Raw genomic sequence first — 56,566 nt, forward strand, 5'->3', positions numbered from 1 at the left:
AACGCGGCGTCCGCATCCCCATGAACGAATCACTCTAACCACCACATCGATTGCTCCGTAACCGTCGTTTTGACCCCCCCAAAACGACACTTACGGAGCAATCGATAAGACTTAGGATCACCAATGACCACGATTACCCACGAACCGCTGACCGTCACCCTCGGCTCCAGCGGAGTCACGCCGGAGGACGTCGTCGCCGTCGCACGCCACGACGCCAAAGTGACCATCTCCCAGGAAGCCCTGGACACGGTTGCCAAGGTCCGCGCCCACATCGACGGCCTCGCGCACAGCGAAGTTCCGGCGTACGGCGTTTCCACGGGCTTCGGCGCCCTCGCCAACCGCCACATCCCCAACGAGCTCCGCACCCAGCTCCAGAAGTCGCTCATCCGCAGCCACGCCGCCGGCATGGGCCCGGCCGTGGAACGCGAAGTCATCCGCGGCATCATGTTCCTGCGCGCCAAGACCTTGGCATCCGGCCGCACGGGCGTTCGTCCCGTGGTCCTGCAGACCATGGTGGACGTGCTCAACGCAGGAATCACGCCCGTGGTCCGTGAATTCGGCTCGCTGGGCTGCTCCGGGGACCTCGCTCCGCTGTCCCACTGCGCCCTGGTCCTCATGGGCGAAGGCGAAGCTACCGGGCCCGACGGCGAGCTGTACGGCGTTCCGGGGCGTCCCGCCGTCGCGGACCTGCTTGCTGCGCACGGCATCGAGCCGGTTGTCCTCGCGGAAAAGGAAGGCCTCGCGCTCGTCAACGGCACCGAGGGCATGCTGGGCATGCTCCTTATGGCAATCGCGGACCTGCACCTCTTGCTCACGACGGCGGACATCACCGCTGCGCTCAGCGTCGAGGCACTGCTCGGCACGGACCAGGTGTTCCTGCCCGAGCTGCACGCGGCCCTGCGGCCCCACCCCGGCCAGGCCGCCAGCGCGGACAACATGCTGCGGGTGCTTTCCAACTCGCCGATCGTTGCTTCGCACCGCGAGGGCGATTCCCGTGTCCAGGACGCGTACTCGCTCCGTTGCGCACCCCAGGTGGCCGGCGCCGTGCGTGACACGCTGACCCACGCCGAACTCGTGGCCTCCCGCGAATTGGCTGCAGCAATCGACAACCCCGTGGTCCTCCCGGACGGGCGTGTTTCCTCCAACGGCAACTTCCATGGCGCCCCCGTGGCCTACGTCCTGGACTTCCTAGCGATCGCGGTGGCGGACCTTTCCTCCATCGCGGAACGCCGCACGGACCGCATGCTGGACCCGGCCCGTTCGCACGGACTCCCGGCCTTCCTTGCCGACGATCCCGGCGTGGACTCGGGCCTCATGATTGCCCAGTACACCCAGGCCGGGCTTGTCTCGGACAACAAGCGCCTGGCCGTCCCGGCGTCGGTGGACTCCATCCCAAGCTCCGCGATGCAGGAAGATCACGTCTCCATGGGGTGGCACGCTGCCCGCAAGCTCCGGAAGGCCATCGAGAACCTGCGCCGCGTCCTGGCTGTGGAACTCGTGACGAGCGCCCGCGCCCTCGACATCCGCACCCAGCTGTCCGGTGGCGAGCTCACGCCGGGTCCTGCCGGTACTGCCGTGATCGAGGCGCTGCGCGGCGTCGTCGACGGTCCCGGAACCGACCGTTTCCTCTCGCCCGAACTGGAAGCGGCGGACCGTCTTGTGGCCGCCGGCGAGGTGCGAACAGCCGCCGAATCCGCCGTCGGAATTCTCGCCTGACGCCGAACAAAATACCGTTCGAGTGAACAATAGGAAGCGCCCCGGAAATGTTTGGCAATACGCGCCCCGGGGCGCTTTCTGTGTAGTAGAACTTATGGGGTACGGCATGTCCACGCCGACGATGTCGTGGGCCTGCCGGGGCACAACTGAAGTAGCGAACATCCACAAAGGGGTAGAAGTTCAATGAAGGCACGCGGGACAGTTCTGTCCAGGCGAATCGCACAGTCCGCCGTCGTTTCCAACTGGGGAATGCTGAAGGCGGGGGAGCGGATCGAAGTCGTACGGCACGCACATGTGGTCGCGGCGGGGGAGGTGCAGGAAGTCTCGGGCAGCGGCAACGTTGTGTGGCTTGAACCTGCAGGACCCGGCGCCGATGAAGCCGCCAAGCAGCTTTTCATGAAGTCCGACGGCGTCGAGTTGCGCCGGGTGTAACCGGCAGAGTCGCCGTCCACACGAAAAAACCGGGGCTTGTTTTCAACAAGCCCCGGTTTTTTGTTGTCTGCGCCGGTTACTAGGCGGCGATGATCTCGCGGGTCTGGCCGAACGGCACGGACTCGTCCAAGGCCACGGTGTAGGTTCCGGGCTCGTGGCGGGTCACCAGGATCCCGCAGTGGCCGTTTTCGGCTGCCGCTTCGATGAGCGTGGCGACAGCGCTGTCCAGTCCGGCATGGACCTCGTCGACCGACGAAAAGGACAAACGGATTTCTTGACGTTCCATGGTGGAAGTGGTCATTGGGGGGGCCTCCTTCTGCAGGGTGTCGCGGGGGGAGCGACAGTCCTGCATCAAAAGATAGCAAAGTGTCATCGGATGTCTGTCATTCTGGGAGATGGATCACCGGCATGGCGTGGCGCTGCCGCCAGCGTCTGCCCCTTACCCCAGCAGCGTGTTCACCAAGCGCGCGGCTACCTTGGCGGTCCTCGAGTCGATGTCGAACCCGGGGTTGAGCTCGGCCACGTCCAGGTGAATAAGCTTCCCGCTCGCGGCGATCTGCCTGCACACAGCGCTGATGACGGACAGCGGAACACCATACGCGGCAGGCGCGCTCACCCCCGGAGCCACCGACGCCGGCAGCACGTCCAGATCAATCGTCAGGTAGAGCATGTCCACGCTGTCCAGGAACCGTGCCACGAAATCATGGACGGCCTCGGCGGAGCAGTCCTCGTCCAGCAGGTACTTCACGCCCAGCCGGTCCGCCGTGTCGAACAGGGTGCGCGTGTTGTTGGGTTCAGAGATTCCGACGACGGCGTAGTTCAGTTCACGGCCGGCGGCGGCCTCTGCGCGGGCCATTTGCAGGAACGGCGTGCCTGAGCTCGACACGGGCTCGTCCCGCAGATCGAAGTGCGCGTCCAGGTTCAAGACTCCAAGACGCTTGCCGCTTGCCACGGCCTCCGAGCCGGCGACGCCCAGGTAGCTGGCGAACGCGGTTTCGTGCCCGCCGCCGAGCAGCACCGTGAGATTATCGGCGTCGAGCAATTCCGAGATCACACGCCCAGCGCGCTCCTGGCCGGCCTCAAGCGAGTCGCCCTCCACAACGATGTCGCCGGCGTCGAAGACGTCCCGGTCCAGGTGGAAAGCCAGCGGGCCCAAGGCTTGGCGGATGGCCTCCGGGGCCGCCGCCGCACCAATACGGCCCTTGTTGCGTCGCACGCCTTCGTCACTGCGGAAGCCCACGACGACGGCGGGCCGGCACCCCGCTCCCGTCGCACCGGGGGCGGTCACATCGGACGTGAGGGGCGCCACGGCCTGCCACCAACGACGGTGCTCGCCGCCGTCGCCGTCGAAGCGGCCGGTCCACGGCGTCGGGCGGATATCGGCAACAGCGCGGGAAATCTCCATGATTCAAGCTCACCGCATGCCGGGAGCGAAAAACACCAGTTGCAGGCGGAGGGCGTCCGGTATTCCGGAATGGGCTACTTGACGCCCAGGATTTCCTCGACCGGGCCGATCCCGAAGAACAGCAGGAACGCTGCCGCGACGGCCCACATGAGCGGATGGACTTCGCGTGCCCGGCCCTGGAAGGTGCGGATGAGCGCGAAGGAGATGAACCCGGCTCCCAGGCCGTTGGCGATCGAGTAGGTGAACGGCATGAGGATCATGGTCAGGAACGCGGGAATGCCGACACCCCAGTCCTGCCAGTGGATCTTGCCCACCTGGGACACCATCATGAAGCCCACTACAACCAGGGCGGGTGCGACGGCCTCGAACGGGACCAGGTTGATGAGCGGGGTGAAGAACATGGCCACCAGGAACAGCAGGCCAGTCACGATCGAGGCCAAGCCGGTGCGCGCGCCTTCCCCGATGCCGGCGCCGGATTCCACGAAGATCTGGTTGGAGGACACGGACGAGCCGCCGCCGATGATCGCGCCGAGCGCATCAACCTGCAGGACGCGGTCCACGTTGGGGATGTTTCCGTGCTTGTCGATGTTTCCTGCTTCCCTGGCGAGGCCCACCATGGTGCCCATCGCGTCGAAGAAGATGCTGAGCAGGATCACAAATGCGAGCAGAGCCGCCGCGATGAAGCCGAGGTGCTGGAACGCGCCGATGGGGTTCGCCTTGCCGATGAGGGACAAGTCCGGAGCGGCCCACTCCGAGAACTTGGGCGCGACCAGGGACCAGCCGCGGGGGTTGTAGGTCTTGCCGTCGAAACTCGGGCCGATGTGCAGGGTGAATTCGAGGATGGCGGCGAGGATGGTGGAGCCGATGATGCCGATCAGGATGGCGCCGCGTACCTTGCGGACCACCAGAGCAATCGTCAGGACAAGGCCCACGACGAACACCAGGGTGGGCCAGCCAAGCAGCTTCCCGTCGACGCCCAGGCCCAGGGGGACCGTGGTGCCGGCGGCGTCCGGGATGCGGCGCACGAAGCCGGCATTGACCAGGCCGATGAGGGCGATGAAGAGGCCGATGCCCACCACGATCGCGGTCTTCAGTGCCTCGGGTACGGCTTTGAAGACCGCTGTGCGGAAGCCGGTGAGCACCAGGATCAGCATGGTGAGGCCCGAGAGCATCACCAGGCCCATCATGTCCGGCCAGGTCAGGCCGGGGTGCGAGGCAATGGTGACCGCAACGAAGGCGTTGACCCCGAGCCCGGTAGCAATGGCGAACGGGTGCTTGGCCCAGGCTCCCATCAGGATGGTCATGATGCCTGCTACGAAGGCCGTGGTGGCCGCGACGGCGGCGAAGCCCAGGGAAGCCCCACTTGAGTCCGTCCCGGAAAGGATCAAGGGGTTGAGGACCACGATGTAGCTCATGGCAAAGAACGTCGCGAAGCCGCCACGGATTTCTCGCGAATAATTGGAGCCGCGCTCCGAAATCTTGAAGTAGCGGTCGATGGCTGAGCCCTGCTTGAGCATGGAAGTCTCCGGGATCGGGAAAGTGTGCTCTCAAATCCTATGCCCACAGGTTCGGCCCTCCCGCGAATTCGCCTAATCTGTAAGGAATCCAACACAAAGGGAGTCATTCGCTCATGCGCCCCATCCGCCAGTTGCTGGCCGTCGTCGTAGCTTTCACAACGGTGCTTTTCTCCGCCGCCTTGTTCTCGGCGGCACCCGCGTTCGCGCACGACTCCGCCGAATCCACCTCACCGGCCAACGGTTCAACGGTTGCCAGCGTCCCGGACTCCGTGTCCATCACGTTCAACAACCGCCCGCTCCTGCTCGGCTCACAGATCAGGGTGAACGACGCCTCGGGCCTGAATTGGGCAGATGGTTCGGTGGAGATTGTGGACACCGTGGTGTCGCAGAAGCTGCGGCCGGGCGCGCCTGCCGGAACATTCACCGTCATCTGGCGGGTAGTCAGCTCGGATTCGCACCCCATCGAAGGCACCTTCACGTTCACCGCCAAAACCGGAAGCACGACGGCGGGCGGCGGCTCCGCGAATACCGCGCCTTCGGCGGAGGTGCCCACCGCCGGCACCGCCGCACCGGGTTCGACCGGGACGCAGGAGAAGGCGCCCGACGCCTCACAGCCGTTCCCCTGGAGCATTTTGGTCTTCGCTTTGGTGGCCGCGGGCCTGCTGGTTTTCCTAGGCGTCACCGCACGGCGCCGGCTGGCCAACGGCCAATCAGAAGAGTCTGATGATGCCGACGATGACGAGGAGATCGCGCCCGGAAACTAGGCCGGCGCGGGAATTGCCGCAAAGGTGCCGGTGAGGGCCCCGTGGACACTCTCCGGGTGGACCTTGGCGGAGATCGCTTGGCCCACCACCTTCGCTTGGCGGAGGACTTCTTTAGGGGTGGGTGTGGCGAGTTCGCCGACGCCGACCAGGTACATCCCAATCGCCCGCATGGCTGCTACGAGGTTCTGGCCGATCGCGATGCCGAGCTCGGCAAGCATCTTCCGCAACTGGCTTTGTCCACAACGGGTTAGGACGATGTGGTCGGCCAAGAGAACTCCGTTGGGGGTGTGGACGGCCCACTGGCACAAGGCCGCGCCCGGGGAATGCACCGTTCCGGAGACCACGGACCCCTCGGCGGCTTCGTCCAGGCGATCGAGGCGGACGGCCCGGGTGGTGCTCCGCACGTCGAGCCCGTGGCTGGCTGCGTAATTGCGCAGGTGCCGCAGGATTTCGCTGCGCTCTTGGAGGCACGCGGCATCCGCGGCGTCGCAGCGCTGCAGGAGGCCGGTGTTGAGGGGTTGCAAGGGGGCGGGGACGTACATTCCGTCCACCACGATTGCGTCGACGCCGTAGCGGCTCAATTCGCTGGCCACTGCCAAGCCGGGCATGCCGGCGCCGATGACCACGGCAGTGGTACGTTCCGTCCTCGCAGCAGGCATGGTTGACACAGCTTGGCTCCTCTTTGAAGGTGCGTTGCCGAGGCAACACCGGGATGGCGTCCGGGTCCCCAAACGGTCGCGAATGATGGCCGTTGATGTGTTGGAAAACACGATCCCCGGTCATCGGTGCCTCGAACATTACAGAAGAAATCGCCCGGTGGGTAGCCCCGGCACCGGCATGTCCGCCGATGGCTTTTTCGCGCCCCGACCCGGCGGATTTTCGCGTCCGCAGGACGGTTTCCACACACCCTTCTTCCCGCTTGATTCGGCCATTGCAAACGAGAATAGTGAGCATTGGAGACTGCAACTCACGGGAGTCAAGCGAGAAACACATTGTGGGTGCGGCCTCTGGCAGAATAGCCGCAACATCAGCAGCAGTGCGAGGAGGCAGGCCGCATGGACCAGCACGGCAGACACTCTCAGGGCCGTCCATCAGAGGCCGAAGGCAACACGGAGGAACCATCCATTGCCCCCGGCGGCATTGTGGTGGGCGTAGACGGCAGCGAACACGGCCAGTGCGCGCTTATTTGGGCCGCCCGCGAGGCCGAACGCCGGCAGCTGCCCTTGCACGTAGTCACGGCCTACTCGGTGCCCATCTTTGCGGCTTCCGGGCTGGACGGCGGCTATGCAACAGTCGATGACTCCGTTATCCGTGACGGCGCCGAGGCAATCGTCAAGCAGGCCCTTGAGAAGGTCTCCGGGTACGCCATCGACGTCGATGGCTCGGTGGAGAACGGAGATGCCGCCGGCGTCCTCCTGGATCTGTCCGAAACCGCCGAACTCCTGGTCTTCGGCACCCGCGGACGTGGCGGCTTCGTAGGCAGGCTCCTGGGCTCCGTGAGCAGTGCCCTCCCGGCGCACTCGAAGTGCCCCACGGTGACGGTCCCGCTTTTCTGCGCGGACCGACTGGGAGAAACCACGGAGGACAAGCACATCAAGGCCGAGCGCGCGAAGGCCGGCTTGCGCGTTGTCGAGAACGTGGTGGTGGTCGGCGTGGACGGCTCGGAACAGGCCCGGGTTGCCGTCCTGGAGGCCGCGGAGGCGGCTGAACGCATGGGCGCCAAGCTGCGCGTCATCTGCGCCGTGCCCGAGTACAGCGGCTCCTTGGCCTGGGTACCTGCTCCCTTGGACCGCGAGGCACTGTTCAAGGACATCAGGGTTCAGTTGGACGCGGGCTTGGCGTGGCTCAAGAGCCACTTCCCCAACCTTCCAGCGGAAACCCAATTGCTGGATGGTTCGCCAGTGGAAGTCCTCGTGGAAGCGAGCCGCGGCGTCGAACTCGTGGTGTTGGGCACCCGGGGACGTGGAGGCTTCGCAGGAATGCTCCTCGGATCGACCTCCGACGGAGTCTTGCACCACGCCAAAGGACCCGTACTGGTTGTTCCCGACCGCGAGGATCCCAGGCTGGCGGACCGCCCCAACTTCGGTCCCATGCTCGGCGCCGCATAGCAGGCAAGCCCACAGACCCGGGGACGCAGGCGGACGGAAATGGCGGAGCACCCACAGACCGGGGAGTCATCGCGCCTAACGGTCGGGCTGGACCGGATTCGGGCAACCATGCTTCCCGAGGTCGGTGGCAAGGCCGCCAACCTTGGCGAGTTGATCTGGGCGGGGCTCCCGGTCCCGCCCGGGTTTTGCCTGACCACCGAGGCCTACCGGCGTGCAATGCAGCCGGTCGGAGTCCCCGCGGCCTTCCCGGACATTCTCCGTGGCCTCAAGGCAGCCGATTCCGGCGACCTTGAGGCGCTCGCCTCGCTTGCGGCCCGCGCCCGGGAAGCAGTGCTCGACGCCGGTGTCCCGGCCGACGTCGAAGGCGCGGTCCGTTCGGCCTACTCCGCGCTTGGTCCGGAAGTCCCGGTGGCCGTAAGGTCCTCCGCCACGGCGGAGGACCTGCCCTTTGCGAGTTTCGCCGGACAACAGGACACCTACCTGAACGTCGTGGGAGCCGACGCCGTGTTGCAGGCCGTCCGGAAATGCTGGGCCTCCCTGTGGACGGACCGGGCTGTGAGCTACCGGTCAAGCAACGGGATCGACCATGCGGCGGTGACACTCGCCGTCGTCGTCCAACAGATGGTGGACGCCGAGGCCGCGGGAGTGTTGTTCACCGCCAATCCAGTGACCGGGCGGCGCCGCGAGGCGGTCATTGACGCCAATCCAGGGCTCGGCGAGGCAGTGGTCTCCGGCTCGGTGAATCCGGACCACTTTGTGGTGGATTCCCTGACCGGCAGGATCACGGAACGGCGCATCGGAGACCGGAAGCTGGTGATCCGCTCCACTCCCGGGGGCGGGACCGAAAGGCTCGAGTTGCCCGGGACCTCCGGCGCGGCGACGCAGAACCAAACCGCCGCGGAACCCTGCCTTGCCGACTCCCAGGTCAGGGCGCTCGCTGGCCTCGGCGAGCGTGTCGAGGAGCATTTTGGAGCACCGCAGGACATCGAATGGGTAATCGACGGCGATGGCGCAATGTGGCTCACCCAAGCGCGCCCGATCACCACGCTCTACCCGCAAATGACCCGGCACCCCGGGATCCCGGGCGCCCATGCGTACCTTTGCTTCAGCCTCGCCCAAGGCCTCACCCGCCCCCTGACTCCAATGGGCCTCGCGGGCATCAGGCTCATGGCGTCCTCGGTGGCCGGCGCGGCTGGATTGAGGGTTCCCGAGCCGCGGGACGGACCTTCGCCCTACTACGAGGCGGGGCAGCGGATCTTTTTCGACCTCACTTCGGTGCTCCGGAGCAAGGCCGGGCGGGCCATCGTGCCGAGGGTTTTCGACGTGATGGAGGCACGTTCGGCGACCATCATGCGTGCCCTTTTCGAGGATCCGCGCTTCAGCGTCACCAGCAAGACGCCGTTCAAGCTGCTCAGGCATGTTGTTCCGATCGTGTTGCGCTTCCACCTTCCGAAGGCACTGCTGCTTGCGCTCTTTCGGCCGGAGGTTGCTCTCGACAGGGTTCAACGGCTGGACGGCAAACTGGAGGCCGCACGCGAAGTCCCCGAGGATGCCACTCCCGGCGACAAGCTGGACGATGCCGAGCGGATACTGCGCTCGGAATTGTTCCCCATATTGCCCAGGATCCTGCCCCCGGTAGCGCTCGGCTTCGGAATGATCGGACTGGTCCGGAAGCTGCTTGGCGAACAAGCCTCCTGGGGTGAGCTCCAAACCATCATCCGAGGCCTTCCCAACAACGTCACCACTGAAATGGACCTCGCCCTGTGGCGGCTCTCGACCAGCATCCGCGACGATCCCGATTCCGCGGCGGCGTTTACCGGCGGCGATCCCGCTGTGCTGGCGGAGAGCTACCGCAGCGGCAACCTGCCGGTCGTCGCACAAGCGGGATTGGCCTTGTTCCTGCGCGATTACGGCCACCGGGCCGTCGCGGAAATCGACTTGGGCATGCCCCGCTGGTCCGATGATCCCACCCACATCATCGGAGTCCTGGTCAATTACCTTCGCCTCGATGATCCCCGCTTGGCGCCGGACGTACAGTTCGAAAGAGCAGCCCACGACGCCGAGGATCAGCTCGCCGTACTGGTGGCCCGTGCGAGGTCCAAGAGTCCGCTCCACGCGAGGATCGTGAAGATGGCACTTGATCGGACACGCATGTTCGCGGGACTCCGTGAGCTCCCCAAATACCACCTCGTGCGCGGCTTCGCCGCGGTCCGGGCCCGGATTTCGGATGTAGGCGAGGCCTTGGCCGCAACCGGGGTCATCGATGATGCCGGCGACGTCTTCTTCCTGGATTTCAACGCCGCCCGCCACGGCCTGGCCGGCAAGGATCTCCACGAGCTCGTGGCGGAGCGCCGCGCGGCCTACGAGCTTGAACTCAAGCGCCGACACGTGCCACGCGTGCTGCTCTCCGACGGCACCGAGCCGGAAGCCCTGCCCGCCGATTCCGCGGACAGCGGGACTGGACGCCCGCCGTCGGGCAGCGCACTGCCGGACGGCACGCTGCGGGGGACTCCGGCTTCGGCGGGAACGGTGGCGGCAGCGGCCAGGGTAATCATGGACCCGGTGGGCGCGCATCTCGAACCCGGCGAAATCCTGGTGGCACCGTCCACGGATCCCGGCTGGACACCGCTCTTCCTGACCGCCGGCGGACTCGTGATGGAGATGGGCGGACCCAATTCGCATGGCGCGGTGGTGGCCCGTGAGTACGGGATTCCCGCCGTCGTGGGCGTACCGGATGCCACCTCCCGGATCAGTACAGGACAGGCGATCACCGTGGACGGAGCCACGGGAACGGTTTCTGTCGAGCCAGGCTAGGCTCCGCCGGGCCTAGGCGTGTTGGTGGGTTTCGTGTGCCGAGTGGCCGGCCGGTTCCAGTTGGAAGGTGCAGTGTTCGGTATCGAAGTGCGAGCCGAGGCAGGAACCGAGCTGGTCCAGGAGCCGGTCCGCGCCGGTGGCGTCCAAAATCCGGTCCTCCACCACCACGTGCGCCGAGAAAACGGGAACGCCCGAGGTGATGGTCCAAATGTGGATGTCGTGGACGGCCACCACGCCCTCAACGGAAAGGATGTGCTCGCGGATCATCTGGACTTCCACACCCTTGGGCGAAGCCTCCAGCAGCACGTCCACCACGTCGCGCAGCAGGTGCCACGCCCGGGGAAGGATCATGAGCGAGATCAGGATGGAGGCGATGGGGTCGGCGGCCCGGAAATCGGTGGCCATGATGACCACCGCGGCCACGATGACGGCGAACGAACCCAAAAGATCGCCGAGCACTTCGAGGTAGGCGCCGCGAACGTTCAGGCTCTCCTTCTGCGCGCCACGGAGGATGAGCAGCGAGACGAAGTTGGCGGCGGCACCCACAAAGGCCGCGAAGAGCATGACATCGGTCCGGATCTCCGGCGTCTCACCGAAACGGCGGATCGCCTCAATGAAGATCACCACTGAGATCACGATCAAGATGAGGGCGTTGGCCAGGGCAGCAAGGACCTCGGCCCGCTGGTACCCGTAGGTGCGCTGATCACTCGCCGGCCGGGCGGCTATCCAGGCGGCCAGCAACGCGATGAAGACGCCGGCGGCATCGGAGAGCATATGGCCCGCGTCAGCCAGCAGCGCCAGCGAACCGGAGACGACGGCGCCCGCCACCTGGACGAGGACCACCCCGAGGGTGATGGCCAGGACGGCGACCAGCCGCTTCCGATGTTTGCCGGTAGCGGTGATGCCGTGCGAGTGGTGGTGATCGTGCCCCATGCCTACAAGGCTATCCCCAACCGAGTTCGTGCAATCGGTCGTCGCCGATGCCGAAGTGGTGGGCGATCTCGTGGATAACAGTGATGGCCACCTCGTCGATTACTTCCTCGCGGGATCCGCAGATATCCAGGATCGGCTGGCGGAAAATGGTGATCCGGTCAGGAAGGGAACCGGCATCCCACCACGAGTCCCGTTCCGTCAACGGCACGCCCTCGTACAGGCCAAGGAGCACGGTGTCCGGCTCGTCCCCGGGCCGCGGGATGTAGTCGTCCTCGATGAAGATGGCCACATTGTCCATGGCCTTGGCCGCTTTGTCCGGGATCAGGAGCAGGGCATCGCCGACAGCCGCCTCGAAGTCTTCCGGAGACATGTCGAACGGAACGCCAGGGAACTGCGCCCCAGCAGAACCGGAAGCAGAACCGGCGGCCGAACCAGTCTTGGAACCAGCATTTGGGAGCGGGGAGGACATGCGCTGGGCGCCTGGAGCGCCGCCGTCGGGAAGGATCGGCAAGCCGGGAGGCAAATTCACGGGCATGTTCCGACTCTAGTCCGTGGCCGGGCCGTTGACGCCGGTTGGTGTGGCAACTACAGTTTTCCGGGGTTGCTAATTCGTATAACCCAGTCCCAGGTTAAGCCCAGCCAGTCGTGCGGATCCTGTACAAAGCACCCAGACCTCCCAGCAGACAGGCCAGACCATGACCCGCCCCGGAACCCGCTCCGGCACGACGATGAACGACGTCGCTGCCGCTGCCGGTGTTTCCCAGGCCACGGTTTCCTTGGTGCTCAATGAAGCCGCGGGCACCAGGTTCTCGGAGGAAACCCGGCGCAGGGTCCATGCCGCCGCCCACGAACTGGGGTACCGGACCAACGCCCACGCCAAAGTGCTCCGCGACGGCGTGGCGGGCATGATCGGCTTCGTCGGCGATTTCGTGGCCACGGCGCCTTTCGCCGGAAAGATCATCGAAGGCGCCCAGGCAAGGGCATGGGAGGCGGGGCTACTCCTCCTGACCGTCAACACCGGCGGTGACAAGGACCTCGAAGCTGCATCATTGGAGGCCATGCTGTCCTACAAGGTGGCCGGAGTGGTTTACGCCGCGATGTACCACCGGGTCCTCGACGTGCCGGACGTCCTGGCCGAGGTGCCCGCCGTCGTGCTCAATTCACGCGACCGGTCCGGACGCTTTCCGAGCATCGCCCCGCAAGAGGAGTTGGGCGGCTACACCGCCACCAAACGCCTGCTTGACGCCGGGCACCGCCGGATCGCCATGATCAACATCGGCGCGGCGGACGCTGCGCTTCCCGCCGCCGTCGGGCGCCATGCGGGCTATCTCCGGGCACTCAGGGAGCACGGCCTCGACGCCGACCCCCGGCTCCACAAGATCGGCGACGGGAATGAGTCGGGCGGCTTCGACAACGCCGTGGCGCTCATGACCGGTCCGCAGCCGCCCACGGCTCTCTTCTGTGGCAATGACCGCACCGCCTGGGGCGCTTACCAGGCGTTGAGCCAGCTCGGGCTGTCTGTCCCGAACGACGTGTCGGTGGTGGGTTTCGACAACCAGGAAACGCTCGCTCCGCACTTGCGGCCCGGGCTGACCACGCTGGAGCTGCCCTTCCTCGAGATGGGCCGGCGTGCCATCGAACTGCTCCTGGCCGGCGCGGACCGTGACGGCAGCACCGAATACTTCGAATGTCCCCTCGTCGAACGCCACTCCGTAGCGGCGCCACCGGAAATTGCCGGCAACAAGTGAAACTCCCCAACCAAGGAACAGGAAACGCATGAACCAGTCGCACCTTGCGTCCGAGCCGCTCGACGTCGTCGTGGTGGGCGAAGCGCTCATCGACATCGTCAACTCGCCCGAAGGGCAGACCGAATACCCCGGCGGTTCGCCTGCGAACGTCGCGTATGGCCTCGGCCGGCTCGACGTGAAGGCCGGGCTGTTGACCGCCGTTGGGCGCGATTCCCGGGGCGAGGCCATTGCGGCCCACCTGGCAAGTGCCGGCGTCGTTGTCCTGCCCGGCTCGCAATCGCTCGCGAAGACCGCGACGGCGACGGCGGAAATCGCCGCGGACGGTTCGGCCGAGTACACCTTCGACATCGAGTGGAACCTGGGCCCGGCGGCACTCCCTTACGCGCCAAAGGTGCTCCACACGGGCTCAATCGCTACGTTCCTCGAGCCCGGCGCCGCCAACGTCAGGATCCTCCTGGAGCAGGCCCAGGGCGGGTGCATCGTTACTTACGATCCGAACATCCGCACCGACCTCCTGGGCAGCCACGGCGAGGCGCTCCGGATCTTTGAGGAACTCGTGCCGCTGACGAGCGTGGTGAAGCTCAGCGACGACGACGCGTTCTGGCTCTACCCCGGCAAGTCGCTGGAAGAGTCTGCCCAGCACATCCTGGGGCTCGGTGCGGGCCTGGCAGTGGTCACGCGCGGTGCCCAAGGCTCCCTGATGGCGACGCGGCACACGCAGTTGACGGTTCCGGCGGTGACCTCCGTGGTGGCGGACACCATCGGCGCCGGCGATTCATACATGTCCGCACTGATCCTCGGGCTGCTGCTGCGCGGGAGCCAGGGGCTCGCGCCCACGGTTCTTGAACGCATTGGGCAGACAGCCTCCATGGCCGCTTCAATCACCGTGGGGCGGCCGGGAGCCAACCCGCCCACGCACCGCGAGCTTCTCGCCGGGATGGCACGGTAGGGGCGGCGGTTCTGCGCGGGCGCCGGGCCGCCCGGGTGCCTGCGGGAGCCGGGCTAAGGGGACCGGCGCCGCGTCAGCCCGACGCCGACGAGGCAGATGATGCCGCCCACGAGGCCCCAGATGGTGGGGATTTCCTTGAGGACCGCCCAGGAAATCAGGATCGTGGTGCCCGGCACCAGGTACGTGGTGGCGGCAAGTTTCCCGGCCTCGATGAGGGACAACGCATAGGCCCACGTCGTGAACGCGATGGCTGTGGGAAAGACCCCGAGGTAAACCAAGCCGAGGGTGGCCGGAAGTGGTGCGGCACCCACTTCGGCCACCAGTTGACCGGCCCACGGCAGGCAGCACACTGCGCCCACCGCGATGCCGAACCAGGTGGCCTGTGCCGCCGAGAAGGTGCGCAGCACGGGCTTCTGGACAATCACGCTGACCGCGGCGAGCACGGCGGCGAGGAGGCACAGCAGCACTCCGGCGACATCCGCCGTCGAACGCTGTCCCGAACCGAGCGCGATCAGGGCAACGCCGCCGAACGCAACGAGGCTGCCGATAATCAGCCAGCGCGGAAAACCTTCTTTCAAGACGACGCCTGCGAGGACGGCGATCAGGATCGGCGAGACGTTGATGAGCATGGCGCTGGTTCCGGCGTCGAGCATGTGCTCAGCGGCGTTCAGGGCGAGGTTGTAACCTGCGAACCACATGATGCCGTAAGCCAGGATGGGCAGCCATTCGCGGCCTTTCGGCCAGCGCTTGAGCCGCGGCAGGGCGACAATACCGAGCGTGACGGCGGCAACCACCAGCCGTCCTAGGGTCAAGGAGCCCGGCGAGAAGCTGGGCCCTACGGCCCGGATGCCTACGAAGGCCGATGCCCAGAGGACGACGGTGACGATGACTGCGGCGATGCCTAGTTTGCTGATGGTCCGGGCGCTGGTGGTCGCCGGTGAGATGGGGGTGCTTGTGGCCATGATGCCAATCTAGCCGTCGATCGGCCGGACGCACTGGCGGAATTCGGACGTCTTTCAACAAGAAAGCGCCAACCTTGGCGCTGCGGTTCTGGGCGGTGGTCGAGAGCGGATCGCGCTCCGGAGTGGGCGATTTGGGAATATCCGTGACTATGCTCTAAAGTTTTAGAGTCCAGTTCGGACGAGCGACAAGCGGAAAGCTAAAACGGGGAACTGTTTTGCCTTTTGACCGTCGCAGATTCGGATTGTTCCAGGCCCCCATCGTCTAGCGGCCTAGGACACCGCCCTTTCACGGCGGCGGCACGGGTTCGAATCCCGTTGGGGGTACGCAAGGAACTGGTCAAGCCGGGCTGAAAAGTCTGGTAGGCTGGAAGCCTTGTAAAACGCGGTGGATACGCCGCAAACAAGCAAGGCCCTGTAGCGCAGTTGGTTAGCGCGCCGCCCTGTCACGGCGGAGGTCGCGGGTTCAAGTCCCGTCAGGGTCGCTCTGATTGCCGGAGGAAATTCCGGTAATCATGGTGGCATTGTGGTCACCTAAGGCTCTGTAGCTCAGTTGGTAGAGCGTTCGACTGAAAATCGAAAGGTCACCGGATCGACGCCGGTCGGAGCCACCAGCTAGAACCCCCGGTAACTCGGGGGTTCTTTCGTTTTAACACGTTCACCAGCCAAGCCCCGCACATCCAGATCATTGCCTTGAGCTGTTCCTGCACGACGGCTCCGGCTCTGGTGTCGCCCTTGAGCGCGTTCATGATTCCACACCACCACCGCGGAGTTGTATTATCTCGTCGAGCACCATAAACTTGGGAACAACATATCCCCCACGCCTCGGGCCTTCACAGGTACTGCGCAAATTGGGGGATCTTTCATTCCCCGGACATTCTTGGGGGAATCCAATGCGCTATGAAAAGCCAGCGTTAAGTCTGGTCCAGCAGCTTGAGCAACTACGATCGCGCGGCCTGCTTATACCGGATGAAAGCAAAGCCCTGCGGTACCTAGCCCGGATCGGCTACTACCGGCTGTCGCCTTACATGATTCCGCACCAGCTCCCAGGAGGAGCGCATCGCTTCCGTAGCGGCGCGGACTTTGACGGCGTTCTGCAGCTCTATATTTTCGACCGGCGACTGCGTTTGCTGATCATGGACGCGCTGGAACGCTTCGAAGTGGCCCTGCGGGCCACCCTTTCAAACCACATGTCTCTTAAGGGCGCCGGCCCCTTTTGGTATCTGGATCCTTCACACTTTCAACGCCAAGCTGATCACGACCGACTGCTGGAGGACCTCACCAAAGCCAGAGACGACGAAAAGGACCGTCTGGAACGAGATCTGCAACGCCTCCAGGAACATCCACCCAGAAACCTTCAAAGGGCAACAGAAGACGCCAAAAAGCAGTCCTTCATGCGGCACTACCTCTCGGCCTCCGACGAACCATCGTTACCGCCGTCATGGATGATGATCGAGATGTTGTCCTTCGGCGATCTCATGTACTTGTATCGGAACATCGCTGACCGCGAAGACCGGAAAGAGATCGCCCGGCAGCTCGGAATAACAGACGAGCTCCTAAGCTCATGGCTCGGCACCTTCCAATACACCCGCAATCTCTGCGCACACCACGGCCGGGTGTGGAATCGGCAGTTCGGTGTGGCTCCCAGGATCCCTCGTTCAGCAGGAGTTGCATGGCTGGCCGACACAGAAATTTTCCGAGGCAAAGGAACCTACCGCCGATCCCGCGTCTTCCCCGTGCTCGTTGCGCTTCAGACCGTTCTGGGCACCATCAGTCCGGGCTCCGGATGGGCCTCCCGATTGCGGGACCTCCTAGCCGAATTCGACTCCGTCCCGCTGAATCCCATGGGTTTCCCGCCCGACTGGCACTCAGATGAATTCTGGCAGCCTTACCTTCCGTAGGAGGCAAAACCCCGGATACGTCCATGAATCTGGTCAGGGCCTGGCGGCCAGGGCTGCGGCGAGGGCGTTCGCGGAGCTGGTGGTGCTGTTGATCCGCCAGTCCACTTCCTTGTTGTAGTGGAACCACACCAACCCCATGATGTCGGACTGGCTGGCGAGATAGGACACCAGGGCGGTGTTCCAGTCGGCCTTGGATCCTCCGGCCTCGGCGGAAGCGGTTTCGGCGATCAAGATTGGCTTGCCCGGTGCGATGCTGCGCAGCTGGCTCAGGCCGTCCCCAAAAAGTGCGGAGGGGGAGGTCCAGGAGCTCCACGACTGCGAGGTGCCCCAGTTGTAGCCGTCCAGAGCCACGATGTCCACATATCCGGCGCCGGGGTAGAGCCCGGTCAGCGGTGTGGAACCCCAGTAGGGCACGTTTGGGCTCCAGACCCACTGCACGTTGGTGGCACCGGTTGCGGCGACTAGGTCGTGGACGTGGCGCCAGGCGGCCACGTAGTCACCGGCACTGTTACCGTTCGCGGATTCGGCCCAGGGGTACCAGTTGCCGTTCATTTCGTGGGCGAACCGGAGCATGACGGGTTTGCCCCAGGCGGCCAGGGCAGTGCCCCACTGCTGGATGTAGGCGTCGTAATCTCCGGCGGTGATGCGGGCCAGGGCGTAGGCCGGTTGGTTGGCCCCGTTACCGCTCCACAGCCACGGCTCCCACGTCACCACGCTGGTCGCGCCGCGGGCATCGACGGCGTTCAGGTCCGCGATCGGAGCGGCCTGGCTGAAGTCCTTGTACGACATGACGATGGAAGGGTTCTCGTTGACCATGGCGGCGACGTCGTCAAGCTCGCTGCCGGCCTGCGGGCCACCAGGGGTCGCGACGCCGAAACGCAGCGCCTTGGAGCCTGTCACCGGGATAGGTGATACTGCTGCCGCACCTGCGGTGGTGCTGAGGCGGATGGCTGCCTGGCCGGCGGCCTCGGCCGGTACCGCGATCCCGAACAGAACGACGAGCGACAAAACAAGGCCGGACACGACCAACCCAACAACACGATGACTATGCACAACTCTCCCCAGAATCAGTGAACACCTTTCCCCGGTCCGGGGCGGAACGATCAATGGCCCAGAGCTGGACGTGTTCCAAGACCATGATGGCAAAGAACGCATCCTTCCCGGGAGAATTTGGCAAATCCTGCGCATATCCTGCGACTGAACTATGCCCACATCGGCTCGAAGGGGAGAAGGCCCGCCTTGTCAGTTGTTGACGGCGGCGTAGAGGTTCAGGCTCCCGGAGAACACGATCCAGGACAGGTAGGGCAGCATCAGCAAGCCGGCCGTCGTGCTGATCGGTCCGAAACGCACGATGGTGGTTGTCACTGCCGCTGCCAGCGCTGCGATAACGGCCAGGGCCAGCCATAGCGCTGCGACGCCCAACATCGGGTACATGCCGAAAAACGTCGGTGCCCAAGAGAGGTTAAGCAGCATCTGAACGGCATAGGCCCTCATGGCGCCGTGGATGGGGGCCGATCGCTGCCTCCACACCAACCAGGCGGCCACGGCCATCGCCGCGTACAACGCCGTCCAGATTGTCCCGAAGACCCAGCCGGGCGGTGTCCACGGCGCTTTGCTGGCCGCGGCGTACCAACCCGGGGCGTTGCTGACGATGACCAGCGAGCCCAGTGCCGAGGTGGCGAAAGACGCTCCAAGGAACCCTACGAGGGCGGCGACTTGGGTACCAATGCCCCTGTCGGCCGACAGCAGGCCTCCACGGGAGTAGGCAGATTTTGCCGGCACAGATTCACCTTGACCGATGGAAGTTCGCGGATGGCCGGACCCCGGAAATCCCGGCGTCCATGCACCAACATTACCCACCTGCACCCATGACAGGTTCAGCTAACGGGTCCCTGAACTGGGCGGACACACGCAACCTTGTCCTGTTGCTTCAGGCCGGGACGGGATATGCTCCTGAAATGGCACCGCGAAGTTTTCTTCAATGGCCGGTCGTCCGTCAATTGAGTACGGGCGATCTGTTGGGCCGTGGGCCCGCTGTTACCTCGGCCAAGACCGAAGCCATCGCCCCGCGCACGGCAACCGCCGACCGCGTTGTGCAGAGCGTGTGCCCTTACTGTGCTGTTGGTTGCGGGCAGCGCGTCTACGTCAAGGATGAAAAAGTCGTCCAAATCGAAGGCGATCCGGACTCACCTATCTCGCGCGGCCGTCTGTGCCCCAAAGGTTCTGCCAGTGAGCAGTTGGTCAATTCGCCGGGGCGGCAAACCAAGGTGCTTTACCGGGCGCCGCGGTCCACGGAGTGGGAACACCTGGACCTGGCCACGGCCGTCGAGATGGTGGCCGACCGGTTCATTGAGACACGTCGGCGGACGTGGCAGCAGGAAGACGACCAGGGCCGGCTTCTGCGCCGCACCATGGGCATCGCCTCGCTGGGCGGGGCAACTTTGGACAACGAAGAAAACTACCTGATCAAGAAGCTCTTCACGGCTGCAGGGGCGGTGCAGACCGAGAACCAGGCCCGCATATGACACTCCGCCACGGTTCCCAGTTTGGGAGCCTCGTTTGGACGCGGTGGTGCAACGCAATCACTGCAGGACATGGCCAACGCAGACTGCATCGTCATCCAAGGCTCAAACATGGCCGAGTGCCATCCCGTGGGGTTCCAGTGGGTGGCGGAGGCTAAGGCCCGCGGAGCGAAGGTCATCCACATCGATCCCCGGTTCACTCGGACGTCCGCGGTTTCGGATAAGCACATCCCTATCCGGGCCGGCTCTGACGTTGTGCTTCTGGGCGCGCTCATCAACTACGTCATCGCCAATGACTTGTGGTTCAAGGAGTACGTCACCGCTTACACCAACGCGGCCACATTGGTCCACAGCGATTACCGCGATGCCGAGGATCTGGGCGGCCTGTTCTCCGGGTTCGATCCCGAAAAGCGGGCGTACGACACCTCATCGTGGGGCTATGCGGAGGAAGGGGAGGGCCCGATTGGTTCGCCGGGCTCCGAGCACGAACATGGCGCCGACGCGTCCGCCCGCGCAGCCGCCGACACCTTCGGAAGCGGCGGCCCACCCCTGGAGCATGCCGAAGTACAGCGGGACGAAACCCTCCAGGACCCCCGGACGGTCTTCCAGATCGTCAAGCGGCACTACGCCCGTTACACCCCCGAGATGGTCCGGGACATGTGCGGAATCAAAGTCGAGGACTTCGAGTATCTTGCCCGGACCATTACGGAAAACTCGGGGCGCGACCGGACTACCTGCTTTGCCTACGCCGTGGGCTGGACGCAGCACTCCCTGGGAGCCCAGTTCATCCGGGCCGCGGCGGTCCTTCAGCTTCTGCTGGGAAACGTGGGACGCCCGGGCAGCGGAATCATGGCCCTGCGCGGCCATGCCAGTATCCAAGGCTCCACGGATATCCCCACCCTGTTCAACCTGTTGCCGGGGTACCTGCCGATGCCCAGTGCCGGCCGACACGACAGCTTTGAGAAATACATCGCAGCCATTGGGTCGAAGCAGCAAAAGGGCTTTTGGGCTGACGCCGACGCCTACACCATCAGCCTCCTGAAGGCTTGGTGGGGTGACGCTGCGAACGAGGCCAACGACTGGGCCTACGATTACCTACCGAGGCTGACGGGTGCGCACGGCACATATGAGACGGTCATGGGGATGCTCGCGGACGAAGTGGAAGGCTATTTCCTCCTCGGCCAGAATCCTGCGGTGGGTTCGGCCCACGGCAGGATGCAGCGACTGGGAATGTCCCACCTGAAGTGGCTCGTGGTGCGCGACCTGAACCTCATCGAATCCGCGACCTGGTGGAAAGACGGCCCTGAAATTGAGTCCGGTGAACTGCGCACCGAGGACATCGAAACCGAGGTGTTCTTCCTGCCGGCAGCAACCCACGTAGAGAAGGCCGGTTCGTTCACGCAGACGCAGCGGTTGCTGCAGTGGCGGCACCAGGCGGTGGCCCCACCCGGGGACTGCCAAAGTGAATTGCAGTTCTTCTTCGAGCTGGGCCAACGGATCCGGGAGAAGCTCGCCGGGTCGGAGGACGAACGTGACCGTCCGCTGCTCGACCTGACTTGGGACTACCCGACGGACGAACACGGTGACCCGGACGCCGAGGCCGTGCTTGCCGAGATCAACGGCCGCCATTTGGCCGGGCCCGACGCCGGCAAGCCACTCTCGGCGTACACCGAGCTTCGCCCCGATGGCACCACGGCAGCCGGCTGCTGGATTTACACCGGCGTGTACGCTAACGGCTTCAACCATGCCGCCAACCGAAAACCCGGTCAGGAACAGGGCCCGGCGGCCCCGGAATGGGGCTGGGCATGGCCGGCCAACCGCCGGATCCTCTACAACCGGGCATCGGCCGACCCTGCCGGCAAGCCGTGGAGCGAGCGCAAGAAGTACATCTGGTGGGACCAGGAACAGGGTAAATGGGTCGGCGACGACGTGCCCGACTTCCCCGTTGACCGGGCGCCGGGCAGCAACCCCCACCCCTCTGTGGGTGGGCCTGCCGCACTTGGCGGAGACGATCCCTTCATCATGCAGGCCGACGGCAAGGGTTGGCTGTTCGCGCCCAAGGGCCTCGTGGACGGACCCCTTCCCACGCACTACGAGGCCCAGGAATCGCCGGTCGCGAACGCGCTCTATCCGCAGCAACAAAGTCCGGCACGACTGGTTTTCCCCCGCGCGGACAACCTCAGCGCGCCGAGCGGCGGCGCCAGTGGTGCGGACATCTACCCGTACGTCTTCACCACGTACCGGCTCACCGAACACCACACAGCAGGAGGGATGAGCCGCTGGCTGCCGTACCTGTCGGAGCTGCAACCTGAGATGTTCTGCGAGGTTTCGCCCGAACTGGCCGCCGAGCGCGGCTTGGAGCCCTACGGGTGGGCAACGATCATCTCGCCCCGCTCCGCCATCGAGGCGAAGGTGCTCGTCACAGACCGCATGCGGCCCCTGGCCGTTGGCGGCCACACCGTGCACCAAATCGGATTGCCCTACCACTGGGGCGTCGGCAGCAATGCCGTCGTCAGCGGTGACGCGGCCAACGATCTGCTGGGTGTGGCCCTGGATCCCAACGTCCAGATCCAGGAGTCCAAGGTAGCTTCCTGCGATATCCGCCCGGGCCGAAGGCCACGGGGGAAGCAACTCCTTGACCTGGTTGCCGACTATCAGGCGCGGGCCGGATTAACTACGGAGACCAGTAACCAAGCGGTCACTGATCCGGCAGCGGAAGGCATCGAACCCGCATCGGGCGAGGATGGCCGGCCGGACGGCGGTACGGGCTGATGATCATCACTCGCACTGCCTTAGCCGAAACACATATCGACGCGCCCGGATTGCGACTGCCAGTCGGCTGCGCTCCGGCCGCCGACCTGACGATGGAGGATTAGATGGGCCAGCTGTCCGGACCGACTGACCCTACCGCCGATGCCCACTGGGAGCACAGCCATCCGCGCAAGGGGTTCTTCACTGACACCTCCATATGCATCGGCTGCAAAGCCTGTGAAGTGGCCTGCAAGGAGTGGAACCACAATCCGCAGGACGGAGACCTGGAGTTACTAGGTTCCTCCTACGACAACACTGGCGCGCTGGGAGCAAGCACCTGGCGCCATGTCGCCTTCATCGAACAGGGCCAGGAACGCATCATCGAGGCGCGCGAATCCGGCCGCGCCCTGGTCAACCTCGGCATGCCGCGCATCGGCCCGCCAACCTCAGAGCCTTCCCCGATGGACTTGGCGGAGGCGGATACAACGCCTCCGGACACTGCGGACTTCCGGTGGCTCATGTCGTCCGACGTCTGCAAGCACTGCACGCACGCCGGATGCCTCGACGTGTGCCCCACGGGAGCCCTTTTCCGCACCGAATTCGGCACCGTGGTGGTACAGGACGATGTTTGCAACGGCTGCGGAACATGCGTGGCCGGCTGCCCATTCGGGGTGATTGAGCGCCGCAGCAACGGCACGGTCAAGGTCGCCGCCAGCAGGGAGGAACAGCACGCCAAGCATCCCGAGGTTCCAAACGTTGGCGTCGCCCAGAAGTGCACGCTGTGTTACGACAGGCTGGTGGCGGATGAGACGCCGGCGTGCGCGAAGGCATGCCCGACGACGTCCATTAAGTTCGGCGATCACGACGACATGGTGGAGACGGCCCGGGAACGGGTAAGCGCCCTGCACGCCCAAGGCCTGACCGAGGCGAGGCTCTACGGTGCGAACGAGAACGACGGCGTCGGCGGGACCGGATCAGTCTTCCTGCTGCTTGATGAGCCCGAAGTGTACGGGCTCCCGCCGGACCCGCGCGTCCCCACGGCGGACCTGCCCCGGATGTACCGGCGCGCAGGCATGGCAGTAGCGGGCATGGCCGCAGCAGCCGCGCTGGCTTTCCTGGGAGGACGCGCGTGACCCTGTCAGAGTTCGACAGTTTCCGGCCAACGAAGCCGGGCGGCCGTCGCCGGAAAGATGGCAAAAGTGCCAGGGGCCGCCGAGGGGACTACGGCGACGGCTCCCGCGAAATGCCGATGGTGCCGGAGCCGGAATTCACCTCGTACTACGGCCGTCCCGTAGTGAAGCCGGCGCCCTGGGGCGATGACGTTGCCATCTACCTGTTCCTGGGCGGTGTTGCAGCCGGGTCGGCCCTGCTGGGCGTCGGCGGACAGCTGACCGGCCGGCCGACGCTGCGCCGGAATGCCCGGCTGGGCGCATTGGCGGCCGTCAGCGCCGGCGCAGTTGCCCTCGTGAAGGACCTGGGCCGGCCGGAGCGTTTCCTCAACATGCTGCGGACCTTCAAGGTGACATCGCCGATGAGCGTTGGCTCCTGGATTCTCAGCGCCTTCAGCGCGGGGGCGGGCGTCTCGGCCGTTGCGGAAATAGACAGGATGAGCGGACATCGGCTGCCGCTGGGTCCCCTGCGCAAGGTGCTGCAGGCTGTCGAAGGACCGGCCGGCGTCGAAGCTGCGGTATTCGCCGGACCGCTGGCCGCGTACACGGCTGTCCTGCTCGGTGACACCGCCACTCCGACGTGGAACGCTGCCCACGAGGAACTGCCCTTCGTCTTCGTAAGTTCCGCGTGCCTCGCCTCTGCCGGACTCGCCATGGTCACCACACCGGTCCGGGAGGCCGGACCTGCACGAAACCTGGCCTTGCTCGGCGTAGTCGGTGACGTGGTGGCCATGAAGGTGATGGAACACCGGATGGATCCCATTGCGGCGGAACCCCTGCGCCAAGGCAAGGCCGGCACCCTGCTGAAGTGGAGCGAGCGGCTGGCAGTGGCGGGCGGTGTGGGGACCCTCCTGGGCGGCCGCAACCGCGTGGTGGCTGCTGCTTCCGGACTGGCGCTCCTGGCCGCTTCGGCCCTGACCCGCTTCGGCGTGTTCGAGGCGGGACTCGCCTCGGCCAAGGATCCGCGGTACACCATCGAACCGCAAAAGAACCGGCTTGCGGCCCGCCGTGCAGCCGGCGTGACCGGGGACGCGATCACCACCGGCGGCTGAGCGAACAGCCAGGCCTCAACGGATCTCGATGCCCCGGCCCGCGGTGGTGTGGCCAATAACGGGGTACCCGGGCAGCTCGCCGACCACCAGCAGCCCCCCGGAGGTCTGGGCATCGGCCAGAAGCAGCAGGTCGTCTTCGCTGACACCGGGGCCGCTGTTTACCTGCGGCCGGACCCAATCGAGGTTGCGCCGGGTCCCGCCCGATACGAAGCCATCGCGAAGCGCCTCCCGCGCACCCTCGACCAGCGGTACGGCATTCAAATCGATGACCGCGCCCACTTCCGAGGCGCGGACCATCTTGTAAAGGTGTCCGAGCAGGCCAAAGCCCGTCACGTCCGTCGCTGCCCGCACGCCGGCAGCCACCGCGGCATCGGACGCATCCCGGTTCAGGCCAGCCATGGTCTCCACAGCTTCAGCGAACACCTCGCCGGTCTGCTTGTGCCGGTTGTTGAGAAGTCCGACGCCGATGGGCTTGGTGAGCGTGATGGGCAACCCTGGCTGGGCGGCGTCGTTGCGGAGCAACCGGTCCGGGTGGGCAACGCCAGTGACGGCCATGCCGTATTTCGGCTCCGGATCGTCAATGGAGTGCCCGCCGAGCACGGGGCACGCAGCCTCCGAAGCGACACTCAACCCGCCGCGAAGGACCTCAGTCATCAACTCCAGCGGCAGGACGCCCCGCGGCCAGCCGACGAGGTTGATCGCCGTCACCGGACGCCCGCCCATCGCGTAGATGTCAGAGAGGGCGTTGGCAGCGGCGATACGCCCCCAGTCAAAGGCGTTGTCGACGACGGGAGTGAAGAAGTCCGCGGTGGTCAAGACGGCCAGGTCGTCGCGCACAAGGACCGCCGCTGCATCGTCGCCGCTCTCAAGGCCGACCAGTACCTCCGCACCGGGCCGGCCGATGAGGCCGCGGACAGCGTCTTCGAGCTCGCCAGGCGGGATTTTGCACGCACACCCGCCGCCGTGGGCATAGCCGGTGAGCCGGCGCGTGCCAGGGGCACCATCATTGAGTTGCTGGACAGACGTCTGAGCCTTCACCAGCCCAGCGTACCCCCGCAGGCCAACCTGCTATATTGAGGCGCGGTGGCGTCCGGGTCCTGGTGGGCCCCCCGGTCTTCAAAACCGGTGAGGCTGAGCATCTCGGCCTGGCGGGTTCGATTCCCGTCCGCCACCGCCAACTACCGGCAGCGCAAGCCGCCAAAGGAGGAGGGCTGTGGACCAGGCCGATCCGCGGCGCCGGATTCCCCGCACGAACGACCTGCTGGCCTTGCCCGCCGTCGGCCAGGCCCGCACACGGCTGAATGAGAGCGTCATCCGCGACCTCGTCCGGCAGGTCCAGGAGCAGGCCCGGCGCGGTGAACTGCCACCCGGGCAGGTGGAACCAACGTTGATCGCCGCCCTTGAGGCGCGTCACGCAACAACACTGCAGCCGGTGCTCAACGCAACCGGCGTGATCGTCCACACCAACCTCGGGCGGGCACCCCTCTCTGCAGGCGCGGTCGACGCGCTCGTCGCAGCCAGCGGCTACGTGGACGTGGAGCTGAACCTGGCAGACGGAAGCCGCTCGCGCCGCGGTGCCGGTGCCAGGTCGGCACTGCTCGCGGCCTGTCCCGCCGCCGAAGACGCCCTGGTGGTCAACAACGGAGCGGCGGCTCTGGTACTCGCCACCACAGCCTTCGCCGCCGGCCGCGAGGTAGTGGTGAGCCGCGGGGAACTCGTTGAGATCGGTGCAGGCTTCAGGCTGACTGACCTGATGGAGTCCACCGGCGCACGGCTTCGCGAGGTGGGCACCACCAACCGGACCCACCTGCAGGACTACGCCCGGGTCCTTGGCCCGGACACCGGCTGCATCCTGAAGGTCCATCCCAGCAACTTCCGGGTTGACGGATTCACCTCGGCCGTTTCGCTGCGCGAACTGAGCCCGCTGGCACGGGCCAATGCGGTCCCGCTCGTGGCCGACCTGGGCAGCGGTCTATTGGCACCGGACCCGCACCTGCCTGATGAACCTGACGTCGCTTCGGCCTTGGCCGCCGGGGCGGACGTCGTCATCGCCAGCGGAGACAAACTGATGGGCGGACCCCAGGCAGGTTTGCTCCTCGGGCGCAAGGAGATCATCGAGCGGCTGGCCCGCCACCCGCTCGCCCGTGCCGTCCGGGCCGACAAACTGGCCCTAGCCGCCCTCGAGGCGACCGTCGCGGGCGCTGAGCCGCCCGTGGTGCAGTCGCTGCACGCCGACGTCGGACAATTGCGGCGCCGCACCGACCGGCTCGCCGGAGCGCTCGGCGTACCTGTTGTGCCGCATGACGGCAGGGTCGGCGGCGGGGGTGCCCCCGGCTTTCCCCTTCCCGGCTGGGCGCTCCGGCTCCCCGAGGGGCTTGCGGTCCTCCTGCGTACGGGCGACCCTGCGGTGCTGCCTCGCGTCCACGACGGCTCGTGCCTGGTGGATCTGCGCTGCATTCCGGCAGCGGATGACGACCGGGTCCTGGAGGCGATACGCCGGGCCCTTGCAAACCTCGACCTTGCGGACGCGGGCAGGGCGGGCTGAGCAGTGCACGTCATCGCCACCGCCGGGCACGTCGATTCCGGCAAAAGCACGCTGGTCCGCGCCCTGACCGGCATGGAGCCGGACCGCTGGGAAGAGGAGCGGCGCCGCGGACTGACCATCGACCTCGGGTATGCATGGACCACGCTGCCGTCCGGACGGGACGTAGCGTTTGTTGACGTACCGGGCCACGAACGCTTCCTGGGCAACATGCTCGCTGGAATCGGTCCGGCGCCCGTAGTCTGCTTCGTCGTCGCCGCCGATGAGGGTTGGCAGGCACAATCATCCGACCACCGGGACGCCGTGGCCGCGTTGGGCATTGAACACGGCGTTGTTGTCCTCAGCCGGGCGGACCGGGCATCCGATCAGCGGGTTGCCGACGTGCTGGCCCGGACCCGCGTCGAACTGGCCGGAACCGGCCTGAGGGACGCGCCCGCGGTTGTGGTGTCTGCCATCGACGGCACCGGCCTGGCCGAGCTGCGGTCAGCGCTCGACGGCGTACTCGCCAACGTGCCCCATCCCACCACCGATGGGCGGGTTCGGTTGTGGGTGGACCGCTCGTTCACGATCACCGGTTCCGGAACGGTGGTGACCGGAACACTCGCAGCAGGAACCATCGTCCAGGGGGACCGGCTGAGCCTGCTCGGTCTCTTTGGTTCCCGGCCCGTCGTCGTCCGTGGCCTGCAAAGCCGCGACACCTCGTACACCTCGGTAGGGCCCGTCAGCCGGGTCGCGCTGAACCTGCGTGATATTTCCGCCCAGGACGTCCGGCGCGGGGACGCCTTGCTTACCCCGGATGCGTGGCCCAGCACGGGCGTCCTCGGTATCGAGCGGACCACCGGCGTGGCTTATACGGATGTGCCGGAGCAGCTCATGGTCCATGTTGGCACTGCGTCCGTGCCCGCCCGGCTGCGTCCCTTCGGTGCAGACCACGCCCGCCTGGTCCTCGACAGGCACCTGCCGCTCGTCGTCGGAGACAGGTTGGTGCTCCGCGATCCCGGAAGCCGGTCGGTGCTGGGCGGAGCACGCATCCTCGACGCCGATCCACCATCCCTGCGGCGGCGGGGCGACGGCGCCCACTGGGCCGAGCGGCTTGCAACAATGGACCCGGCGGGGGACGTGTTGGGGGAGGTGGCAGCCCGCGGGGTCGTGCAGATGGAGCACCTGCGCCGGCTCGGGCTGCTTTCCTGGCACGACGCCGAGGCACCCTCCGGGGTGCAGGTGATCGATGACTGGTGGGTGCACGCTCCTGTCCTGAAGGCGTGGCAGCACCAGCTGAGGAGCGCAGTCCAGGCGCTGGAAGAGCGCGATCCCCTGACTCCGGGCCTCTCAATGGGCGCGGCCCGCGACCTGCTTCAATTGCCCGACGAAAAATTGCTCTCCCATGTCATCCATGGGGCATCCCTGGAACAGGACGGCGGCCACATCCGGTTGCCCGGCAGCCAGGGGAACCTCGGTGCCGTTGAGGCGGCGGTTGCCGAATTGGAGCGCCGGCTCACGGCGGACGCGTTCCATGCCCCGGACGCCGATGAGCTGGTTGCGTTGGGCTTGGGCGCCCGTGAACTTGCTGCTTCCGAACGCGCGGGACGACTGCTGCGGTTGCGTGACGGGGTGGTACTGCTGCCAACAGCGCCGGCCCTCGCGATGCGCACCCTCGCCGGCCTGGAACAGCCCTTCACCACGAGCCAGGCGCGTCAGGCACTGGGCACGACCCGCCGGGTTGCGGTTCCGCTGCTGGAACATCTCGATTCCCGCGGCTGGACCCAGCGGCTGGACGCGGGTCACCGCAAAGTAGTGCGCTGACCGCAGGCCGCTGCCCGAATGATCCGGCAGAATCCGATGTCAGGCATCGGCTTCCCTCCGCCTTGTCCTGCCCAAGCGTTAGGGTGGTACTCAAGAGAAGGGGAGGGCTAAATGGACCAGCATGAAAGCTACACCGCGCCTGAACCGGAAGCCGTTGGGGCTCCGGTATCCGAGGACCGGCAACCGGTGGCAGGAAGTGGCCGCACAGTGATCTCGGATTCGGCGGTCGCGAAGGTTGCCGGCATTGCCGCCCGGGCTGTTCCGGGCGTCTATTCCCTCGGCTCGGCTCCTTCCCGCGCCCTCGGAGCCATCCGCGACGCCGTTGGCAGCCAGGACCATGCTGCCGGGGTCCGTGCCGAGGTCGGAGAAACGCAAGTGGCCGTGGACATCAATCTTGTAGCCGTCTACGGATACCCTTTGCACGATGTCGCCAACCAGGTCCGCGCGGCCGTCTATCGTGCCGTCGAATCTTTGGTGGGCCTGGAAGTCATTGAGGTCAACGTTGAGATCAACGACGTCTACGTTGCTCCGCCCGTCAAAGCCGGAATAAGGGGCGCGTTACCGGAAAAGGAGCCACTCCAGTGAACTTGACCGTCGTCGGAATCGGGATCGGCGCCTTCGTGGCGTTCATGGCCTTCCAATTCGGGCTGTGGGGTTTTATCATCGCCCTTCTCTTCATGGGCATTGGGGCGCTTCTGGGACGCGCTGCGGAAGGAAAGCTTGACCTGCGCAGCGTGCTGGATGCACTCACCGGCCGCCGCTCGTCATCATGAATTCCACGGCCGAGGCTGTGCAGCCCGCCGTGTACCTGGCCGGCCACAACCGAATCAGCACCCAGGCTCTCACCACTTTGGCCCAAGCGGCCGCGGCGGAGGCGCTTGGGGTCTCGGCGCAGGATGTTCGAGCCGACTGGTCGGACGACGACGGCCTCCTGGCGCTGTCGATTGTCGCCCCGATCCGTGTGCCCTCACTGACGGAAGTGCTCAGGGATCCCCTGCGGGTGGCAGGATACGGTGGAACAGTCTGGGACCGGGCCGTGGCTGCCAAGTCGGCCATTCTCGAACGCGTCACCCAGCTCAGCGGGTCCACCTTGAGCCGCGTGGATATTCGCATCAGCGGCGCACGCGTCAGCGAAGGACCCCGGGTCCGATGAGCCACGCACAGACCCCGCACGCCCGGCGCGGCCACCCGGACGTTGTCCACTCGCAGACGGCCGGCAGCGATACCTCCGGTATTCCGGCACCGGAGACTCCAGGCTCCGGCAACCGGACCGACGTCGGACTGCAGCGCATCCTCAAACGTGAGACCCGCTCCTCCCGCGCGGGGGCGGCGGGCCTCGCCGCGGCCCTGGTGATCGCAGCCTGTATCTATGCCCTCCTCGAATCCGCCTTGCGCGCGATTGGCCAGCCACCGTGGCTCATCGATCCGCAAACAGCTGCCGAACGGCTCACGGCACTGCCGGGAGGGGTTTCCCCCTTGCTGCTCGGTGCCTTGGGCGCAGTCCTGGCCATGGTGGGCCTGATTTTCTTCCTGAACGCGGTCCTGCCCGGCCGAAAGTCCCGTCACCTGCTGGCGGACCCCCGGGCCGGTGTAGTCGTGGACGACGAAGTCATCGCTTCGGCCCTGGCCAAGGCTGCCCGGACGGCCGCCAATGTCACGCAGGAGCAAGTCATGGTGGTGGTTTCGCAGAAGTTGGTTGTGGTCAACGTCCGGCCGACTTCGGGCGTGCCCTTGCACGAGCAACGGGTCCTTACCGCCGTCGAGGATGAACTTCAAAGAATGTCCCCCTCGCCCATGCCGTCAGTCCGGGTCAATGTCGCTGAAACCGGGGTGATCGGGGCATGAACGGTACTCCGCACGTCCTCAACCGGATCCTTATCGGCATCCTTGGCTTGAAGCTGCTGGCGATCGGCATTCTCCTGATACTGCTCGCCACGGTCCCTGCAGTCGGAACTTGGTGGCAAAGCTGGTCCACCGGGCTCTGGGAACACGCCAAGTACCTCGCTGAGCAGACCCGCATTCCAGGGCGCGAGGAAAGCTGGCTTTGGGTCGCCGCGGCAGCCGTGCTTGTTGTGCTGATCGTGCTCATGGTGTCTTGGGTGGCGCAGCAGGGCAAAGGCCGCGCCAACCTCATCGTGTCGGAGTACGACGACGCGCAGACTCCCGGCGAGGTCAATATCGGCGGGAACCTTGCCGAGCAGATGCTCAGAGCCGCGCTCGCGGAACGCACGGACCTTGCGGGCGTGACCGTGGCAACCTATGAAGTCCAAGGCCGTCCCGGACTCCGGATCCGGGTCCAGCCCCGTCAAGGCGTTGCCCCGCACACGCTTGCCGCGGATGTCTCCAGGCTCGTGGAGGCCCTGGACATCGTGGTGGACCGCCGGACTCCCGTCCTCATTCATATCGGGGCCGGCGCGCGGAGCAGGTTCAGCAAGGCCGAGCGCGTTCGTTGAGCTGACCCCCCGGACGCGCGGGAAGCCCTACTTCGCCATCAGGTATGCGCCGCTGTCCGGCGCAATCGAGGCCCCGCCCGAGCCGCCGTCGCTGGAGAGTTCCATCCGGAACCCGGCCGGCACGGGGAGCGCAGCGGCACCCATGTTGACCACAACCAATACGTCCCTGTTGTGGAAGGCAAGGACTCCCGCGGCGGGATCGTGCTCTTCGGCCCACTGGAACGTGCCTGAACCCAGGCGGTGCGCACGGCGGAAAGCCAGAATGGAGCGGTACAGCTCGAGGGTGGAGCCCTCGACGCCGGACTGGACGTCCGCGGCCAGCTCGCCGAACACTTCGGGCTGGGGCAGCCATGGCGCAGCGGGCGCCCGGCCGGCAGCGCCGGCGCCGCCCGTACCGGACGATCCTACGTCCGAGAATCCGAAGCCGGGCTCTGCGGATTTCCAGGGCAGTGGCACGCGGCATCCGTCGCGTCCGCGCTCCACGCCGTTGGTGCGGAAGAACGAGGGATCCTGGCGTGCTTCCGCCGGGAGGGACGTGTGCTCCGGCAGGCCGAGTTCCTCACCCTGGTACAAATAGGCCGAGCCCGGGAGGGCGAAAGACACCATGGAAGCTGCCCGCGCCCGCGCGAGGCCCAGGGCGGCGTCGGGCTGTTCGTCTTCCGCGGCGATTCCCTTGGGGAAGGTGGTGGGATCTGCGAGCCCGAAGCGGCTGGGGTGCCGGACTGTGTCGTGGTTGCTGAGCACCCAAGTGGAGGGCGCCTCGACGGATCCCGCCGCGTCCAGGGAAGACTCAATCGCCACTGCCATCCGCTCCGCGTCCCAGCCAGCAAGGAGGAAATCGAAGTTGAAGGCCTGCTGCATTTCATCCTTGCGGACGTAGCGGGCCAATCGCTCAGCGGGCTCCACCCAGGCCTCGGCAACCAGCATGCGGTCGCCGTCGTATTCGGCCAGGACCTGGTGCCATTCACGGTAGATCTCGTGGACCCCGTCCTGGTCGAAGAAGGGCGACGGCGGGTCCAGCGGTGGCTTGACCTTGTGCTCGACGGCGGTCGCGGCAGCCGCCGTGGTTCCCGCCGCGGTGACAACCGGAAGCCTGGCGGTGTGCGGTTCGACGGCTTCGGTGTGTGCGCCCGGTGCGGATAAACCACCTTCGACCATGGCGGCGGATCCCTCCCAGTCCGGCAATCCGGCTTCCTTGACCAGGCCGTGGGCAACATCCACCCGGAAGCCGTCAACGCCGCGGTCCAGCCAGAAGCGCAGCACCGACCGCATTTCCTCGTGGACCTCGGGGTTCTCCCAGTTGAGATCGGGCTGCGTCGTGTCGAAAAGGTGCAGGTACCACTCGCCGGGAGTGCCGTCGTCGTTGGTCAGGCGCGTCCACGCGGGGCCGCCGAAGATGGATTTCCAATTGTTCGGGGCCAAAGCGCCGTCCCCGGATCCAGGCTTGGAATCTTTGCCCGGGCGGAACATGTAGCGCTCGCGTTCGGGGGAGCCGGGGGAAGCCGCGAGTGCCTCCTGGAACCAGGCGTGGCTGGCCGAGGTGTGGTTGGGGACGAGGTCGACGATCACCTTGATACCCAGTGCGTGTGCCTTCTCCAACATGGCGTCGAAGTCATCCAAGGTGCCGAAGAGGGGATCGACGGCGCGGTAGTCTGCCACGTCGTATCCGGCGTCGGCCTGCGGCGACTTGTAGAACGGGGAGAGCCACACGGCATCCACGCCCAACTCTTGCAGGTAGGGCAGTTTCGCCGTGACCCCGGCAAGATCCCCCATTCCGTCGCCGTTGGCGTCGGCGAATGAGCGCGGATAAATCTGGTAGACGACGGCGCTCGCCCACCACGCGGAATTGTTGGAACCGGGGGTGGGGATCGGGGAGTGCGGCACTGGATTCCTCTCGGCGATATTTTTTGTGTAAACGCTTGCATAACTAGCAGAAAGCTTACTAATGTGAGGCTCACCACATCAACCGCGCTGCGGTAAAAAAGACCTGGTCCACTCATTGAGGAGTTCCCAGCTATGAACACACGCAAGTACCTATTGCCGGCCGCCGTCGCCGGTGTGCTCGCTTTGTCCCTGTCCGCCTGTGGTGGCGGCGGTGGCGGCAGCACGGCCTCAGGCGGGGGAGACGCCGCTGCAAACCTCGACGGCCGCGGACCGATTACTTACGTACAGGGCAAGGACAACAGCAACGTCGTCCGCCCGCTCGTCGATAAGTGGAACGCCGCACACCCGAACGAGAAGGTCACGTTCAAGGAACAGTCGGACGCGGCTGACCAGCAGCACGATGACCTCGTGCAGCACTTCCAGGGCAAGGACGCCAACTACGACGTCGTCGACGTCGACGTCATCTGGACGGCTGAGTTCGCTGCGAAGGGCTGGCTGCAGCCCCTCAAGGACAAGACAAGCTTCGACACCTCGGCCATGCTGCCCGCGACCGTCAAGACGGCCACCTACGGCGGCACCCTCTACGCCGCACCGCAGACCTCCGACGGTGGCTTGCTCTACTACCGCAAGGACCTTGTTCCGAACCCGCCCAAGACCTGGGACGAAATGATGAGCATGTGCTCCATCGCGAAGCAGAACAACATGGGGTGCTACGCCGGCCAGTTCCAGAAGTACGAAGGCCTGACGGTCAACGCCTCTGAGGCGATCAACTCATGGGGCGGCAAGATCGTGGACGACTCCGGCAAGGCAGCGGTCAACTCGGCCGAAGCGAAGACCGGCCTCGGCAAGCTTGTTGACGCCTTCAAGAACGGCAACATCGCGCAGGAGGCAATCACCTACAAGGAAGAGGACAGCCGCACGGCATTCCAGGATGGCAAGCTCCTGTTCCTCCGCAACTGGCCTTACGTCTACAACATCGCGGGCAAGACAGACGGCTCCTCCAAGGTGGCCGACAAGTTCGGCATCGCCCCGCTTCCCGGCAAGTCCGGCCCCGGCGCATCGTCCCTCGGTGGCCACAACCTGGCAATGAGCGTCTACTCCAAGAACAAGGCAACGGCCTTGGACTTCATGAAGTTCATGACCAGTGAGGAAACCGAGAAGTTCTACGCGACGCAGGGCTCGCTGGCTCCCGTCCTCGGCAGCCTGTACACGGACTCGAGCCTGACGTCCAAGCTCGCCTACCTGCCCGTACTCAAGACGTCGATCGAGAACGCCATCCCGCGTCCGGTCACGCCGTTCTACCCGGCCGTAACGAAGGCGGTTGAAGACAACGCCTACGCCGCCCTGAAGGGTGAGAAATCGGTCGATCAGGCGGTGTCCGACATGCAGTCGGCCATCGAAGCCGCCAAGTAGCAAAGCGATGAGCTGATGCTCCGGGCAGCGGAAGCGACGCCCGGAGCATCAGCCTCTCGAAGAGGAGAGACTCCATGTCTACCAAACTGCCGGAACGCGCCAAAGCCGGGGCACCGGCAAAACCACACCAGATGCCGCGCCGCGAGAGCGCGGACCGGAAGCAGGTAACGCAGGGCCGCTGGGCATCCATCTTGCTCGTGCCCACACTCATTTTGCTGGCCGTCGTCATCATCTACCCGGTGGTCAACGCCATCGTGATGTCCTTCCAGAGGGATGCAGGACTCAACCCCGCGACCGGGTTCTTCGAACAGGGAGGCCCGGCCGGATTCGAGAACTACACGCACTGGCTGTTCCAGCAGTGCAACGGGCAGTCCTGCCCGCCCGGGACCCTCGGTTCGCAGTTCTGGAACGCCATGTCCACCACTTTCTTCTTTACCGTGGTGACGGTGGCCCTCGAAACCGTGCTCGGGTTCTGGATGGCGATCATCATGGCCAGGTCCTTCCGCGGACGGAGCGCGGTCCGCGCAGCCGTCCTCGTCCCGTGGGCCATTCCCACGGCAGTCACGGCCAAGCTCTGGTTCTTCATCTTCGCGTTCGACGGAATCGCGAACAAGCTGTTCGGTACCCAGATCCTCTGGACGGGTTCGGAATGGCCTGCCAAGTGGGCGGTCGTCATCTCGGACACCTGGAAGACGACGCCGTTCATGGCCCTCTTGATCCTTGCCGGTCTCCAGCTCATTCCGGATGAGGTCTATGAGGCGGCAAAGGTCGACGGCGCAACCGCCTGGCAGCGCTTCACGCAGATCACGTTGCCGCTCGTCAGGCCTGCGCTCATGGTCGCGATCCTCTTCCGTACGCTGGACGCCCTCCGTATGTTCGACCTGCCGTACATCATGACCCAAGGCGCCAACAACACCACGACGCTTTCGATTCTGGTGGTCGACCAGATCCGCGAAGGGTTTAACAGTGCGGCAGCGCTCTCGACCATCACCTTCATCGTGATCTTCCTGGTCGCGTTCATCTTCGTCCGCTTCCTAGGCGCAAACGCCGTGGGCGCGGCCACCTCCTCGGGAAGGAAGTAACATGGCCGCCACCGCCACGCTTCCCCGCACCGCCCCCGCGCCAGCTCGCCGCAAGGGCTTCGACTGGGGGCAGCTTCGTACCTACGTCTCTGCAGCTGTCATCCTCATCTGGTGCCTCATTCCGGCGTACTGGATGATCGTGACTGCCTTCCGCGACACGGCGTTCACCTTCGATTCGACGTTCTGGCCCACACACGTGACGTGGGACAACTTCGCGACCGTGTTCGACGAGAGCCTCGGCAACCACTTCGGCCGGAACCTGATCAACAGCCTCATCGTGGCAGGAGCAACCACCGCGGTAGCGCTGATAGTCGGCGTATTCGCCGCCTACGCCCTTGCCCGCCTGAACTTCCGGTTCAAGTTCGCAGTCATGGGCTTCATCCTCGGGGCGTCAATGTTCCCGGGCGTCGCGCTTGTGACCCCGCTGTTCCAGCTGTTCACCAACATCGGCTGGATGGGCTCCTACCAGGCGATGATCATCCCGGACATCTCCTTCACCCTGCCGCTCACGGTCTACACGCTGACCTCGTTCTTCCGTGAGATGCCGTGGGAGCTTGAGGAATCGGCACGTATCGACGGGTGCACGCAGGGCCAGGCGTTCCGGAAGATCATCCTTCCCCTCGCCGCGCCCGCAACGTTCACCACCGCGATTCTGGCGTTCATCGGGGCGTGGAACGAGTTCCTCATCGCGAGCCAGCTGTCATCCGATGCAACGCGTCCGGTCACGGTTGCGATCGCATACTTCGCCGGAGCTCAGCCGCACCAGGAACCGTACACCGCCGTTATGGCCGCAGGAACCATTGTCACCATTCCGCTCGTGATCCTCGTGCTGGTGTTCCAGCGAAAGATCGTGGCCGGCCTGACTGCGGGCGCCGTCAAGTGACAGCAAAGGCGCACGACGGCGACGCGCACCATCCCGAGTTGCGCAGGGTCCGTTCGGGCGAGGAACTGGACATAGTGCTTGGCCTCCTCGGTTTCTGGGCCTTGGTCCTCCTGGTCGTGACCGTCAGCGCGGAACTCACGGCCCAGCCCGCATTGGGCTGGGCCCTGGGCCTGCTGGCAACATTGCTGGCCATGTGGGGGGTGCTCCGGCTCCGCCGTCGACTTCCTGCTCGAACATCCAGGCGCCTCAGTTAGCGCCCGATCGAAACAAATCGCGCGGAATCGGCTAAGGGTCACCCGGCGGAATACGCTGGTTGCTTGCCGTCCGGGAAGGGAATCCTCGGCTTCCGCACGGGATCAATGAGGGGGCTAGAGTGGCAAAAAGCGAACGGTCCCAGCGTGGCGGCCACGCCGGAGCCAGCATCGAGGATGTCGCGCAGGCCGCGGGCGTTTCCACCGCCACCGTTTCCCGCGCAGTGCGCGGCCTTCCCCGGGTATCTCCTGATACCCGGGAAAAGATCCTAAGGGTCGCGGGAGAACTTGGATACGTGGCGTCGTCGTCGGCTTCGGGACTGGCAACCGGACGTACCAGGACGATCGGTGTCCTGGCCCCCTACGTGGACCGTTGGTTCTTCTTCAAGGCGATCGAGGGAGTAGACCGCGAGCTTCACTCCCGCGGCTACAACCTGTCCCTGTTCAACCTGGGTGGGCAGCGCGGAGCGCGGGAACGGCTTTTCAGCAAGACCATGGTCTACAAGCAGATCGACGCCCTCCTGGTGCTTTGTATGTCCCTGACGCCCGAGGAAATCGCCGATCTCCAAAGGATCGAAATCCCCTTGGTGATTGTCGGCGGTCCAGTGGAAGATTGCCCCAGCATCGGCATCGACGATTACGCTGCGTCGGTGGAAGCCACCATGCACCTGTTGAACCTTGGCCACCGGGAGATCGCGCTGCTCCACGGCCAGGACGATTCCGACCTGAACTTCACGGTGCCGCGGCTGCGCGTTGACGGCTTCACCGATGCCATGACGAGCGCAGGATTCTCGATGCCTCCGGAATGGGACATTTTCGGGAACTTCACGGTGGGCAGCGGCCAGGAAGCCTTCGACGAGCTCTGGAGCAAACCGGGACCCAAGCCGACGGCGATCTTCTGCGCTTCCGACGAAATGGCCATGGGGGCCATGTTGCAGGCGCGCCGCCGCGGCGTCCGGGTACCGGAAGAACTGTCCATCATCGGCATTGACAACCATGAATTCGCCGAGGCAATGGGGCTGACAACCGTGGCCCAGGACCCCGTTGAACAAGCCCAGCTGGGCACGCGCATGCTCTTGGACGAATTGGCCGGGGTCGCGGGTTCCGTTCGGTCCATGAAGGCAGCCCACCGGCTCATCGTGCGGGAAACCACCGGTCCGCCCCGGCCGAAGGACTGACCCAGCCCTGAGCACTGAGTTGTGGGTTAGGAAGCCCGGGCCAACTGCCTGATGGGGATCCAGCGGGAAGCCAGCCTGCGATAAGCCGCGGCCGCTCCTGTCATGTCGCCCTCGGCAAGGCATTCGATGCCGAGCCGGACATCCATCGGGGAATCGTCCGGGTACACCTTGTCCGCCACTGCGCCGTAGTCCAGCTCGACCATTGACTGCACATGGAACAACTCGAGCCACTCGGTGAGCTGGGTGAGGTCGTCCAACATGTCCAGGTCCGGGGCGGCCAAGGCAAGGTTGGCTACTGCAAAGCGTGCCCGATCCAAGGCATCCGTCAGCGAGGCCCACACCCTGACGGTCAGGATGCGCCCGCCCGATTCCACGACGTCCTTGCGGTCCGACTCCTGGAACAGCGAGAACCAGCTGAAGGGGATCCCCCAGGTGGAGGCCCGTGTGTGCACCCGCTTCGCGTCGTGGCTGGCGTTGATGCGGTCGATGCGCGCCTGATGCCGGTCGCGCTGGTCCACGGGGATGAGCAGGTCCGCGAGCGGTCCGTGGATGCCTTCCATGAGGGCATTGGCCGCCAATCCTGCCCGGATGACCAGCTGGCTAGGGCAGTAAAGCAGCCGCCCGGCGTCGGGGTCGTTCCGGTCTCCGGAAGGAACCCGGGTGATGCGGACCAGATCGGTGCTGCCGGTGGGGAAAGGGTCCCCGCCCTTGCGTGTGACCCGTCCGAGGGAAGCGAGCAGCTCGGCATTTTCGACGGCGTCCCGCGAGCCGCTCCGGGTGCCGCTCGCCACGAGCTGCTGCCGCTGGTCTTCGGGGAACGCTTCGAGCGGCTCGTAGACGCGCAACGCTGAAGAGAAGGGCAGTCCTGCTTGGCTCCCATATAGCTTTCCGCTCATAACGGGCCCGCCTCCTCAGTCATTGTTGCCCTCAGTCCGTCAGTTCCACGATCACGGGAGCATGGTCCGAGGCGCCCTTGCCCTTGCGCTCCTCGCGGTCGATCGACGCGCCGGTGACGCGGGCGGCGAGCGCGGGGGAGCCCAGGACGAAGTCGATGCGCATGCCTTCCTTCTTCGGGAAGCGCAATTGCGTGTAGTCCCAGTAGGTGTAGACGCCGGGACCCGGGGTGTACTGGCGTGCGAGGTCGGTAAAGCCGGCTGCTTCGAACGCATGGAAGGCTTCGCGCTCGGGGTCGCTGACGTGGGTCATGGCGTTCGCCCGGAAGAAGTCGATGTCCCACACGTCCTCGTCGAACGGCGCGATGTTCCAGTCGCCCATGAGGGCCACCTGAGCCTCGGGGTTCTCCATGATCCAGCTGGCGGCGTGGCCCTTGAGGGTATCCAGCCATTTGAGCTTGTACGGCATGTGTTCGTCGTCCAAGGAGCGCCCGTTGGGCACGTACAGGCTCCAGATCCGCATGCCGCCGCAGGTTGCTCCTATGGCGCGGGCCTCCTGGACCGGGTCTTTTCCGGCCTTGCCGAAGACCGGCTGGTCAACGAAGGTGCGTTCGACGTCGTCGAGCCCCACACGCGAGGCGATTGCCACGCCGTTCCACTGGCTCACGCCAAAGTGGGCAACCTCGTAGCCCATGCGTTCGAAGAGCTCCCACGGAAAGTTCTCGTCCTTGCATTTGGTTTCCTGCATGGCGAGGACATCGCAGTCGCTGCGCTCAAGCCAAGCCTCGACGCGGTCGGCACGTGCGCGGAGCGAGTTCACATTCCAGGTAGCTATCTTCACAGCCACTAACTTACCGAACTTGGGCCGCGGCGCATCCCCTCGGGGCGGATTGCTGCCTCGCTAATGGGCGAGCATCACCGAAGAGGAGGCACGCCTGCGCAGCCGGACGCCGGAAGTGATCAAGAGGATGCCGGCAACCACCGAATACGTCGCGAGCAGGGCCACGACCCCCAAAAAACCCAGCCCGGGATTGAGCAATACCCAAACCCCGAACGCGGTGGTGACGAAGCCGGTGGCCATCCAGGACCACCAACGCGGGACGTTCGCGCGGGCGTCCATCGCCAAGATGATTTGCGACACGCCCAGGAGAAGGGCCCAGGCCCCAATGAGCACGCCCAGCGCCGCCGCCGTGATGCCCGGCCAGGCGACCGCCACAAGTCCGGTGGCCACCGAGATGGTCCCGCCGACCATGGTCCAGCGGGAATGGCGCGCCGGATCGTAGAAGTAGTGGGCCATGTCGGTCAGGCCGTCGGTGATGGCGTAGACGCCGAAAACATAGACGAGTGCAAAGACGGTTGCGACCGGTAGGGACGCAATCAAAAGGCCGAGGAAAATGGCCAGGACTCCCCGGAACAGAAGTGCCGTTCCGGAATGCTTGAACAACTTGCGCCCTGCTGCGTCGGACATACGGTCAGTTTAAACCCCGACCAGTAGCTGGTGAAGGGGCCGCTGGAACTCCCCACCTTTGGGCTGATGGCCCTGCGGCGGCCCGCGCCATTGCGGAGGCCGCCGCCGGCGTCGGGCGTGAAAAGCGGGGAGTTTCAGCGGGCTCCTGTTAGACCGACTCCAAAACGGAGACGTAGTTCGCGATGCCGACGCCGCCCATGTTCTGCACCGCGCCGCGGCGGACGCCGGGCAGTTGCATGGCGCCTGCCGTGCCCGTGAGCTGCATGGCAGCGATGACGTGCTGCGATACGCCCGTTGCGCCCACGGGGTGGCCCTTGGCCTTGAGCCCGCCGGACACATTGACGGGCAGCTTGCCGTCCTTGTAGACCCAGCCTTCCCGCACTGCCCGGAAGCCTTCGCCGCGCGGCGTCAACCCCATGGCCTCGTACATGATCAGTTCGGCGATCGTGAAGCAATCGTGCACCTCGGCGAAGTCCAGGCCGCCGATCCCGACGCCGGCCATCCCCAGCGCCCGCTCCCACGAGACCCTTGTGGCGGCGAACTCAGTGGGGTCGCGGCGATCTGCCGGGAAGAAGTCGTTAGCGTGCCCGAAGCCCGCCAACCGTACGGGCTCAGTAGCAGCGCCCGACGCCGGCCCAAGGGACAGCACGACGGCCGCCGCGCCGTCGGACACAGGGGAGCAGTCCGTCCGGCGGAGCGGTTCGGCAACCATCGGGTTCTTCTCGGAAACGGTCCGGCAAAACTCCTCGCCGAAGTCCCTGTGCATCTGTGCGTAGGGGTTGTCCATGCCGTTGCGGTGGTTCTTGGCGGCGATGGAACCCAGGACGTCGCCCAGGCCGCCGGAGAAACCAGGGCCTGTGATCCCGGCCCCGTAACGCTTTTCGTAGTGCTTGGCCACCTCGGCGAACAGCCCCGTGAACCCGGTAGTGGAGGCCTTGCCGGCCATTTCGTAGGAGGCGCCAAGGAGGGCTGCGCCCACGACGTCGGCTCCCGCGTCCGTCATCTTTTCGGCTCCGATGACCAGGACGTTGCGGGCAGTCCCGGCGAGGACGGATTTCACGCCCTGCTGGAAGGCGGCCGAGCCTGAGGCGCAGGCGTTTTCGGTGCGCGTGGCCGGAATGTTGGCAAGCTCCCCGGAGACTTGCAAGGCGAGCGAGGACGTGAAGCCCAGTGGCTGCATGCCGGAGTTGAACTGGCCAAGGTAGATCTCGTCGATGTCCCGGGGTTCAAGGCCGGAGTTCCGGATGGCCTCCGCGGACACCTTCACGATTAAGGACTCCAGCGTCTCGTCCGTGAGCTTGCCGAAGTTGCTGTGTCCCCATCCGGTGAGGAGGACGTCTTTGCCGAACTGGTCTTTCAGGCTCATGCCATGCTTCCTTCCAATGTGGTCCCTCCGAATGCCGGCGCTGCTTCCAAGGCCACGGTGAATTCGGCTTCGGTCTTCTCGCGGATCTCCTCCACGGTGACCCCCGGCGCGAGGCGGCTCAGCGTGAGCTGGCGCGCGCCGTCGTCGTCCTTTACCGGGACGAGGTCGAACACCGCGAGGTCGCTGATGATGCGGTCCACCACGCCAACACCTGTCAGGGGCAGGGTGCATTCCTTGACGATCTTCGCGCTGCCGTCCTTGGCGTTGTGTTCGGTGAGGACCACGACGCGCGGGGTTCCCGCCACCAGGTCCATCGCACCGCCCATGCCCTTTACCATCTTTCCCGGAATGGTCCAGTTGGCGAGGTCGCCGTTACCCGAAACCTGCATGGCGCCGAGGATCGCGACCTTGACGTGTCCGCCGCGGATCATGCCGAACGACGTTGCGGAGTCGAAAATGCTGCCGCCGGGCAAGACGGTCACGGTCTGCTTGCCGGCGTTGATGAGGTCGGCGTCCTCCTCGCCTTCATAGGGAAAGGGCCCCATGCCCAGGAGGCCGTTTTCGCTTTGCAGCACAACCCGCACGCCGTCGGGCAGGTTGTTGGCCACGAGGGTCGGAATGCCGATGCCGAGGTTGACGTAGTCTCCGTCGTTGAGCTCCAGGGCCGCGATGGCAGCCATTTCGTCACGTGTCCATGCCATGGTCGTACTCCTTCGCTTGCTTGGTCAGGCTGCCGGGACGCATTCCGGCCGCGGGCGCACGGTGCGTTGCTCGATGTCCTTGGTGCGGCCACTCGCCTGGACCAGCCGTTGGACGTAGACGCCCGGAGTCACGATGTGGTTGGGGTCCAAATCACCGGGCTGCACTATAACTTCGGCCTCGGCGATGGTCACGATCCCCGCCGTCGCCACCACTGGGTTGAAGTTCCGTGCCGTGTAGCGGTAAATCAGGTTGCCGTCCGTGTCCGCGGTGTGCGCGTGGACCAGTGCGACGTCGGCGACGATCCCGCGCTCGCGGACGTACGTGACGCCGTCGAACTCTTCGAGGTGTTTTCCTTCGGCAACCAGGGTTCCGACGCCTGTCCGCGTGTAGAACGCCGGGATGCCGGCACCGCCGGCGCGGAGCCGTTCGGCGAGGGTTCCCTGGGGAGCGAACTCGACTTCAAGCTGGCCGGAGAGGTATTGCTCCGCGAAGAGCTTGTTCTCGCCCACATAGGAGGCGATGACCTTGCGGACCTGGCCGGCTTCGATCAGGACGCCGAGCCCCTTGCCGTCAATGCCCATGTTGTTGGAGACCACCGTCAGGTCCTTGACACCGGAATCGCGGACGGCGTCGATCAGGTCCGCGGGGATGCCGCTGAGCCCGAAGCCGCCGACGGCGATCGTCTGGCCGTCGCGCAGGACGTCTTGCAGTGCAATGGCGGCGTTGGCTCGGATTTTGGCCATGGCGTTGTCCTCGTCTTTGAGTATGGCCGCCCGGCGGCTATCCACTTTGTGGACAGAGGCTGAGCGCGTTGTCTGTGCTGGTTGTTGGCAAGGAGCTTATGGGCGCTCGGGGCGAAGGGTCAACGGCGTCGAATGGCCGGTAAGGCTGAACTCGCACAGTGTGGACGCTACTCTTGTAAGTGTCCACATTGTGGAGGAAAACTTTGGAGGGAGCAGAGTTGCCGACTCAACAGCCGCACACCAAGCCGATGCAGGGCGCCCAAGTGGTGGCCCGGGTCGCTGCCCTCCTCCGGCTCGTGGGCCGCAAACCGGAGGGCATGTCCACCGCTGGCCTGGTCCGCGAGTCCGGCCTGACGCGCCCGACCGTACACCGTTTGCTCGCCTCCCTCGCCGCCGACGGTCTGCTCGATCATGACCAGCGGACCGGCAACTGGATCTTGGGGCCCGAGATTTTCCTGCTGGGGTCCGTGGCCGCCGCGCGTTTCCCATTTGAGGACCTGGCCCGGCCCAGCCTGCGCCGGCTGGCCGAAGAGAGCGGGGAAAGTGCCTTCTACTCGATCCGCCGTGGCCACGAAACCGTGTGCGTGCTTCGCGAAGAAGGCAGCTTCCCCGTGCGTTCATTCGTGTTGCATGAGGGCGTCCGGTTCCCGCTCGGGGTGGCGTCGGCAGGCACGGCGATCATGGCCTTCCTGGCGGACGATGAGAGGGAAACGATCCTGTCCGGATGGGAACGGCATGCGGGGGATTTCGCCGCCAACCACACCGAGACCGTGGTGCGGCGCAACCTCGAGCAGACCCGCTTGGCCGGGTACTCAGTGAATCCCGGTCTGGTCCTCGAGGGGAGTTGGGGAATGGCCGCCGCCGTCTTCGATCAACTGGGCCGGCCGATCGGCGCTCTGTCCCTCACCGGGATCGAGCCCCGGTTCCGTCCTGAACGCCAGGCGTTCCTGGGCAAGTTACTCCTGGAAGAAGCCCACCGCATGAGCTCCGCGGGGCTCCCTCAATAATTTTTTTCAAACCCCACCCATCCGCCCGAGCCGCACCTCCGAATAGCTGGCATAAGTACTTAGCCCGCCAGGGTGAAGTCCTTTCACACACCGGAATCAACCGGCCCCGAATGTCAGTACGTTTGAAGGAGAAATGTCATGCTTGCTACAAAGCGCACGTCTTTTGCGATCGCCGGTCTCGCCGCTTCCGCCCTGCTGGGCCTCACTGCTTGTGGCGGCTCCGGCTCCACGGCCGCAGCACCGTCATCCGCCGCTCCTAGCTCGTCCAGCGCATCCAGCTCATCCAGCTCGTCGTCCACCAAGATGGCGACCCCCTCTGCCTCTGCAAGCGCCGCGATGGACCCGACCAAGGACCTGGTTGGCCCGGGCTGCGCAAGCTACGCTTCCCAGGTTCCGAGCGGTGCAGGTTCGGTTGCGGGCATGGCTGTCGACCCCGTAGCCGTGGCCGCCTCCAACAACCCGTTGCTCAAGACCCTCACGGCTGCCGTGTCCGGCAAGCTGAACCCCAAGGTGAACCTGGTGGACACCCTAAACGGCAGCCAGTTCACCGTCTTCGCTCCGGTTGACAGCGCCTTCGCCAAGGTCCCCGCAGCTACCGTCGACACCCTCAAGACCGACGACGCGCTCCTGAGCAAGATCCTCACCTACCACGTGGTCCCCGGCCAGCTGACCCCGGACCAGATCGTGGGTACCCACAAGACGGTTGAGGGTGACTCGGTGACCGTTACGGGAACCAAGGACGCACTGAAGGTTGACGGCGGCTCCGCCGTTATCTGCGGTGGCGTCCACACCGCCAACGCCACGGTGTACCTGGTTGACAGCGTCCTGATGCCGAAGTAAATCGCAACGCCGATCATGCCCCTTAGGATTCGTCCTAGGGGGCATGACCTTTGCAGCAAACCCGAGGGGACAGAGTGAAGTCGTCAATCGTATGGTTCCGGGACGACCTCCGGACCAGTGACAACCCGGCGCTGCGGGCCGCGGCCGACGACGGTGCCGCCGTCGCGCTGTATGTCCTCGACGAGGAATCGCCGGGAATCAGGCCGCTCGGCGGCGCCTCCCGCTGGTGGCTGCATCACTCCTTGCTGGCCCTTCGCGAAGAACTCGCCTCGTTGGGCGTGCCCCTTTTGCTGCGCCGCGGACGGGCGGCCGAGATCATCCGGGAGGCCGCGACGGCGATGGGTTCCGGATCGCTGTACTGGAACCGCCGTTACGGCGAGGCAGAGCGGACGCTCGACGCCGGCATCAAGGCCTGGGCCCGCGAGTCGGGGATGCACGCGGAGAGTTTCCAAGCCTCGTTGCTGCACGAGCCGTGGGACGTCACCACGAAACAAGGCGGACCATTCAAGGTCTTCGCACCCTTCTGGCGTACCGTGTCCGGGCAGGATTTCCGCGAACCTTTCGAAGCCCCGGAACCTGGCCGCGGATTCTCCGGCCAGTTGCCTGAATCCGAAGAACTGGACGCATGGGGATTGCTGCCACGGAACCCCGATTGGTCGGCCGGATTCTCCGAAAGCTGGCAGCCGGGGTCAGCCCAGGCGCATGAGTTCCTTGATGACTTCGTGGAGCACGGGCTGGCGGACTATTCGGTGAACCGGGACCGGCCGGACTTTGCGGGTAGCAGCCGCTTGTCGCCTTTCCTGCGCTGGGGACAGCTCAGCCCGTTCGAGGTGTGGCACGCCCTGCAAGGCCGGCGCCGCGAACTGGCCGAGAGTACGGCCGTTTTTGCCTCCGAACTCGGGTGGCGTGAATTCTGCTGGCACCAATACTTCCATCATCCCGACCTTGCAACGGCCAACTTGCGGTCCGGGTTCGACCACTATCCGTGGGCTTGGCCGGGCACCCGGGCGAGCAGCGCAGGCACCCAGGATGCCGCCGCACTCCTTCGCGCATGGCAGGAGGGCCGCACCGGGTTCCCCATCGTGGACGCAGGCCAGCGGCAATTGTGGCACACAGGATGGATGCACAACCGGGTCCGCATGGTCTCGGCCAGCCTCCTGGTCAAGAATCTTGGCATCCACTGGCAAGTCGGCGAGCAATGGTTCTGGGACACCTTGGTGGATGCCGACCCTGCGTCCAATCCTGCCAACTGGCAGTGGGTGGCCGGTTCCGGCGCGGATGCCTCGCCGTTCTTCCGCATCTTCAACCCGGAGACCCAGGCCGCGAAATTCGATCCGGACGGCAGATACGTTGCCCAGTGGATCCCCGAGCTCGCCACTGCGGAGTATCCGGAGCCGGTGGTGGACCTTAAGGCCTCGCGCAGGGAAGCGCTGGATGCCTACGGCTCCATTCCCCGTTGAGCGGCGGGAGCCGGAGGGCTCTGGAAGTTAGTAGGAAGTCCGAGTATATTCGGGATCAAAGACGCCCCGGAGCGCAGTTGGACATGTGCCTTCGAGGCCGATGGCGGGCATTCCCCTTATGCAAAGGAGCATTCCATGGTGCGCGAACTTTCCCACTACATTGACGGCCAGAGGGTCGACGGCACCTCCCCGCGCTTTGGCGATGTCTACAATCCCTGCACCGGCGAAGTTCAGGCACGCGTTCCCCTGGCCAGTGCCGACGAGGTCAGGAATGCCATTGCCAGCGCCGAAAAAGGCCAGCTCGAATGGGGCGCCATGAACCCGCAGCGCCGCGGCCGGATCCTGCTGAAATTCGTCGACCTCGTCAACGAACACATGGACGAACTGGCCACGCTCCTTTCCTCGGAGCACGGCAAGACGTTCGCCGATTCCAAGGGCGACATCCAGCGCGGCATCGAGGTGGTGGAGTTCGCCGCCGGCGCTCCCCACCTGCTCAAGGGTGAATTCTCGGACAATGCGGGCGCCGGCATCGACGTCCACTCCATGCGCCAGCCGCTCGGCGTCGTCGCCGGCATCACGCCCTTCAACTTCCCGGCCATGATTCCGCTCTGGAAGTCCGGCCCTGCCTTGGCTGCCGGCAATGCCTTCATCCTTAAGCCTTCGGAGCGCGACCCGTCCGTGCCGCTGCGCCTGGCGGAACTTTTCACCGAGGCGGGATTGCCGGACGGCGTCTTCAACGTCGTCAACGGCGACAAGGAAGCCGTGGATACCCTCCTCGAGGATCCGCGCGTGAAGGCCATCGGCTTCGTCGGATCCACACCGATCGCCCAGTACATTTACGCAACGGCCGCGGCCCACGGGAAGCGCGCCCAGTGCTTCGGCGGCGCCAAGAACCACATGGTGGTCATGCCCGACGCCGATCTCGATATGGCCGCGGATGCCCTCATCGGCGCCGGTTTCGGGTCTGCCGGCGAGCGTTGCATGGCGATTTCAGTGGCCGTTCCGGTTGGCCAGGAAACAGCCGATCGGCTTGTCGCCAAGTTGCAGGACCGTATCAAGGACCTGAAGGTGGGCCCCAGCCTGGCCGCGGATTCGGACTTTGGACCTGTCGTGGCCGCCTCGGCGAAGCACCGTATCGAGGGCTACATCCAAGCGGGCGTGGACCAAGGCGCTACCCTCGTCACCGATGGGCGCGACCTGCAGGTGGACGGCTACGCGGGAGGCTTCTGGGTGGGCCCCACCCTCTTCGACAACGTCACGAAGGACATGTCCATCTACAAGGAAGAGATCTTCGGCCCGGTCTTGAGCGTCCTCCGCGCGGCCGACTACGAAGAAGCGCTGCGCCTTTGCTCCGAGCACGAGTTCGGCAACGGCGTCGCGATCTTCACCCGCGACGGCGACGCAGCCCGCGACTTTGCGAGCCGCGTCGAGGTCGGCATGGTGGGCATCAACGTTCCCATCCCGGTCCCGATTGCCTATTACACCTTCGGCGGCTGGAAGGCATCCGGCTTCGGCGACCTCAACCAGCACGGTCCGGACGCCTTCCGCTTCTACACCAAGACCAAGACGGTCACCACCCGTTGGCCCTCCGGTATTCGCCAGGGCGCCAGCTTCGTGATGCCGGCTGGCAGCTGATGGCTGACGTTCACTTCGAGAAACGCGGCCACCTCGGCGTCATCACCCTGAACCGCCCCCAAGCGGTCAATGCCCTCACCGCGGGCATGGTGCACGCCATGCTGGAGCAACTCACCGCTTGGGCTGACGACGACGCCGTCAAGACCGTCCTGGTGCACGGCGCCGGAGACCGCGGACTCTGCGCGGGTGGTGACATCGTGGCCATCTACGACGACATCCTGCGCCGCGGAGACCAGACCACGGACTTCTGGGCCGCGGAATACCGCTTGAACTCGTTCATTGCCCGGTATCCGAAGCCTTACGTGGCCTTCATGGACGGGTTGGTCCTGGGTGGCGGGGTCGGGATATCGGCCCACGGTTCCGTTCGGGTGGTCACAGAGAGGACCCGTACGGGCATGCCGGAAACCACCATCGGTTTTGTGCCCGACGTCGGCGGGACCCTTCTGCTGTCCCGCTCACCGGGCGAGTCCGGCACGCACGCGGCCCTCACGGGTGCGCACTTGAGCGGAGCGGACGCCCTGTATTTGGGGCTCGCGGACCACTTCGTCCCGTCCGAAAGCCTCCCGGCGCTCGCGGAAGCGCTTGAAAGCTCGACGGCGGAGGCCGCCGTCGAGCGCTTCGTGCAGGAACCGCCGGCCTCGGTGCTGTCCGGCCAGCGGCACTGGATCGACGACGCCTATGCTTCGGATGACGCCGAGGACATCGTGGCGAGGCTCCGCGGTGCCGGCGGGGAAGCGGCCGCGGCCGCGGACACCATCGAGGCGAAGTCGCCTACAGCCGTGAAAGTCACCCTGGCGTCGTTGCGGCGCGTCCGGGGGCTTTCCCTCGAGGCGGCTTTGGAGCAGGAATACCGTGTTGGCCTGCGCTGCCTGGCCGGCCCGGATTTCCGCGAGGGCATCCGCGCGCAAGTAGTAGACAAGGACCGCAACCCGCAGTGGAAGCCGGCTTCCCTGGCGGAGGTGTCGCCGGCCTCCGTCGAGGGCTTTTTCGCACCGCTCGGCGACCGTGAACTCAAACTTGATTCAAAGGAGTCCGACCATGTCTGACGCAGCTTCCGGCACCATTGCCTTCCTCGGCCTTGGCCACATGGGCGGCCCGATGGCCGTGAACCTTGTCAAGGCAGGGCATCAAGTGGTGGCGTACGATCCGGTGCCCGCGGCACTCGAGACGGCCCGCGAACACGGCATTGCCACGGTGGATTCCGCTTCGGAGGCCGTGGCCGGGGCATCCGTTGTCCTGACCATGCTGCCCAGCGGCAAGCACGTCCTTGACGCCTACCGGGGAGTGGACGGAGCGCCGGGCCTGCTCGCCGTAGCTGCGCCGAACACGCTCTTCCTTGACTGCTCCACCATCAACGTTGACGAGGCCCGCGAGGCAGCTTCCCTTGCGGTGGAAGCAGGTCACCGCTCCGTGGACGCGCCCGTTTCCGGGGGCGTGGTGGGTGCGGAAGCCGGGACGCTGACCTTCATGGTGGGAGCGCTGCCGGAGGATTTCGAGACCGTGAAGCCGATCCTGGAACACATGGGCCGCAGGATCGTGCATTGCGGCGAACACGGAGCCGGACAGGCTGCCAAGGTCTGCAACAACATGATCCTGGGCGTTTCCATGATTGCTGTCAGCGAGGCGTTCGTCCTCGGCGAGAAGCTGGGCCTGACGCACCAGGCTTTGTTCGACGTCGCCTCCAACGCCTCGGGGCAATGCTGGGCGCTGACCACCAATTGCCCGGTTCCCGGCCCGGTTCCCACGAGCCCGGCCAACCGCGACTACCAGCCCGGATTCGCCGGAGCACTTATGGCGAAGGACCTCCGGCTCGCGGTCAACGCGCTCGAGAGTACGGGAGTGGACGGGCAAATGGGGCACCTCGCATCGAAAATTTACGACGCTTTCGCCGCCGAAGGCGGTGCCGGACGAGACTTCTCGGGCATCATCACGGACATCCGGGACAAGTCCGCCAAGTAGCCTTGGCGGGGCAAGCACATAACAACAAAAGGGGCACGGCTTGGCGCAGCAGTATGAAAACATCCTGGTGGAACTCCGTGGACGGGTGGGCTTGGTGACCCTGAACCGGCCGAAGGCGCTCAACGCGTTGAACCAGGCCACCATGAATGAGATTGTGGCCGCTGTATCAGACATGGATGCGGATCCTGCAGTGGGTGCCGTGGTGATCGCCGGCTCGGAGAAAGCCTTCGCTGCAGGCGCAGACATCAAAGAGATGGCATCCAAGGAGTACATGGAGATGTACGCTGCCGACTGGTTCCGTGCCTGGGAAAACCTCACGCGCTTGCGCATTCCCGTGGTTGCCGCGGTGTCCGGCTTTGCCCTCGGCGGGGGGTGCGAACTTGCCATGATGTGCGATGTCATTGTCGCCGGCGACAATGCAAAGTTCGGCCAACCGGAAATCAACCTGGGCGTCATTCCCGGCATGGGCGGCTCGCAGCGGTTGACCCGTGCCGTGGGCAAGGCCAAAGCGATGGACATGATCCTCACCGGGCGGTTCATGGACGCCGGGGAAGCTGAACGGGCAGGCCTCGTGTCCCGCGTGGTCCCGGCCGAGTCCGTGGTGGAGGAGGCGTTGAAGGCTGCGGAAGTGATCGCGTCCAAGTCCAAGCCGGTTGCCATGGTGGCCAAGGAAGCGGTCAACGCAGCCTTCGAAACCGGCCTCTCCCAAGGCGTGCTCTTTGAACGCCGGGTCTTTCACTCACTGTTCGCCACCGAGGACCAAAAGGAAGGCATGGCCGCGTTCACCGAGAAGCGGCAACCGGAGTTCAGGCACCGCTAATCCCATTAGTCCGTGAAATCGCCCGCGGCCTTGCGGAAGTCTCCCAGCACACGGATCAGGTGCTCGACGTCCTCGTCCCCGAAACCGGACCGGCCGAAGACCTCGTTGTTGAGTGCCGTCGTGGCGCGCTTCGCGAGTGTGCGGCCCTCGGCGGTGAGTTCGATCAGCGTGGTGCGTCCGTCGGTGGGGTGCGGGGAGCGGACCACGAGCGCTGCCTTCTCCAGGCGGTCCACGGCGTTGGTCACCGACGTCGGATGCACTTGGAGCAGCGCACTGGCTTTGTTCATGGGCAACGCACCGCTGCGGGCGAAACTCAGCAGCGCCAGGAGCTCGTAGCGTGCGAAGGTCAGGCCGAACGGCTTCAGCACGCCTTCGATCCGCGCCAGCAGGATTTGCTGCGTGCGCATGATCGCGGTGATGGCCGCCATGGGCGCGGCGACTTCGCCCCAGCCGTGGCGTTCCCAGTTTCGCTGGGCATCGGCGATGGGGTCGCGGGGGAGCGGGCTGCCCACGGTTCCTCCTGACATTTGCTTGGCTGCCTATTCTTTCAGACTCGGAAACTCGTCCTCGGTGTACTCAACGCCCAGGCCGGCCGGGAGCGGTCCGTCTCCGTGACGGGCCACCTCTGTGCCTCGAAGTTCGACGCGCCTGATCTTGCCGGAAATGGTCTTCGGTAACTCGCCGAATTCGAGCCGCCGGATGCGCTTGAACGGTGCCAGGTGCTGCCGGCAGTACCTGAGGATGTCTTCCGCCACGGCCGGACCGGGCTCGTATCCGGCGGCGAGGACCACGAAGGCCTTGGGCACCGAAAGCTTCACCGGATCCGGAGAAGGCACGACGGCGGCCTCCGCCACGGCGGGGTGTTCGATCAGGACGCTTTCGAGTTCGAAAGGGGACAAACGGTAGTCCGATGACTTGAAGACATCGTCCCCGCGGCCCACGTAGGTGATAACGCCCTTCGCATCCCTGCTGGCCATGTCGCCCGTGTGGTAATACCCGTCACGGAAAGCCTCGGCCGTCTTTTCCTGGTCGCCAAAGTAGGACTTCATGAGCCCTACGGGGCGGGGGTCCAAGCGCAAGCACAGCTCGCCGTCGTCGGCCTCTTCGCCGGTGGCGGGGTCTACGAGCACGACGTCGTAACCCGGAAGAGGCCGACCCATCGAGCCCGTCTTGACGGGCTGTCCAGGGGTATTGGCGACCTGGACAGTTGTCTCCGTCTGGCCGAAGCCGTCGCGGATGGTCTGGCCCCAGGCCCTCTCCACTTGCCCGATCACCTCGGCATTGAGGGGTTCGCCCGCCGAAACCACCTTCGTGGGCGGGGTTTTGAGCATGGTCAGGTCGGCCTGGATGAGCATGCGCCAAACGGTGGGCGGGGCACAGAAACTCGTGACGCCTTCGCGTCCCATCTGCTCCATGAGTGCCTTGGCATCGAAGCGCTCGTAGTTGTAGACGAAAACGCAGGCTTCGGCGATCCATGGTGTGAATACGTTGGACCATGCGTGCTTGGCCCAGCCGGGGGACGCGACGTTGAGGTGGACGTCCCCGGGTTCCAGGCCGATCCAATACATCGTGGAGAGGTGACCCACCGGGTACGAGGTGTGGGTATGCTCCACCAGCTTGGCCCGCGACGTGGTGCCCGAGGTGAAGTAGAGCAGCATGGTTTCGTCTGCGGCGGTGGGGCCATCCGGGATGAACGTCGCCTCAGCCGAACCCGATTCGGCGTACTGGAGGGCGCCGTTGGTTTGGCCGTCGCCCACTTCGATGAGGGTGTAATCGCCCGGGACGTCGGCAAACTTCGCGATGTTGGCGCTTCCGACGGCGGCCCAACGGGCACCGCCGCGTTCCACCCGATCCGTGATGTCGCGTGGGCCCATGAGCGTGGTGGTGGGAATCAGGACCACGCCGAGCTTGATCCCGGCGAGCATGAGCTCCCACAGTTCCACCTGGTTGCCGAGCATGATGATCATGCGGTCGCCTCGGCTGACGCCTTTGCCTCGGAGCCAGTTGGCCAGCTGGGAGGACCGTGCGGAGAGCTCGGCGAAGCTGCGGCGGGTGGAGCTGCCGTCCTGCTCGACGATGACAAGCGCGGGGTTGTTGGCGGTGGCGGGATTCGCCGCGATCTGGTCGAACCAGTCGAGGGCAAAGTTGAACTCGCTGAAGCGGGGCCACCGGAATTCGCTGTGTGCGCGGGAGTAATCGGTGCGCAGCTCAAGGAGCCGGTCGCGGGCTGCACGGAAGTCGTCGGTGACTGTCATTCTCTGCCTTTCGCCCCTGCATGGAATGTGTAGGCGCGGACCGGACAGGAGCCGGCCGGGTGATCCGCCTCACTGCAATATACTAGGACATCCAAGGGTTTGGAAGGGGCCGTGCGGGCGGCGACTGTCACGCAGTGCATACTTTTGCGAAGATGACGACGGCGGTGCCCCGGAATGGCGCGGCAGGCCGCCGTCGGGCAATGCGAAAAGTTGCCCAGCGTGACGGCGGCGCCTCGGCTTAGGGGTGTGCTACTTCCACCATGTATCGAAAATTGTGACCGGAACAGTGCGCTTGTGGCGGGTGCGCATGTACTTGTCCTCGATGGTCGCGGCGGCGCCTTCGGTGACTTCCTTGCCTTCGAGGTAATCGTCGATCTGGTCGTAGGTAATACCGAGTTCGTCTTCGTCCGTGCGCCCCGGCGATCCGTCCAGGAGGTCCGCGGTGGGCACCTTTTCCCAGATCCGGTTGGGCGCGCCAAGTTCGGCGAGCAGTGCGCGGTTCTGCCGCTTGTTGAGGCCGAAGAGGGGAAGGATGTCCGCGCCGCCGTCGCCGTATTTGGTGAAGAAGCCGGTGACGGACTCGGCGCCGTGGTCGGTGCCGATGACGAGGTAGTTGTATTCACCGGCGAGCGCGTACTGGGCCAGCATGCGGGCGCGGGCCTTGGTGTTGCCTTTGTGGAAGTCCGTAATGGCGGCGCCGGTGGTCTTTTCGAACTCGTCCTCGAAGCCGTCCACTGCGCGGGAAATGTTGAAGGTCCACTCGGTCTTGGCCTGGATGAAGTCCAAGGCGGCCTGGGCGTCGTCCTCGTCGTGCTGGGTGCCGTAGGGGAGCCGGACCGCAACGAAGTTTGCGTCAACACCCTCGGCCTCGAGCTCCTCGACAGCCAATTGCGCGAGTCTCCCGGCAAGGGACGAATCCAGTCCGCCCGAAATGCCGAGGACAAAGCCGTTGGTCCGTGTGGCCTTGAGGTACTCCTTGAGGAACGTGACGCGTTTACGGACCTCCTCTGCAGGGTCAATCCGGGGCTGGACGCCCATTTCCGCGATGATTTCGGCCTGGAGTGTGCGCATGTCACCAACACTAATAACGAGTGCTTGGATCACTCAACTGTGTCGCCCTGAAGTCAATCGGAAAGAGCTCGTGCGGTAGGTGACCGGGCGTCGGGTGGAAACTTGCGGTAGGTGACCGGGCGTAGGGGTGAAACGGGCGGTAGGTGAGTGAGCGTCGGGTGGGCTAGCGCTCCGGGGCGGCTCCGGTGGAGGCCCGGACCGTGAGGTGCGTGGGCATGACTGCCAGGCGCCGGCTGGTGCCGCCGTATTGGGGATTCAGGCTGGACAGCAGCATGGACACTGCCACGCGTCCGGCCTGTTCAATGGGCGACGCCATGGTGGTCAGCGGAGGGTTGCAGAAATCGGCGCCGAAGATGTCGTCGCATCCGACGATGCTCATGTCCTCAGGCACCCGGATGCCGCGTTCGCGCAGGCGCTGCAGCATTCCGATGGCAAGCAGGTCATTGAACACGATGCAGGCAGTAGCCCCTGTGTGCACGGCGGCGTCCGCTGCGGCCGCTCCGGAGGTGGTCTTGGGCGGGAACGGTCCCACGCTGAATGTGGTCAGCTTCCGTTCGGCGGTTTCCTCCTGGAACGCTTGCCACCGCTTGGCGTTGGACCAGGAGGTGGCCGGGCCTCCGACAAAGCAGATCCTTGTGTGCCCCAGCGATACCAGGTGTTCCAGCGCCTGGATGATGGCCGACGGCGTATCGATCACCACGGTGGGTGCGATGGCCGGGGCCCGGTTGATGGTGACCAGGGGCTGCTGTGCCGCCGCCTCGGCCAGTTGCGCGTCCGTGAGGCGGGATGCGGCAAGGATGAAGCCGTCTGCCGAGCGGCGCATCTTCTGCAGGGCATCTGCCTCCATCTCCGCCGATTCCTCGGTGTCAACGAGCAGTTGCGTGTAACCGGCGGCCTTCAACTGGTGCTGCGTCCCGCGGATGATGTCGAAGTAGAACGGATTGGTGATGTCCGGGACCAGGACGGCAACGGTCTGGGTCCGTCCGGAGCTCAGCCCGCGGGCTTGGGAGCTCGGTATGTAATTCAACTGCGCAGCCGCTTCTTCGATCCGCTCGCGCGTAACGCGGTTGACCCTGCCGGGATTACTCAGGGCCCTTGAGACGGTTGATGTTGCCACCCCCGCAAGCTCCGCGACATCGCGGATCGTGGGCTGCCTGCCCGGTGACCGGAGCTGGAGTTCTGCCATCGCCTAGGTATTCCTCATCCGTCGCAGCCGCTCATCGACGAGTGACTTGTCCCACAATTGCAGCACCGATGACAATTTTTGGCAATCGCTTGTCATTGTCGTTTCGCGTGCCTAAACTCGGAGCAAGCACCCGATGTGACGCACGCCACGCCAATGTGGTCATCGGGCTCCAGGGAGGAAAACAATGAAGTTTGCATCGTCCGCCAAATTTGCCGCTGTTGTCGTAACGGCCGCCCTAGCTTTGACCGCCTGCGGAGGCGGAAGCACCAGTTCAGGGGGATCGGGGGGGACTGTCGGACCTGTTGACGGCAAGGGCAAGAAGTTGAGCGTCCTGACCGGCGTCAACAACCAGTACTCGGCCCAGCAGAAGCAGTGGTTCACCGACATCGCGGCCAAGTTCAAGGCGCAGACCGGTGCAGACGTGGAATTCGAAACGTTCGCTTCGGCCAACGACGAACTGACCCGCATCCAGACCTCCGTCGTCTCCGGACAGGGACCGGACATCTACAGCCTGGGCACCACCTTCACGCCCACGGCCTTTGCCACCAAGGCCTTCGTGACATTGTCCGACGACGACTGGAAGAAGGTAGGCGGGAAGGACAAGTTCAACCAGGCCGCCCTCGGAATTTCCGGCCCGGACGCCCAGCACCAAGCGGGTATTCCCTTCGTCAGCCGGCCGTTCGTGATGGCCTACAACAAGGACATCCTGAAAGCGGCCGGGATCGACAAGCCCGCCACCAGCTGGGACGAGCTCGCAACCCAGGCGAAGAAGATGACCGACCCGTCCACCGGCACCTTCGGCCTGGCTACGGGCTACAAGGACAACTTCGATCCCTGGAAGTTCATCTGGGCCATGTCCGTCCAGGCAGGAAACCCGCTCGTCGACGGCAAGACCCTCAAGCTTGACGACCCGGCCGTCAAGAAGGCCTATG

At 65.3% G+C, this 56,566-nt stretch carries 52 protein-coding genes and 4 tRNA genes (1 of these 56 cut by a window edge); 35 read left to right on the forward strand and 21 right to left on the reverse strand.

Going from position 1 to position 56,566, the window contains the following annotated elements; all coding sequences use genetic code 11:
• Nucleotides 1–123 precede the first annotated feature (123 nt).
• Both hutH and L0B83_RS11140 read left to right on the forward strand, forming a co-directional pair.
• Nucleotides 124–1,716, forward strand: a complete 1,593-nt coding sequence (gene hutH / locus L0B83_RS11135; RefSeq protein WP_234758487.1) for a histidine ammonia-lyase — start codon at nt 124–126, stop codon at nt 1,714–1,716.
• 183 nt (nt 1,717–1,899) lie between these two features.
• A complete protein-coding gene (locus L0B83_RS11140) occupies nt 1,900–2,148 on the forward strand; it encodes a hypothetical protein (RefSeq protein WP_234758488.1) in 249 nt (82 codons plus the stop codon).
• A gap of 79 nt (nt 2,149–2,227) precedes the next feature.
• On the opposite strand, the gene L0B83_RS11145 is transcribed toward L0B83_RS11140, so the two are convergent.
• From L0B83_RS11145 to L0B83_RS11155, 3 genes are all read right to left on the reverse strand, one after another.
• Nucleotides 2,228–2,449 (reverse strand): hypothetical protein, encoded by a 222-nt coding sequence (locus L0B83_RS11145; protein WP_234758489.1) that lies wholly within the window; start codon nt 2,447–2,449, stop codon nt 2,228–2,230.
• Between the two features lie 138 nt (nt 2,450–2,587).
• Entirely contained in the window at nt 2,588–3,553 is a 966-nt protein-coding gene (gene hutG, locus L0B83_RS11150) for a formimidoylglutamase (RefSeq protein ID WP_234758490.1), read from the reverse strand.
• A gap of 74 nt (nt 3,554–3,627) precedes the next feature.
• Complete coding sequence (locus L0B83_RS11155; RefSeq protein WP_234758491.1) at nt 3,628–5,070, reverse strand: NCS2 family permease; 1,443 nt, start codon at nt 5,068–5,070, stop codon at nt 3,628–3,630.
• Nucleotides 5,071–5,183: 113 nt separating this feature from the next.
• On the opposite strand from L0B83_RS11155, the gene L0B83_RS11160 reads away from it, so the two are divergent.
• The gene (locus tag L0B83_RS11160) at nt 5,184–5,834 is read left to right on the forward strand and encodes a copper resistance CopC family protein (protein ID WP_234758494.1); all 651 of its coding nucleotides are present in this window, start codon (nt 5,184–5,186) and stop codon (nt 5,832–5,834) included.
• Here L0B83_RS11160 and L0B83_RS11165 read toward each other — a convergent pair.
• Nucleotides 5,831–6,493 carry an NAD(P)/FAD-dependent oxidoreductase gene (locus L0B83_RS11165; RefSeq protein ID WP_234758606.1) on the reverse strand — a complete coding sequence of 221 codons (663 nt, stop codon included), beginning with the start codon at nt 6,491–6,493 and terminating at the stop codon, nt 5,831–5,833. The two genes, L0B83_RS11160 and L0B83_RS11165, sit on opposite strands and share 4 nt — an antisense overlap.
• Before the next feature lie 396 nt (nt 6,494–6,889).
• Here L0B83_RS11165 and L0B83_RS11170 point away from each other — a divergent pair, with 396 nt between their 5' ends.
• Nucleotides 6,890–7,942, forward strand: coding sequence for a universal stress protein (locus tag L0B83_RS11170; protein ID WP_234758496.1), 1,053 nt, complete (start codon nt 6,890–6,892; stop codon nt 7,940–7,942).
• Between the two features lie 39 nt (nt 7,943–7,981).
• Nucleotides 7,982–10,756, forward strand: coding sequence for a PEP/pyruvate-binding domain-containing protein (locus L0B83_RS11175; RefSeq protein WP_234758498.1), 2,775 nt, complete (start codon nt 7,982–7,984; stop codon nt 10,754–10,756).
• 12 nt (nt 10,757–10,768) lie between these two features.
• Here L0B83_RS11175 and L0B83_RS11180 read toward each other — a convergent pair whose 3' ends face one another.
• Nucleotides 10,769–11,689: a cation diffusion facilitator family transporter gene (locus L0B83_RS11180; protein ID WP_234758500.1), complete on the reverse strand. Its 921-nt coding sequence runs from the start codon at nt 11,687–11,689 to the stop codon at nt 10,769–10,771.
• 10 nt (nt 11,690–11,699) lie between these two features.
• Complete coding sequence (locus L0B83_RS11185; RefSeq protein WP_234758502.1) at nt 11,700–12,224, reverse strand: metallopeptidase family protein; 525 nt, start codon at nt 12,222–12,224, stop codon at nt 11,700–11,702.
• A 160-nt stretch (nt 12,225–12,384) separates the two neighbouring features.
• Between L0B83_RS11185 and L0B83_RS11190 the strand changes: the two genes are divergently transcribed.
• Both L0B83_RS11190 and L0B83_RS11195 read left to right on the forward strand, forming a co-directional pair.
• Entirely contained in the window at nt 12,385–13,437 is a 1,053-nt protein-coding gene (locus tag L0B83_RS11190) for a LacI family DNA-binding transcriptional regulator (RefSeq protein WP_234758503.1), read from the forward strand.
• A 28-nt stretch (nt 13,438–13,465) separates the two neighbouring features.
• A complete protein-coding gene (locus L0B83_RS11195; protein ID WP_234758504.1) occupies nt 13,466–14,386 on the forward strand; it encodes a carbohydrate kinase family protein in 921 nt (306 codons plus the stop codon).
• Nucleotides 14,387–14,439: 53 nt separating this feature from the next.
• Here the strand turns inward: L0B83_RS11195 and L0B83_RS11200 are convergent, their stop codons facing one another.
• Nucleotides 14,440–15,348 carry a DMT family transporter gene (locus L0B83_RS11200; RefSeq protein ID WP_234758505.1) on the reverse strand — a complete coding sequence of 303 codons (909 nt, stop codon included), beginning with the start codon at nt 15,346–15,348 and terminating at the stop codon, nt 14,440–14,442.
• Between the two features lie 251 nt (nt 15,349–15,599).
• Here L0B83_RS11200 and L0B83_RS11205 point away from each other — a divergent pair.
• The 4 genes from L0B83_RS11205 (at nt 15,600) to L0B83_RS11220 (ending at nt 17,246) form a co-directional block, all read left to right on the forward strand.
• Nucleotides 15,600–15,672 (forward strand) — tRNA-Glu (locus tag L0B83_RS11205).
• 84 nt (nt 15,673–15,756) lie between these two features.
• Nucleotides 15,757–15,830: transfer RNA gene (locus L0B83_RS11210), tRNA-Asp, on the forward strand.
• Nucleotides 15,831–15,883: 53 nt separating this feature from the next.
• Nucleotides 15,884–15,959 (forward strand) — tRNA-Phe (locus tag L0B83_RS11215).
• 279 nt (nt 15,960–16,238) lie between these two features.
• Complete coding sequence (locus L0B83_RS11220; RefSeq protein WP_234758507.1) at nt 16,239–17,246, forward strand: Abi family protein; 1,008 nt, start codon at nt 16,239–16,241, stop codon at nt 17,244–17,246.
• Between the two features lie 33 nt (nt 17,247–17,279).
• On the opposite strand, the gene L0B83_RS11225 is transcribed toward L0B83_RS11220, so the two are convergent.
• On the reverse strand, nt 17,280–18,299 hold the full coding sequence (locus L0B83_RS11225; RefSeq protein ID WP_372461188.1) for a glycoside hydrolase family 26 protein: 1,020 nt from the start codon (nt 18,297–18,299) through the stop codon (nt 17,280–17,282).
• 189 nt (nt 18,300–18,488) lie between these two features.
• On the reverse strand, nt 18,489–19,028 hold the full coding sequence (locus tag L0B83_RS11230; RefSeq protein WP_234758510.1) for a TspO/MBR family protein: 540 nt from the start codon (nt 19,026–19,028) through the stop codon (nt 18,489–18,491).
• Between the two features lie 176 nt (nt 19,029–19,204).
• On the opposite strand from L0B83_RS11230, the gene fdh reads away from it, so the two are divergent.
• The 3 genes from fdh (at nt 19,205) to nrfD (ending at nt 24,740) form a co-directional block, all read left to right on the forward strand.
• Nucleotides 19,205–22,540, forward strand: coding sequence for a formate dehydrogenase (gene fdh, locus L0B83_RS11235; protein WP_234758607.1), 3,336 nt, complete (start codon nt 19,205–19,207; stop codon nt 22,538–22,540).
• A 104-nt stretch (nt 22,541–22,644) separates the two neighbouring features.
• A complete protein-coding gene (locus tag L0B83_RS11240) occupies nt 22,645–23,652 on the forward strand; it encodes a 4Fe-4S dicluster domain-containing protein (protein ID WP_234758511.1) in 1,008 nt (335 codons plus the stop codon).
• A complete protein-coding gene (gene nrfD, locus L0B83_RS11245; RefSeq protein WP_234758512.1) occupies nt 23,649–24,740 on the forward strand; it encodes an NrfD/PsrC family molybdoenzyme membrane anchor subunit in 1,092 nt (363 codons plus the stop codon). The genes L0B83_RS11240 and nrfD overlap by 4 nt, the downstream gene beginning before the upstream one ends.
• A 15-nt stretch (nt 24,741–24,755) precedes the next feature.
• Here nrfD and selD read toward each other — a convergent pair whose 3' ends face one another.
• A complete protein-coding gene (selD, locus tag L0B83_RS11250) occupies nt 24,756–25,781 on the reverse strand; it encodes a selenide, water dikinase SelD (protein WP_234758608.1) in 1,026 nt (341 codons plus the stop codon).
• A 41-nt stretch (nt 25,782–25,822) separates the two neighbouring features.
• On the opposite strand from selD, the gene L0B83_RS11255 reads away from it, so the two are divergent.
• The 8 genes from L0B83_RS11255 to L0B83_RS11290 all read left to right on the forward strand — a co-directional run bounded on the left by L0B83_RS11255 (nt 25,823) and on the right by L0B83_RS11290 (nt 31,538).
• Nucleotides 25,823–25,917, forward strand: a tRNA-Sec gene (locus L0B83_RS11255).
• A 36-nt stretch (nt 25,918–25,953) separates the two neighbouring features.
• A complete protein-coding gene (selA, locus tag L0B83_RS11260; RefSeq protein ID WP_234758513.1) occupies nt 25,954–27,285 on the forward strand; it encodes an L-seryl-tRNA(Sec) selenium transferase in 1,332 nt (443 codons plus the stop codon).
• Nucleotides 27,286–27,288: 3 nt separating this feature from the next.
• Nucleotides 27,289–29,085 carry a selenocysteine-specific translation elongation factor gene (gene selB, locus L0B83_RS11265; protein ID WP_234758519.1) on the forward strand — a complete coding sequence of 599 codons (1,797 nt, stop codon included), beginning with the start codon at nt 27,289–27,291 and terminating at the stop codon, nt 29,083–29,085.
• A 111-nt stretch (nt 29,086–29,196) separates the two neighbouring features.
• Nucleotides 29,197–29,670 carry an Asp23/Gls24 family envelope stress response protein gene (locus L0B83_RS11270; RefSeq protein WP_234758521.1) on the forward strand — a complete coding sequence of 158 codons (474 nt, stop codon included), beginning with the start codon at nt 29,197–29,199 and terminating at the stop codon, nt 29,668–29,670.
• On the forward strand, nt 29,667–29,858 hold the full coding sequence (locus tag L0B83_RS11275) for a hypothetical protein (protein ID WP_234758525.1): 192 nt from the start codon (nt 29,667–29,669) through the stop codon (nt 29,856–29,858). Before L0B83_RS11270 ends, L0B83_RS11275 begins: the two co-directional genes overlap by 4 nt.
• The gene (locus L0B83_RS11280) at nt 29,855–30,238 is read left to right on the forward strand and encodes a hypothetical protein (RefSeq protein ID WP_234758526.1); all 384 of its coding nucleotides are present in this window, start codon (nt 29,855–29,857) and stop codon (nt 30,236–30,238) included. The genes L0B83_RS11275 and L0B83_RS11280 overlap by 4 nt, the downstream gene beginning before the upstream one ends.
• Entirely contained in the window at nt 30,235–30,930 is a 696-nt protein-coding gene (locus tag L0B83_RS11285; RefSeq protein ID WP_234758528.1) for a DUF6286 domain-containing protein, read from the forward strand. Before L0B83_RS11280 ends, L0B83_RS11285 begins: the two co-directional genes overlap by 4 nt.
• Complete coding sequence (locus L0B83_RS11290) at nt 30,927–31,538, forward strand: hypothetical protein (protein ID WP_234758530.1); 612 nt, start codon at nt 30,927–30,929, stop codon at nt 31,536–31,538. The genes L0B83_RS11285 and L0B83_RS11290 overlap by 4 nt, the downstream gene beginning before the upstream one ends.
• A gap of 27 nt (nt 31,539–31,565) precedes the next feature.
• Here the strand turns inward: L0B83_RS11290 and L0B83_RS11295 are convergent, their stop codons facing one another.
• Complete coding sequence (locus L0B83_RS11295) at nt 31,566–33,422, reverse strand: glycoside hydrolase family 13 protein (protein WP_372461189.1); 1,857 nt, start codon at nt 33,420–33,422, stop codon at nt 31,566–31,568.
• Nucleotides 33,423–33,554: 132 nt separating this feature from the next.
• Between L0B83_RS11295 and L0B83_RS11300 the strand changes: the two genes are divergently transcribed.
• From L0B83_RS11300 to L0B83_RS11320, 5 genes are all read left to right on the forward strand, one after another.
• The gene (locus L0B83_RS11300; protein ID WP_234758532.1) at nt 33,555–34,835 is read left to right on the forward strand and encodes an ABC transporter substrate-binding protein; all 1,281 of its coding nucleotides are present in this window, start codon (nt 33,555–33,557) and stop codon (nt 34,833–34,835) included.
• 131 nt (nt 34,836–34,966) lie between these two features.
• Nucleotides 34,967–35,917, forward strand: a complete 951-nt coding sequence (locus L0B83_RS11305; protein WP_234758610.1) for a carbohydrate ABC transporter permease — start codon at nt 34,967–34,969, stop codon at nt 35,915–35,917.
• Between the two features lies 1 nt (nt 35,918).
• Nucleotides 35,919–36,800 (forward strand): carbohydrate ABC transporter permease, encoded by an 882-nt coding sequence (locus L0B83_RS11310; RefSeq protein ID WP_234758533.1) that lies wholly within the window; start codon nt 35,919–35,921, stop codon nt 36,798–36,800.
• Complete coding sequence (locus L0B83_RS11315; RefSeq protein ID WP_234758534.1) at nt 36,797–37,054, forward strand: hypothetical protein; 258 nt, start codon at nt 36,797–36,799, stop codon at nt 37,052–37,054. The genes L0B83_RS11310 and L0B83_RS11315 overlap by 4 nt, the downstream gene beginning before the upstream one ends.
• 119 nt (nt 37,055–37,173) lie before the next feature.
• Nucleotides 37,174–38,229, forward strand: coding sequence for a LacI family DNA-binding transcriptional regulator (locus tag L0B83_RS11320; protein ID WP_234758536.1), 1,056 nt, complete (start codon nt 37,174–37,176; stop codon nt 38,227–38,229).
• 26 nt (nt 38,230–38,255) lie between these two features.
• On the opposite strand, the gene L0B83_RS11325 is transcribed toward L0B83_RS11320, so the two are convergent.
• From L0B83_RS11325 to L0B83_RS11350, 6 genes are all read right to left on the reverse strand, one after another.
• Nucleotides 38,256–39,125, reverse strand: coding sequence for a DUF8083 family protein (locus L0B83_RS11325; RefSeq protein WP_234758538.1), 870 nt, complete (start codon nt 39,123–39,125; stop codon nt 38,256–38,258).
• A gap of 31 nt (nt 39,126–39,156) precedes the next feature.
• The gene (locus L0B83_RS11330; protein ID WP_234758539.1) at nt 39,157–39,963 is read right to left on the reverse strand and encodes an exodeoxyribonuclease III; all 807 of its coding nucleotides are present in this window, start codon (nt 39,961–39,963) and stop codon (nt 39,157–39,159) included.
• A 60-nt stretch (nt 39,964–40,023) separates the two neighbouring features.
• Complete coding sequence (locus L0B83_RS11335; protein WP_234758540.1) at nt 40,024–40,590, reverse strand: HdeD family acid-resistance protein; 567 nt, start codon at nt 40,588–40,590, stop codon at nt 40,024–40,026.
• Between the two features lie 148 nt (nt 40,591–40,738).
• Entirely contained in the window at nt 40,739–41,956 is a 1,218-nt protein-coding gene (locus tag L0B83_RS11340; protein WP_234758541.1) for an acetyl-CoA acetyltransferase, read from the reverse strand.
• Nucleotides 41,953–42,657 carry a CoA transferase subunit B gene (locus L0B83_RS11345; RefSeq protein ID WP_234758542.1) on the reverse strand — a complete coding sequence of 235 codons (705 nt, stop codon included), beginning with the start codon at nt 42,655–42,657 and terminating at the stop codon, nt 41,953–41,955. The genes L0B83_RS11340 and L0B83_RS11345 overlap by 4 nt, the downstream gene beginning before the upstream one ends.
• 24 nt (nt 42,658–42,681) lie before the next feature.
• On the reverse strand, nt 42,682–43,401 hold the full coding sequence (locus L0B83_RS11350; protein WP_234758543.1) for a CoA transferase subunit A: 720 nt from the start codon (nt 43,399–43,401) through the stop codon (nt 42,682–42,684).
• A gap of 248 nt (nt 43,402–43,649) precedes the next feature.
• On the opposite strand from L0B83_RS11350, the gene L0B83_RS11355 reads away from it, so the two are divergent.
• From L0B83_RS11355 to L0B83_RS11385, 7 genes are all read left to right on the forward strand, one after another.
• The gene (locus L0B83_RS11355) at nt 43,650–44,408 is read left to right on the forward strand and encodes an IclR family transcriptional regulator (protein ID WP_234758611.1); all 759 of its coding nucleotides are present in this window, start codon (nt 43,650–43,652) and stop codon (nt 44,406–44,408) included.
• 138 nt (nt 44,409–44,546) lie between these two features.
• Nucleotides 44,547–45,248 (forward strand): fasciclin domain-containing protein, encoded by a 702-nt coding sequence (locus L0B83_RS11360; protein ID WP_234758544.1) that lies wholly within the window; start codon nt 44,547–44,549, stop codon nt 45,246–45,248.
• A 74-nt stretch (nt 45,249–45,322) separates the two neighbouring features.
• On the forward strand, nt 45,323–46,708 hold the full coding sequence (locus tag L0B83_RS11365) for a cryptochrome/photolyase family protein (protein WP_234758545.1): 1,386 nt from the start codon (nt 45,323–45,325) through the stop codon (nt 46,706–46,708).
• Nucleotides 46,709–46,843: 135 nt separating this feature from the next.
• Complete coding sequence (locus tag L0B83_RS11370) at nt 46,844–48,343, forward strand: CoA-acylating methylmalonate-semialdehyde dehydrogenase (RefSeq protein ID WP_234758546.1); 1,500 nt, start codon at nt 46,844–46,846, stop codon at nt 48,341–48,343.
• Complete coding sequence (locus L0B83_RS11375) at nt 48,343–49,389, forward strand: enoyl-CoA hydratase/isomerase family protein (protein ID WP_234758547.1); 1,047 nt, start codon at nt 48,343–48,345, stop codon at nt 49,387–49,389. The genes L0B83_RS11370 and L0B83_RS11375 overlap by 1 nt, the downstream gene beginning before the upstream one ends.
• A complete protein-coding gene (gene mmsB, locus L0B83_RS11380; RefSeq protein ID WP_234758548.1) occupies nt 49,382–50,302 on the forward strand; it encodes a 3-hydroxyisobutyrate dehydrogenase in 921 nt (306 codons plus the stop codon). The genes L0B83_RS11375 and mmsB overlap by 8 nt, the downstream gene beginning before the upstream one ends.
• A gap of 40 nt (nt 50,303–50,342) precedes the next feature.
• Nucleotides 50,343–51,122, forward strand: a complete 780-nt coding sequence (locus tag L0B83_RS11385; protein ID WP_234758551.1) for an enoyl-CoA hydratase — start codon at nt 50,343–50,345, stop codon at nt 51,120–51,122.
• 5 nt (nt 51,123–51,127) lie between these two features.
• Here L0B83_RS11385 and L0B83_RS11390 read toward each other — a convergent pair whose 3' ends face one another.
• From L0B83_RS11390 to L0B83_RS11405, 4 genes are all read right to left on the reverse strand, one after another.
• Nucleotides 51,128–51,634: a MarR family winged helix-turn-helix transcriptional regulator gene (locus L0B83_RS11390; protein WP_234758612.1), complete on the reverse strand. Its 507-nt coding sequence runs from the start codon at nt 51,632–51,634 to the stop codon at nt 51,128–51,130.
• A 27-nt stretch (nt 51,635–51,661) separates the two neighbouring features.
• Entirely contained in the window at nt 51,662–53,377 is a 1,716-nt protein-coding gene (locus L0B83_RS11395; RefSeq protein WP_234758553.1) for an AMP-binding protein, read from the reverse strand.
• Nucleotides 53,378–53,626: 249 nt separating this feature from the next.
• Nucleotides 53,627–54,448 (reverse strand): NAD(+) synthase, encoded by an 822-nt coding sequence (nadE, locus tag L0B83_RS11400; protein WP_234758558.1) that lies wholly within the window; start codon nt 54,446–54,448, stop codon nt 53,627–53,629.
• Nucleotides 54,449–54,611: 163 nt separating this feature from the next.
• On the reverse strand, nt 54,612–55,634 hold the full coding sequence (locus L0B83_RS11405; RefSeq protein ID WP_234758560.1) for a LacI family DNA-binding transcriptional regulator: 1,023 nt from the start codon (nt 55,632–55,634) through the stop codon (nt 54,612–54,614).
• A gap of 184 nt (nt 55,635–55,818) precedes the next feature.
• Between L0B83_RS11405 and L0B83_RS11410 the strand changes: the two genes are divergently transcribed.
• A protein-coding gene (locus L0B83_RS11410) for an ABC transporter substrate-binding protein (RefSeq protein ID WP_234758561.1) crosses the window boundary here: on the forward strand, nt 55,819–56,566 show its 5' portion. 617 nt of this gene lie beyond the right edge of the window; only the first 748 of its 1,365 coding nucleotides appear in the window; the start codon lies at nt 55,819–55,821; the stop codon falls past the right edge of the window.

It is taken from the genome of Arthrobacter alkaliphilus, from assembly GCF_021483235.1.
GTDB classification, from domain to species: domain Bacteria; phylum Actinomycetota; class Actinomycetes; order Actinomycetales; family Micrococcaceae; genus Arthrobacter; species Arthrobacter alkaliphilus.

What these genes read in the sequence shown, in the direction of transcription:
- hutH (WP_234758487.1), top strand. Translation starts at nt 124, where the DNA reads ATGACCACGATTACCCACGAACCGCTGACCGTCACCCTCGGCTCCAGC.
- L0B83_RS11140 (WP_234758488.1), top strand. Translation starts at nt 1,900, where the DNA reads ATGAAGGCACGCGGGACAGTTCTGTCCAGGCGAATCGCACAGTCCGCC.
- L0B83_RS11145 (WP_234758489.1), bottom strand. Translation starts at nt 2,449, where the DNA reads ATGACCACTTCCACCATGGAACGTCAAGAAATCCGTTTGTCCTTTTCG.
- hutG (WP_234758490.1), bottom strand. Translation starts at nt 3,553, where the DNA reads ATGGAGATTTCCCGCGCTGTTGCCGATATCCGCCCGACGCCGTGGACC.
- L0B83_RS11155 (WP_234758491.1), bottom strand. Translation starts at nt 5,070, where the DNA reads ATGCTCAAGCAGGGCTCAGCCATCGACCGCTACTTCAAGATTTCGGAG.
- L0B83_RS11160 (WP_234758494.1), top strand. Translation starts at nt 5,184, where the DNA reads ATGCGCCCCATCCGCCAGTTGCTGGCCGTCGTCGTAGCTTTCACAACG.
- L0B83_RS11165 (WP_234758606.1), bottom strand. Translation starts at nt 6,493, where the DNA reads ATGCCTGCTGCGAGGACGGAACGTACCACTGCCGTGGTCATCGGCGCC.
- L0B83_RS11170 (WP_234758496.1), top strand. Translation starts at nt 6,890, where the DNA reads ATGGACCAGCACGGCAGACACTCTCAGGGCCGTCCATCAGAGGCCGAA.
- L0B83_RS11175 (WP_234758498.1), top strand. Translation starts at nt 7,982, where the DNA reads ATGGCGGAGCACCCACAGACCGGGGAGTCATCGCGCCTAACGGTCGGG.
- L0B83_RS11180 (WP_234758500.1), bottom strand. Translation starts at nt 11,689, where the DNA reads ATGGGGCACGATCACCACCACTCGCACGGCATCACCGCTACCGGCAAA.
- L0B83_RS11185 (WP_234758502.1), bottom strand. Translation starts at nt 12,224, where the DNA reads ATGCCCGTGAATTTGCCTCCCGGCTTGCCGATCCTTCCCGACGGCGGC.
- L0B83_RS11190 (WP_234758503.1), top strand. Translation starts at nt 12,385, where the DNA reads ATGACCCGCCCCGGAACCCGCTCCGGCACGACGATGAACGACGTCGCT.
- L0B83_RS11195 (WP_234758504.1), top strand. Translation starts at nt 13,466, where the DNA reads ATGAACCAGTCGCACCTTGCGTCCGAGCCGCTCGACGTCGTCGTGGTG.
- L0B83_RS11200 (WP_234758505.1), bottom strand. Translation starts at nt 15,348, where the DNA reads ATGGCCACAAGCACCCCCATCTCACCGGCGACCACCAGCGCCCGGACC.
- L0B83_RS11220 (WP_234758507.1), top strand. Translation starts at nt 16,239, where the DNA reads ATGCGCTATGAAAAGCCAGCGTTAAGTCTGGTCCAGCAGCTTGAGCAA.
- L0B83_RS11240 (WP_234758511.1), top strand. Translation starts at nt 22,645, where the DNA reads ATGGGCCAGCTGTCCGGACCGACTGACCCTACCGCCGATGCCCACTGG.
- L0B83_RS11270 (WP_234758521.1), top strand. Translation starts at nt 29,197, where the DNA reads ATGGACCAGCATGAAAGCTACACCGCGCCTGAACCGGAAGCCGTTGGG.
- L0B83_RS11280 (WP_234758526.1), top strand. Translation starts at nt 29,855, where the DNA reads ATGAATTCCACGGCCGAGGCTGTGCAGCCCGCCGTGTACCTGGCCGGC.
- L0B83_RS11285 (WP_234758528.1), top strand. Translation starts at nt 30,235, where the DNA reads ATGAGCCACGCACAGACCCCGCACGCCCGGCGCGGCCACCCGGACGTT.
- L0B83_RS11290 (WP_234758530.1), top strand. Translation starts at nt 30,927, where the DNA reads ATGAACGGTACTCCGCACGTCCTCAACCGGATCCTTATCGGCATCCTT.
- L0B83_RS11300 (WP_234758532.1), top strand. Translation starts at nt 33,555, where the DNA reads ATGAACACACGCAAGTACCTATTGCCGGCCGCCGTCGCCGGTGTGCTC.
- L0B83_RS11305 (WP_234758610.1), top strand. Translation starts at nt 34,967, where the DNA reads ATGCCGCGCCGCGAGAGCGCGGACCGGAAGCAGGTAACGCAGGGCCGC.
- L0B83_RS11310 (WP_234758533.1), top strand. Translation starts at nt 35,919, where the DNA reads ATGGCCGCCACCGCCACGCTTCCCCGCACCGCCCCCGCGCCAGCTCGC.
- L0B83_RS11325 (WP_234758538.1), bottom strand. Translation starts at nt 39,125, where the DNA reads ATGAGCGGAAAGCTATATGGGAGCCAAGCAGGACTGCCCTTCTCTTCA.
- L0B83_RS11335 (WP_234758540.1), bottom strand. Translation starts at nt 40,590, where the DNA reads ATGTCCGACGCAGCAGGGCGCAAGTTGTTCAAGCATTCCGGAACGGCA.
- L0B83_RS11340 (WP_234758541.1), bottom strand. Translation starts at nt 41,956, where the DNA reads ATGAGCCTGAAAGACCAGTTCGGCAAAGACGTCCTCCTCACCGGATGG.
- L0B83_RS11345 (WP_234758542.1), bottom strand. Translation starts at nt 42,657, where the DNA reads ATGGCATGGACACGTGACGAAATGGCTGCCATCGCGGCCCTGGAGCTC.
- L0B83_RS11350 (WP_234758543.1), bottom strand. Translation starts at nt 43,401, where the DNA reads ATGGCCAAAATCCGAGCCAACGCCGCCATTGCACTGCAAGACGTCCTG.
- L0B83_RS11355 (WP_234758611.1), top strand. Translation starts at nt 43,650, where the DNA reads ATGCAGGGCGCCCAAGTGGTGGCCCGGGTCGCTGCCCTCCTCCGGCTC.
- L0B83_RS11360 (WP_234758544.1), top strand. Translation starts at nt 44,547, where the DNA reads ATGCTTGCTACAAAGCGCACGTCTTTTGCGATCGCCGGTCTCGCCGCT.
- L0B83_RS11370 (WP_234758546.1), top strand. Translation starts at nt 46,844, where the DNA reads ATGGTGCGCGAACTTTCCCACTACATTGACGGCCAGAGGGTCGACGGC.
- L0B83_RS11375 (WP_234758547.1), top strand. Translation starts at nt 48,343, where the DNA reads ATGGCTGACGTTCACTTCGAGAAACGCGGCCACCTCGGCGTCATCACC.
- mmsB (WP_234758548.1), top strand. Translation starts at nt 49,382, where the DNA reads ATGTCTGACGCAGCTTCCGGCACCATTGCCTTCCTCGGCCTTGGCCAC.
- L0B83_RS11395 (WP_234758553.1), bottom strand. Translation starts at nt 53,377, where the DNA reads ATGACAGTCACCGACGACTTCCGTGCAGCCCGCGACCGGCTCCTTGAG.
- nadE (WP_234758558.1), bottom strand. Translation starts at nt 54,448, where the DNA reads ATGCGCACACTCCAGGCCGAAATCATCGCGGAAATGGGCGTCCAGCCC.
- L0B83_RS11405 (WP_234758560.1), bottom strand. Translation starts at nt 55,634, where the DNA reads ATGGCAGAACTCCAGCTCCGGTCACCGGGCAGGCAGCCCACGATCCGC.